General features: G+C 60.7%; 55 protein-coding genes (2 of these 55 running past the window's edge). 24 read left to right on the top strand and 31 right to left on the bottom strand.

Features of this window, described 5'->3' with window-relative positions:
• On the top strand, positions 1-478 hold the 3' portion of the coding sequence (gene rnt, locus PRJ_RS05835; protein ID WP_010952252.1) for a ribonuclease T. Its footprint begins 134 nt before the window's first position; only the last 478 of its 612 coding nucleotides appear in the window; its start codon lies beyond the left edge, outside the window; it ends in the stop codon at positions 476-478.
• Positions 479-636: 158 nt separating this feature from the next.
• Here rnt and PRJ_RS05830 read toward each other — a convergent pair whose 3' ends face one another.
• Positions 637-1,239: a peroxiredoxin gene (locus PRJ_RS05830; protein ID WP_003254945.1), complete on the bottom strand. Its 603-nt coding sequence runs from the start codon at positions 1,237-1,239 to the stop codon at positions 637-639.
• A 224-nt stretch (positions 1,240-1,463) separates the two neighbouring features.
• On the opposite strand from PRJ_RS05830, the gene PRJ_RS05820 reads away from it, so the two are divergent.
• The 3 genes from PRJ_RS05820 to PRJ_RS05810 all read left to right on the top strand — a co-directional run bounded on the left by PRJ_RS05820 (position 1,464) and on the right by PRJ_RS05810 (position 4,057).
• Positions 1,464-1,682 (top strand): bacterioferritin-associated ferredoxin, encoded by a 219-nt coding sequence (locus PRJ_RS05820; protein WP_003254947.1) that lies wholly within the window; start codon positions 1,464-1,466, stop codon positions 1,680-1,682.
• A gap of 236 nt (positions 1,683-1,918) precedes the next feature.
• Positions 1,919-2,314: a hypothetical protein gene (locus PRJ_RS05815; protein ID WP_104960917.1), complete on the top strand. Its 396-nt coding sequence runs from the start codon at positions 1,919-1,921 to the stop codon at positions 2,312-2,314.
• 354 nt (positions 2,315-2,668) lie between these two features.
• Positions 2,669-4,057: a HEPN domain-containing protein gene (locus tag PRJ_RS05810; RefSeq protein ID WP_104960916.1), complete on the top strand. Its 1,389-nt coding sequence runs from the start codon at positions 2,669-2,671 to the stop codon at positions 4,055-4,057.
• Between the two features lie 3 nt (positions 4,058-4,060).
• Here the strand turns inward: PRJ_RS05810 and PRJ_RS05805 are convergent, their stop codons facing one another.
• From PRJ_RS05805 to PRJ_RS05735, 15 genes are all read right to left on the bottom strand, one after another.
• Entirely contained in the window at positions 4,061-4,594 is a 534-nt protein-coding gene (locus PRJ_RS05805) for a hypothetical protein (RefSeq protein WP_104960915.1), read from the bottom strand.
• Between the two features lie 145 nt (positions 4,595-4,739).
• The gene (locus PRJ_RS05800; protein ID WP_104960914.1) at positions 4,740-4,919 is read right to left on the bottom strand and encodes a hypothetical protein; all 180 of its coding nucleotides are present in this window, start codon (positions 4,917-4,919) and stop codon (positions 4,740-4,742) included.
• A 3-nt stretch (positions 4,920-4,922) separates the two neighbouring features.
• On the bottom strand, positions 4,923-5,378 hold the full coding sequence (locus PRJ_RS05795; protein WP_104960913.1) for a hypothetical protein: 456 nt from the start codon (positions 5,376-5,378) through the stop codon (positions 4,923-4,925).
• Entirely contained in the window at positions 5,375-5,563 is a 189-nt protein-coding gene (locus PRJ_RS05790; protein WP_104960912.1) for a hypothetical protein, read from the bottom strand. Before PRJ_RS05790 ends, PRJ_RS05795 begins: the two co-directional genes overlap by 4 nt.
• Before the next feature lie 86 nt (positions 5,564-5,649).
• Entirely contained in the window at positions 5,650-6,618 is a 969-nt protein-coding gene (locus tag PRJ_RS05785) for a hypothetical protein (protein ID WP_104960911.1), read from the bottom strand.
• Positions 6,611-6,958: a hypothetical protein gene (locus PRJ_RS05780; RefSeq protein ID WP_104960910.1), complete on the bottom strand. Its 348-nt coding sequence runs from the start codon at positions 6,956-6,958 to the stop codon at positions 6,611-6,613. Before PRJ_RS05780 ends, PRJ_RS05785 begins: the two co-directional genes overlap by 8 nt.
• The gene (locus PRJ_RS05775) at positions 6,958-7,440 is read right to left on the bottom strand and encodes a hypothetical protein (protein ID WP_104960909.1); all 483 of its coding nucleotides are present in this window, start codon (positions 7,438-7,440) and stop codon (positions 6,958-6,960) included. Before PRJ_RS05775 ends, PRJ_RS05780 begins: the two co-directional genes overlap by 1 nt.
• Positions 7,437-7,907, bottom strand: a complete 471-nt coding sequence (locus PRJ_RS05770) for a hypothetical protein (protein WP_104960908.1) — start codon at positions 7,905-7,907, stop codon at positions 7,437-7,439. The genes PRJ_RS05775 and PRJ_RS05770 overlap by 4 nt, the downstream gene beginning before the upstream one ends.
• Before the next feature lie 96 nt (positions 7,908-8,003).
• A complete protein-coding gene (locus PRJ_RS05765) occupies positions 8,004-8,408 on the bottom strand; it encodes a hypothetical protein (protein ID WP_158682545.1) in 405 nt (134 codons plus the stop codon).
• A gap of 373 nt (positions 8,409-8,781) precedes the next feature.
• The gene (locus PRJ_RS05760) at positions 8,782-9,075 is read right to left on the bottom strand and encodes a hypothetical protein (RefSeq protein WP_104960906.1); all 294 of its coding nucleotides are present in this window, start codon (positions 9,073-9,075) and stop codon (positions 8,782-8,784) included.
• Positions 9,076-9,337: 262 nt separating this feature from the next.
• A complete protein-coding gene (locus PRJ_RS05755; protein WP_104960905.1) occupies positions 9,338-10,771 on the bottom strand; it encodes an AAA family ATPase in 1,434 nt (477 codons plus the stop codon).
• A 148-nt stretch (positions 10,772-10,919) separates the two neighbouring features.
• Positions 10,920-11,597 carry a hypothetical protein gene (locus PRJ_RS05750; RefSeq protein ID WP_104960904.1) on the bottom strand — a complete coding sequence of 226 codons (678 nt, stop codon included), beginning with the start codon at positions 11,595-11,597 and terminating at the stop codon, positions 10,920-10,922.
• Positions 11,598-11,684: 87 nt separating this feature from the next.
• On the bottom strand, positions 11,685-11,870 hold the full coding sequence (locus tag PRJ_RS05745; RefSeq protein WP_104960903.1) for a helix-turn-helix domain-containing protein: 186 nt from the start codon (positions 11,868-11,870) through the stop codon (positions 11,685-11,687).
• A gap of 79 nt (positions 11,871-11,949) precedes the next feature.
• A complete protein-coding gene (locus tag PRJ_RS05740) occupies positions 11,950-12,447 on the bottom strand; it encodes a hypothetical protein (protein ID WP_104960902.1) in 498 nt (165 codons plus the stop codon).
• The gene (locus PRJ_RS05735) at positions 12,444-13,709 is read right to left on the bottom strand and encodes an integrase family protein (RefSeq protein WP_104960901.1); all 1,266 of its coding nucleotides are present in this window, start codon (positions 13,707-13,709) and stop codon (positions 12,444-12,446) included. Before PRJ_RS05735 ends, PRJ_RS05740 begins: the two co-directional genes overlap by 4 nt.
• Positions 13,710-14,038: 329 nt before the next feature.
• Here PRJ_RS05735 and bfr point away from each other — a divergent pair, with 329 nt between their 5' ends.
• Entirely contained in the window at positions 14,039-14,512 is a 474-nt protein-coding gene (bfr, locus tag PRJ_RS05730; protein WP_003254948.1) for a bacterioferritin, read from the top strand.
• Between the two features lie 57 nt (positions 14,513-14,569).
• On the opposite strand, the gene grxD is transcribed toward bfr, so the two are convergent.
• Together grxD and PRJ_RS05720 are read right to left on the bottom strand one after the other, a co-directional pair.
• Positions 14,570-14,905 (bottom strand): Grx4 family monothiol glutaredoxin, encoded by a 336-nt coding sequence (gene grxD / locus PRJ_RS05725; protein WP_021781969.1) that lies wholly within the window; start codon positions 14,903-14,905, stop codon positions 14,570-14,572.
• Between the two features lie 91 nt (positions 14,906-14,996).
• Positions 14,997-17,105, bottom strand: coding sequence for a molybdopterin-dependent oxidoreductase (locus tag PRJ_RS05720; RefSeq protein WP_104960900.1), 2,109 nt, complete (start codon positions 17,103-17,105; stop codon positions 14,997-14,999).
• A 373-nt stretch (positions 17,106-17,478) separates the two neighbouring features.
• On the opposite strand from PRJ_RS05720, the gene argF reads away from it, so the two are divergent.
• Positions 17,479-18,399 carry an ornithine carbamoyltransferase gene (argF, locus tag PRJ_RS05715; protein WP_014589911.1) on the top strand — a complete coding sequence of 307 codons (921 nt, stop codon included), beginning with the start codon at positions 17,479-17,481 and terminating at the stop codon, positions 18,397-18,399.
• Positions 18,396-19,505: an ABC transporter ATP-binding protein gene (locus tag PRJ_RS05710; RefSeq protein WP_010952248.1), complete on the top strand. Its 1,110-nt coding sequence runs from the start codon at positions 18,396-18,398 to the stop codon at positions 19,503-19,505. Before argF ends, PRJ_RS05710 begins: the two co-directional genes overlap by 4 nt.
• A gap of 37 nt (positions 19,506-19,542) precedes the next feature.
• Here the strand turns inward: PRJ_RS05710 and ybaK are convergent, their stop codons facing one another.
• Positions 19,543-20,013, bottom strand: coding sequence for a Cys-tRNA(Pro) deacylase (gene ybaK, locus PRJ_RS05705; RefSeq protein ID WP_003254957.1), 471 nt, complete (start codon positions 20,011-20,013; stop codon positions 19,543-19,545).
• A gap of 302 nt (positions 20,014-20,315) precedes the next feature.
• On the opposite strand from ybaK, the gene PRJ_RS05700 reads away from it, so the two are divergent.
• The 4 genes from PRJ_RS05700 (at position 20,316) to glpD (ending at position 25,335) form a co-directional block, all read left to right on the top strand.
• Positions 20,316-21,167, top strand: a complete 852-nt coding sequence (locus PRJ_RS05700) for an MIP/aquaporin family protein (protein WP_104960899.1) — start codon at positions 20,316-20,318, stop codon at positions 21,165-21,167.
• 51 nt (positions 21,168-21,218) lie between these two features.
• Positions 21,219-22,718, top strand: coding sequence for a glycerol kinase GlpK (gene glpK, locus PRJ_RS05695; RefSeq protein ID WP_019750598.1), 1,500 nt, complete (start codon positions 21,219-21,221; stop codon positions 22,716-22,718).
• A 101-nt stretch (positions 22,719-22,819) separates the two neighbouring features.
• The gene (gene glpR / locus PRJ_RS05690) at positions 22,820-23,575 is read left to right on the top strand and encodes a DNA-binding transcriptional repressor GlpR (protein WP_010952246.1); all 756 of its coding nucleotides are present in this window, start codon (positions 22,820-22,822) and stop codon (positions 23,573-23,575) included.
• A 221-nt stretch (positions 23,576-23,796) separates the two neighbouring features.
• Positions 23,797-25,335, top strand: a complete 1,539-nt coding sequence (gene glpD, locus PRJ_RS05685) for a glycerol-3-phosphate dehydrogenase (RefSeq protein ID WP_020190708.1) — start codon at positions 23,797-23,799, stop codon at positions 25,333-25,335.
• Between the two features lie 27 nt (positions 25,336-25,362).
• Here the strand turns inward: glpD and PRJ_RS05680 are convergent, their stop codons facing one another.
• The gene (locus PRJ_RS05680) at positions 25,363-29,685 is read right to left on the bottom strand and encodes an NEL-type E3 ubiquitin ligase domain-containing protein (protein WP_104960898.1); all 4,323 of its coding nucleotides are present in this window, start codon (positions 29,683-29,685) and stop codon (positions 25,363-25,365) included.
• 332 nt (positions 29,686-30,017) lie between these two features.
• On the opposite strand from PRJ_RS05680, the gene PRJ_RS05675 reads away from it, so the two are divergent.
• The 7 genes from PRJ_RS05675 to PRJ_RS05645 all read left to right on the top strand — a co-directional run bounded on the left by PRJ_RS05675 (position 30,018) and on the right by PRJ_RS05645 (position 36,887).
• On the top strand, positions 30,018-30,935 hold the full coding sequence (locus PRJ_RS05675; protein WP_064492331.1) for a glutamate/aspartate ABC transporter substrate-binding protein: 918 nt from the start codon (positions 30,018-30,020) through the stop codon (positions 30,933-30,935).
• 145 nt (positions 30,936-31,080) lie between these two features.
• Positions 31,081-31,827: an amino acid ABC transporter permease gene (locus tag PRJ_RS05670; RefSeq protein ID WP_010952242.1), complete on the top strand. Its 747-nt coding sequence runs from the start codon at positions 31,081-31,083 to the stop codon at positions 31,825-31,827.
• Positions 31,828-32,499 carry an amino acid ABC transporter permease gene (locus PRJ_RS05665; protein WP_012051387.1) on the top strand — a complete coding sequence of 224 codons (672 nt, stop codon included), beginning with the start codon at positions 31,828-31,830 and terminating at the stop codon, positions 32,497-32,499.
• Positions 32,496-33,230, top strand: a complete 735-nt coding sequence (locus tag PRJ_RS05660; protein WP_012273899.1) for an amino acid ABC transporter ATP-binding protein — start codon at positions 32,496-32,498, stop codon at positions 33,228-33,230. Before PRJ_RS05665 ends, PRJ_RS05660 begins: the two co-directional genes overlap by 4 nt.
• 68 nt (positions 33,231-33,298) lie before the next feature.
• Positions 33,299-35,203 (top strand): ATP-binding protein, encoded by a 1,905-nt coding sequence (locus PRJ_RS05655; protein WP_020190712.1) that lies wholly within the window; start codon positions 33,299-33,301, stop codon positions 35,201-35,203.
• A complete protein-coding gene (locus tag PRJ_RS05650; RefSeq protein ID WP_010952238.1) occupies positions 35,200-36,528 on the top strand; it encodes a sigma-54 dependent transcriptional regulator in 1,329 nt (442 codons plus the stop codon). Before PRJ_RS05655 ends, PRJ_RS05650 begins: the two co-directional genes overlap by 4 nt.
• 23 nt (positions 36,529-36,551) lie before the next feature.
• Positions 36,552-36,887 (top strand): GlpM family protein, encoded by a 336-nt coding sequence (locus tag PRJ_RS05645; RefSeq protein ID WP_016498198.1) that lies wholly within the window; start codon positions 36,552-36,554, stop codon positions 36,885-36,887.
• A 115-nt stretch (positions 36,888-37,002) separates the two neighbouring features.
• Here PRJ_RS05645 and PRJ_RS05640 read toward each other — a convergent pair whose 3' ends face one another.
• Entirely contained in the window at positions 37,003-37,998 is a 996-nt protein-coding gene (locus PRJ_RS05640; protein ID WP_104960897.1) for an alpha/beta fold hydrolase, read from the bottom strand.
• A gap of 195 nt (positions 37,999-38,193) precedes the next feature.
• Here PRJ_RS05640 and metR point away from each other — a divergent pair, with 195 nt between their 5' ends.
• Complete coding sequence (metR, locus tag PRJ_RS05635; RefSeq protein ID WP_003254981.1) at positions 38,194-39,111, top strand: transcriptional regulator MetR; 918 nt, start codon at positions 38,194-38,196, stop codon at positions 39,109-39,111.
• Here metR and PRJ_RS05630 read toward each other — a convergent pair.
• The gene (locus PRJ_RS05630) at positions 39,095-39,508 is read right to left on the bottom strand and encodes an NUDIX domain-containing protein (protein ID WP_104960896.1); all 414 of its coding nucleotides are present in this window, start codon (positions 39,506-39,508) and stop codon (positions 39,095-39,097) included. The two genes, metR and PRJ_RS05630, sit on opposite strands and share 17 nt — an antisense overlap.
• 135 nt (positions 39,509-39,643) lie before the next feature.
• On the opposite strand from PRJ_RS05630, the gene PRJ_RS05625 reads away from it, so the two are divergent.
• Together PRJ_RS05625 and PRJ_RS05620 are read left to right on the top strand one after the other, a co-directional pair.
• Entirely contained in the window at positions 39,644-43,924 is a 4,281-nt protein-coding gene (locus PRJ_RS05625; protein WP_104960895.1) for a DEAD/DEAH box helicase, read from the top strand.
• 213 nt (positions 43,925-44,137) lie between these two features.
• Positions 44,138-45,757, top strand: coding sequence for an FMN-binding glutamate synthase family protein (locus PRJ_RS05620; protein ID WP_104960894.1), 1,620 nt, complete (start codon positions 44,138-44,140; stop codon positions 45,755-45,757).
• Positions 45,758-45,793: 36 nt separating this feature from the next.
• On the opposite strand, the gene PRJ_RS05615 is transcribed toward PRJ_RS05620, so the two are convergent.
• Positions 45,794-47,212, bottom strand: a complete 1,419-nt coding sequence (locus tag PRJ_RS05615) for an amino acid permease (protein ID WP_003254987.1) — start codon at positions 47,210-47,212, stop codon at positions 45,794-45,796.
• 391 nt (positions 47,213-47,603) lie between these two features.
• Between PRJ_RS05615 and PRJ_RS05610 the strand changes: the two genes are divergently transcribed.
• The 3 genes from PRJ_RS05610 (at position 47,604) to PRJ_RS05600 (ending at position 52,142) form a co-directional block, all read left to right on the top strand.
• The gene (locus tag PRJ_RS05610; protein WP_104960893.1) at positions 47,604-50,753 is read left to right on the top strand and encodes a transglycosylase domain-containing protein; all 3,150 of its coding nucleotides are present in this window, start codon (positions 47,604-47,606) and stop codon (positions 50,751-50,753) included.
• Between the two features lie 89 nt (positions 50,754-50,842).
• Positions 50,843-51,388, top strand: a complete 546-nt coding sequence (locus tag PRJ_RS05605; RefSeq protein ID WP_003254989.1) for a PadR family transcriptional regulator — start codon at positions 50,843-50,845, stop codon at positions 51,386-51,388.
• Positions 51,381-52,142 carry a siderophore-interacting protein gene (locus PRJ_RS05600; RefSeq protein WP_020192406.1) on the top strand — a complete coding sequence of 254 codons (762 nt, stop codon included), beginning with the start codon at positions 51,381-51,383 and terminating at the stop codon, positions 52,140-52,142. The genes PRJ_RS05605 and PRJ_RS05600 overlap by 8 nt, the downstream gene beginning before the upstream one ends.
• Before the next feature lie 295 nt (positions 52,143-52,437).
• Here PRJ_RS05600 and PRJ_RS05590 read toward each other — a convergent pair whose 3' ends face one another.
• The 8 genes in view from PRJ_RS05590 to gspF are tightly spaced (at most 17 nt apart) and all read right to left on the bottom strand, a layout consistent with a single transcriptional unit that may run on beyond the window.
• The gene (locus PRJ_RS05590) at positions 52,438-53,100 is read right to left on the bottom strand and encodes a general secretion pathway protein GspN (RefSeq protein WP_104960892.1); all 663 of its coding nucleotides are present in this window, start codon (positions 53,098-53,100) and stop codon (positions 52,438-52,440) included.
• Positions 53,097-53,483: a type II secretion system protein GspM gene (gspM, locus tag PRJ_RS05585; RefSeq protein WP_104960891.1), complete on the bottom strand. Its 387-nt coding sequence runs from the start codon at positions 53,481-53,483 to the stop codon at positions 53,097-53,099. The genes PRJ_RS05590 and gspM overlap by 4 nt, the downstream gene beginning before the upstream one ends.
• On the bottom strand, positions 53,480-54,556 hold the full coding sequence (gene gspL, locus PRJ_RS05580; protein ID WP_223843558.1) for a type II secretion system protein GspL: 1,077 nt from the start codon (positions 54,554-54,556) through the stop codon (positions 53,480-53,482). The genes gspM and gspL overlap by 4 nt, the downstream gene beginning before the upstream one ends.
• Positions 54,553-55,143, bottom strand: coding sequence for a type II secretion system protein (locus PRJ_RS05575; protein WP_104960889.1), 591 nt, complete (start codon positions 55,141-55,143; stop codon positions 54,553-54,555). Before PRJ_RS05575 ends, gspL begins: the two co-directional genes overlap by 4 nt.
• On the bottom strand, positions 55,140-55,508 hold the full coding sequence (locus PRJ_RS05570) for a type II secretion system protein GspI (RefSeq protein WP_104960888.1): 369 nt from the start codon (positions 55,506-55,508) through the stop codon (positions 55,140-55,142). The genes PRJ_RS05575 and PRJ_RS05570 overlap by 4 nt, the downstream gene beginning before the upstream one ends.
• Positions 55,505-55,936, bottom strand: coding sequence for a type II secretion system minor pseudopilin GspH (gspH, locus tag PRJ_RS05565; RefSeq protein ID WP_064493212.1), 432 nt, complete (start codon positions 55,934-55,936; stop codon positions 55,505-55,507). The genes PRJ_RS05570 and gspH overlap by 4 nt, the downstream gene beginning before the upstream one ends.
• A 2-nt stretch (positions 55,937-55,938) precedes the next feature.
• Positions 55,939-56,373 (bottom strand): type II secretion system major pseudopilin GspG, encoded by a 435-nt coding sequence (gene gspG / locus PRJ_RS05560; protein WP_004575677.1) that lies wholly within the window; start codon positions 56,371-56,373, stop codon positions 55,939-55,941.
• Between the two features lie 17 nt (positions 56,374-56,390).
• Positions 56,391-56,917 carry the 3' end of a type II secretion system inner membrane protein GspF gene (gspF, locus tag PRJ_RS05555; protein WP_010952223.1) on the bottom strand. It continues 676 nt past the right edge of the window, so the window shows 527 of its 1,203 coding nt (coding positions 677-1,203); its start codon lies off the right edge, out of view — the gene reads right to left on this strand; its stop codon occupies positions 56,391-56,393.

Below are 56,917 nucleotides of genomic sequence, written 5' to 3'. Positions count from 1 at the left end.
CGAACATACCTACTTCCACCGAGTGGAGCCGTTCGAGGGCGCCAACATCGAGCCGGCCGCACTTGAGTTCACCGGGATCAAGCTGGACCACCCGCTGCGCATGGCGGTCAGCGAGGAAAGCGCGATGACCGACATCTTCCGCGGCGTGCGCAAGGCACTCAAGGCCAACGGCTGCAAGCGGGCGATTCTGGTCGGCCACAACAGCAGCTTCGACCTGGGTTTCCTCAATGCAGCAGTGGCGCGCAATGACCTGAAGCGCAACCCGTTCCACCCGTTCTCCAGCTTCGACACCGCCACCCTGGCGGGCCTGGCGTATGGCCAGACCGTGCTGGCGCGGGCCTGCCAAAGCGCCGACATCGACTTCGACGGGCGTGAGGCGCACTCGGCACGTTATGACACCGAGAAAACCGCTGAGCTGTTCTGCGGCATCGTCAACCGCTGGAAAGAAATGGGCGGCTGGCGCGATTTCAACGATTGATCTGCTAAAGGCATTCGCGGGCACGCCCGCTCCCACAGGTTCACCTTTGCCTTCAGGCATGCAGAGAATCTGTGGGAGCGGGCGCGCCAGCGAAGAGGCCGGCACAGGAAGGCAAAAAAAACCGGCCACGAAGGCCGGTTTTTTCATGCACGCAGCAATTACAGCTTGCCAGCGTTCTCGCTCAGGTAGGCAGCAACGCCTTCAGGCGAAGCGTTCATGCCCTTGTCGCCTTTTTTCCAGTTGGCAGGGCACACTTCGCCGTGCTCTTCGTGGAACTGCAGAGCGTCAACCAGACGCAGCAGCTCGTCCATGTTACGACCCAGTGGCAGGTCGTTGACGATCTGCGAACGGACAACACCGTTGGTATCGATCAGGAAGGCACCACGGAAGGCCACGCCGCCTTCGGACTCGACGTCGTAGGCTTTGCAGATTTCGTGGGTCATGTCGGCAGCCAGGGTGTACTTCACCTGACCGATGCCGCCGTTGTTGACCGGGGTGTTACGCCAGGCGTTGTGGGTGAAGTGCGAGTCGATCGACACGCCGATCACTTCCACGTTGCGCGCCTGGAAGTCAGGGATGCGGTTGTCCAGGGCGATCAGCTCGGACGGGCAGACGAAGGTGAAGTCCAGCGGGTAGAAGAACACCAGGCCGTACTTGCCCTTGATGGCCGAGGCCAGGTTGAAGCTATCGACGATCTCGCCATTGCCCAGCACGGCCGGAACGGTGAAATCGGGGGCTTTCTTACCAACGAGTACGCTCATTGTAATCTCCTGATGAGGGTGAAAAACCGTTTGCCGGGCCAGACGAGCTTGCCCGACATCCAACAAAGGCCGACCATCATACACGGCTTCTCGTGACAGGCCGACTCCGTCGACAAAGCGACCACCGGTCGCTCAAGCACAGCCCTCTCAGAAAGATCTTTGACAAGCATTCTCATTACCATTAAGCTCCAACCCATCGACCCAACCAGCGATGGTCAGCCCTTATGTATGTGTGTCTTTGTGTCGGCGTTACCGACGGACAGATCCGCGATGCGATCTATGAAGGATGCTGCAGTTACAAGGAAGTGCGAGCCGCCACCAATGTCGCCAGCCAGTGTGGGAAATGCGCCTGCGTGGCCAAGCAGGTGGTCCGCGAGACCCTGACCGAGCTTCAGGTCAGCCAGGCAGCCCTGCCCTACCCCGTCGAATTTACCGCTGCCTGAACCCAGAATTTCAAGAACCGGACCTGGTGTCCGCGTATTCCAAGCCCGAAACAGTCAAGAATTTGATACAAAACAAAGGCCTACAGCGATGTAGGCCTTTGTCGTTTCTGGCCGGGGTTACGTCGGGGTCACGCTGCCGCCTGTCGGGGCGTTTTACCCCTTTCACTGGGTGTTCCAGACTGGGCAGCTCTGTTAGAGTCGGTGCGGTTCGACAATCAACACAAAAGGATATTGAGATGGCGCTTGATACTTTACGAGCTGCAACCCAATACAGTGACTTCAAGGGGGGCAGCGCAGCTGACCGGGCCGACCGTAGGGGGCCTGAAGAGTGGCTTCGCCAAAACGGTCACATGGCTGACCATGAATTCCTGGTCGGCATCGACTTCTCCGTTGGTGAAAATCACGGCGTCCATCGCGACCCCGTTTATGTCACCTTCCTAGTTTTTGAAGCTAAAGGCTACGACACCGTTGTAGGACATATCACTGCGCTCCCGGCTGATGAGCCAGTTGATGTACGTCGTGTTTCTGTGGAAATGCCACTGGTTGATTTCTTCTCTCTATTCAAGCGATTCAACGTAACGCTTTCGTCGCTGGAAGCAATGCAAGGTCGTGACTATCGTTTCGCTGATTAAGGCGCTATTCGAATCGGTCGCTCAGCAAATCCTTGTCGTTTCTAGTAGGGAAACGTCGTGGGTGACGCTGTGTAGCAACTGTTGGGCACCTCCGTCCCGACCAATAGTAAGCTTTATATAAAACAATAATCGTGAAGGTTTTAACTGCTCTCAGGAGTGTTAGCTCTATTCAAGGCCCAAAAACATAAACCAACGAAGCTGAGTGATGGTGTGGGGATCCCCAGTTCTCAACATCCAACCATCCATATCTCAAACAGTCTCGCCATCATTAATGCCTTATCTCATCCGTCAAGATGAATGTTGCAGTCATCCTTTGGTATTTATTTATAGTTTATAATCTGAAAAGGACCTCGCATGAGAATTGAAGAAGAATATAAAAAAACAGGATATTTCTGGCTACCTGGAAAGGAAGAAAGAAAGATTCCTGGAGTTTTGTCAATTGTCGATGGCGGAGATATTGAGCTAGAGATTGTCGGTCACTTCAATGACGAAATGGATGTGCTAGGCGAGAAAGACGACTTGGGTCGAATAATCGGTCATGTAGAAAAAGATGGATTAGTGACTCTGGATGACTGTTTTTACATTCAAAAAAACCTTGCATTTGGCGGGATATCAAAGTCGAGAATTCTTGTTAATAGAGTATACAGTGGTGCAGCTTGGGAAAAGGATGAGGCCGTAACTTTCGATTCCTTTGCATTTTCAGTTGATTGCTTAGACAGCTGGGTTAACATTAGCGGTATAAGCGTAGATCATGACTGGGAAAATAATACGGCGACTATTAGTTATGCTAGGCCAGAGAGAACAGTTCTCCTGCTAGATAATGGTATGAGTCTTGAAATTTGTTTCGCATATACCCCTCCGGGTTTTCCGAACATCACAGAAGCCAAGATCACCCAGCGGGCTTACTTTAATCTCAAATCAGAAGCATTACGAGACATTAAAGAATTCATCTCCACTGCCTTCAAGATAACCAACTTGATGTGTTTTGCGATGGATGAAGTAGTCACATTAAAAAATGTTTCGGCGACTTCACCTGAGATCCAGAGCGATGGGGGGAATGGTAAAATTTACCGAGTTCCGATTTCAATATATTATAAAAGTATTCCGTTTTCAGAAAAGGCGCCTAAAAAAAATTGGCATGAAATGCTTTTCAGTTTTGGAGTCATCAGAGCTGACGCTCAACAAGTTTTCAATAACTGGATAAATGCTTATGAGTATTTAGCCCCCGCACTGAATTTGTACTTCTCGACTAAAACAGGGTCTCAGAAGTATCTTGATGGTAAATTTCTAGCCTTGGCTCAGGGGCTCGAAACTTACCATCGACGGACCAGCAGCGAAACACTGATGGAACCAGGAGATTTTGAAGCCCTAGTTGCAGGAATTATCAAGGACTGTCCAGGTGAGCATGTCGGCTGGTTAAGTGGTAGATTGATGCATGGGAATGAGATTAACTTGGGAAAGCGACTGAAACGGATTGTTGAGCCATTCAAAAATCACCTAGGAAAGAGAGATCAAAGAACCAAAATTTTAAGAAAAATAGTAGACACTAGAAATTATCTAACGCACTACAGTGAGAATTTGAAAGAAGAAGCTGCTACTGGGAGAGATCTTTGGGTTCTGTGTCAAAAAATGGAAGCCATATTCAGCTTGCACTTCCTCAAGGTTATCGGTTTTACTGATGAAGAAATAAATGGGGTGGTTAAAAATTCTCACCCACTAAATAAGAAGCTAAAAGAAATTTAAGCCTCAAAGCAAATCACGCCCGCGACGGCTCAGTGCTCGGCACCGTTCACCGGGGGATGGCTGGCACGATGATGGTCGGGCCGGGGCGTCGCACTGCTCGGCGCTCGATCCTCGGTAGTTGCTGATGTCGCGCTCCACCGTTTCGCGCACCACAGCGGCATCACGGCGCTGCTCATCGGTCAAGGGCAGTTCCTCGACCCATCGGGTATAGGCTAGGTCGTGGGCCTCGGGCAACTGGCCAGGATCTTTCATGTCCGGCTCGTCAACGGGCGGTGTCCAGACGTGGGGATCGAAGGCAGGTTCGGCTGTTACACGCTCGGCTTCGATCACAGGGAGGGCCTGTTCTTGTTCATGGGCTGCCTTGGCCAGGGCAAAGGCGATCCGTTGGGCCGCTTCGAAGTCGGACATATTGCCGATGTTGACTTGAGTGTTGACCTGCACATCAGGATGGTCGTCCCCACGCTGTGGAGCCGGGAACAGGCGACTGAGTACCTGGGTGTAAAAAACAGTTCTGTTGGCAGTTGCCCATGACAGCATGTCATCCACGCCACCAAGGCGCTCGAATGTCGTCAGAATTGACCCAGCAAGCTCGGCACTAACCAACTGCCTTTCGCCCTTGTCTAGGGACTTGCGAAGCCGACCGCCTGTTTTCGGCTGTCCTGGCGGTCTACCTCTGGCCATGTCAGTCATCCCCCAAGGTCACGGTCACGGCCTTGAGGTGACCGTCCTCGGTGTAGGCAAAGCGTACAGTGGCCGGGGGCGCTGCTTCGGGCCGTGGCTGTTCGGCCAGCCACAGGTTGAGTGTGGTGGCCAGGGCGCGGGCTTCTGCCACCGGGTCATCGGTGAAGGTCACGGTAGCCATGGCTCACACCTCGGGATCGTTGCCATACAGCTTGCGGGGGCGGTTCAGCTTGGCCGGTGGCACAGGCTGGCCGTCATAGCGAACCTCGCTCGCTTGGTCTTCTGACACCATGCGCACCAGCTGGCCTGCCGCGTCTCGCTGTGCCAGGTAACGCACACCGTTGATCGTCACCGACCTGGCCAGCCCGGCGCCGTCGCGCTGGATGGTGGCCTCTATGGCCTTGGGCGCCCGCGTCTTGGGTGTCGCTGGAATCTGCTCGAAGCTGGTATAGGTCGGCTGCGGTCGGCTGATTTCCAGCTGCCTGCGCTGTTCTGCAAGGGCAGCTTGTACCCGCTCTTCCACCGCCTGCTCAATCATGGCTTCGATGGCGGAGCCGACACCGTGGCTTTCCACCGGTGTCGGGGCTTGTTGTTCGCGCCGACTTAACTGCCGGGCCATAAGTTGCATCTTGGGCGTCATAGTTCAGCCTCCTGGCGCAGGAGTTTTTTAACCTTCAACTGTTCGCCGCCGTGCCAGCTGTTCAGTTTCACCATGTCTTTCAACTTGGCCAATAAAACAGGCTGATCGCCGCGCAGTTCGAGTCGTGTGACGGCTGCCTCGGCGGCCAGAAACAGTTCATTGCCGTGGAACACATAATCGGCCATTTTATTTACTCCCCTTACGTTTCTGCCGTTTCAACCACTTCGCTCTTTCACGGGCAAGGCTATCGATTTTTCTGACTTCCTTAGATTTATCCACCATCACGCATACGGATAAGTTCCCGGTATCGAGCCTGCATCTGCGGGTCACGCTGGTACTTGGCTCGCTCGCTCGGGACTCGTAACATACTGTCAAAGGCAGCTAACTCCTGCGCAATACTGGCGCCATCGTTCGGAATTGCACCAATAGACTGCCGGTAAAGACCTTCGATAGCCGTAAATGTTGACAGCATATGAGTCCATGGGAAGTCACCGGCCCAGCAATCGAAGTGTTTTCTGTCGACAGCAGGAAGACGCTCAAGCTGTGCCTGGGCAAGTGCAATTACCTGCTGATAACCGTGGTCACCGTACTTGGCCGCGAGCCTGTTTATGGTTTGAGCCTTCACTTGCTCATTATGTTTCACCAACCGCTCGTATTGGGCGTCAGTCAATTGAGCTGTCGGGTCTGAAGAAGGTGCGCGTCCTTGCGCAGGGGTATTGCCATTTTGTTGTGCTTGCGTGGCACCGAGTTTTTTATTAGCCAGAGCCAGCCACTGCAACGAAGCGTCGAGAAATTGTTGGCGCTGCTTGATTGTGCCGCTTAGACCTTGAAGGTGATTACCGAAAGACTCGGCCAGCCAATCGCCGGCCGAGTCTCGCAGATCAAAACTGTGCTGCCGCTGTACCTTGGTCGGTGCCTTGGTGGCGTTGGCGGTAAAGAACGCTATCGCGGCCTGGACCAGATGCGATGGATATCCCAGCTTCGCTAGTTCGGCCATGTAGAGGCCACCCAACTCGCCAAGGATAACGTTTATTTGCTGTGACGTAGTTCCAGGCGGGAGCGCGGCACCAAACAGGGTCGGCCCAGTTTGACCTTGGTAAGCGATTTCCCGAGGGGTCAGCACATCGACATCAGTGCGGCCCCAGGTATCGGGCGATGGCGACAGCGGCGCCAGCACAGACTGGCCAGGGTCGTAGGGCTGAATGTCGCCAGCGTCGTAAAGATCAATGTCGTTAGGCATGATTCACCTCACGGCGGGTAATCACAGGCTCACAGCCGGGCGCCCTGTGCACCGTGACCTCGCTCACGGTGTAAACCAGTTTGCGATCAACGAAGTTGAGGTCGCCATTCCGGCCACGGAAAAACACAATGTCGGGGTGGTCTTCGAAGAAATACTTCAGCCCCATCTCCCGAAGATGCCCGTCGTACTTGCTGACGTAAAAATCGCTCGGGATTCCGTTGATTTCACCGGCGATCCGCTCGGCAATCTCGGGCCAATATCCATGGAATTCGCCATTGTTGCGACGGATCAGGTTTTTAATGGCCGTGACGACCATGCTGTCGATGTTGGAGCCAGACATTATATTAAGCTCTCCTTCGAAGGTGCTGTTTGCGCACGCGCGACCTGATTACGCATGGTCAGCCACGGTCGCATACAGAATTTATGCAGCCACGAGTTGTCCACCGGCTCGCCGCGTATATCTTTTTCGGGGATCAACTCGATATGCGCCAAGCGCTTAGCATCTTGTAGGCACCAGCGACATTGCGTGTTGGACGTGGGGAAGTGTTCCAAGCGATAGCGCATCTGCTCAATTGAGGATGGCGCAGCCAGCGAGACCAGAGACCAATCTCCGGTGGTGTTTCGCCATATGCCAACGTCCCACTTAATTAATTCCTCATGGATTTCCGGCTTGCGCAGGTAGTTGGTCAGTAGTTCAATATCGGGCGCCGCGTCACCCATTGACGCTGCTATAAAGCTGGCCATTGCACGGATGTCGCCACGGTAGCTGATGAACTGAATTGCCACAGCCTGGATGTGGCGGTTGATACTTTCGTCGTTCATGGCCGCAGGCTCGCGTGTTGTAACAGCTGATCCAAACAGTCTTCCTGGGTTTGGGCGCGCTCGATGACGGTAACACCATCGCTATTTCTAACAGCAGACCACAGCGTGTCCGGGCCGGTGTAGACGATGCGGTGATTGGATGGGAGTCGTTCGCCTACTGCACACAACATGGCAGGCAGCTTGACGAAGGTCAGTTGGTGCAGTTCGCAATACCCGCGACCTGCCTGAAGTACGAGGTATCGAGCCCAATAAGTTCTTCCAGCGTCGATCAGGATAAGTTCATCGAACGGGTTGAACTGGTGAGCTACCACAGCGTAGAAGCTTGACTCGCTCAAGCGCTCAAGTGGAACACCTGCCGGGACAACAATGCGGAATTCGTTACCCGCTGATTCGCGCAGACGAACATCTTTCGGTGCGAGGGTGATTATGGGCTGGCGGCGTTCGGTCGCAACATCGGATCTGGACACTTGCGGGTACTCCAACTGGTATTTGTTGGAATTATGTATAGCGCTGCGAAGTGCCGATGTTAATGCCGGGAGTGCAGATACATTGTTGTTGTAAAGTTACAGCGACAATGTTTTGAGATACTCATACACCGAGCGCCAGCCTGAAGGGCGACCGTCCATGTTCAGCGCGCAATCGGTGCCGGCTGCCATCGCTATCTGACGTGCCAGCCAGCAGGCGCGACTGGTGTCGCTGCCAGTCCAGGCCACGAGTTGAGGCCGGTGCTTCTCGATCATGGCGTCTAGTGCATCGTGCTTGCGCTCGACCTTGGTAGCACCGGCGTGGCGAGCGCGTGCCTGCATGGCTGTCTTGTCAGGAGCAGGTGACTGGGGCATGGGCTGGGTGGCACGCAACCGCTGCAATTCGTCCAGGTCACGGCGCAGCTGCGGCTGCCACTGGCTCGGCACCGACCAATCCAATGCGCGCTGGTAGGGTGCGGATGACTCAAACGTAGTCGTTTTCATTGCTTCACCTCAAATATAACCCCAGCAGGCCGCCCCGTGCGACTCTGGCGTGTTTCTGGTCTATTTCACCCATACCCACAGGGGTAGTGCTTGCGCTTCACGGCGGGGCTCTTTTTGGCTCTGCTGGGGCTGAGCCGGTTTTCCGAAAACCCGTGCTTTGTTCGCTTCCCGTAACCCTTTCGTAACCCCAAAACAGCACAGACGCTCTAGAACGGTACTTTTACGTGCAAAAACAGCGGATCAATGATCCGTTTTAGGTGCTTTTTGCCTTTTTCAGTGGCGCTTTTCGCAGTGCGCGGGCGGTTCTAGAACCCGGGATCAATTAATGAGTCCGTCAGTTTTTCTAATTGCGTGCCTGCTACCACAACTCTCGTTATAACAAACCCCGCTCATTTATCAGGCGCACCAACAGCTGTACATATGTTTCACCAGAGCGCTTAGCGGCCTTCACCAACGCCGCCTCATCGGGTGATAACCAGAACTTCACCGACAGCCAGCCAGCGGCCAAGCGTTCCCGACGCATAAGCCGCATACGCTTGGCATTGCCATGGGGCTTGAGCCTCGGTGCCACCGTCAGGTAATCACCACTGGTCAACATCCGCTCGGCGTCGTCCGGGCTCAGCACCGACACCACCTGACTCTGCCTCGCAAGCAGGAACTCTTTCATTACCATTTCCTCCAAATAGGCGCGTCATTCTGGCCTTTTTTCACCGGGCAAAAGATTGCGCCAAAAGATTGCGCCCTATAAGGACCCTACGCTCGGCGCAATGCCTCGCTGCCTTTAGCTGTACATGATTGCGCCAACCTTGGGCTCAATTGGCGCAATACTCAAAAAACCACCTGAAACCTTTGATATAGAGCCTTACCGATTGCGTCGGTGTATTGGCGCAATCACACACGCCTTATCCATTTGATGATTGAGCCCGAGATTATTTCTCATTTAGAATCCAAACGCTGTGTTCCGGCCCGGACCTACCTTTGGTTTTCGAGCTGACGGACATGACCTCCTTACCCTCCAGCGAAGCCAGCACCCCCTTGATATCGCGTTTCTCGACCATGAATTTCGAGCAGGCATCTTCCAATTGGCGTAACGACAAACCATCCGCGTTCTCAGGTTTGCGCATATAACCAAGCAAACGTCCCTGTGCTGCCTCTACCCCCCTGGCTTCGTCACCCTCCACCAGCTCATAGACCGGACCTGGCAGGCGACGCAGGTAAAACGGTGCGTGGGTCGGCATGTAGCTGGCCTTGACGTTCCACACGGCAAACACCGGGGCATCTTTGATCTTTGTGATATGCAGTTTCGAATAATGATTATCCGGCAGCTCAACCATGATCACGACACCACGGGCCGCATCACCTAAAGAACCGCCGCCGCGCAATGACTGAAGGGTAGGGGGGTACTTCGCTACCGACTCTTTGGTGACGTGGTGTATACCCTGCACATTGGCGCCGGTACGCAAGGCGATTTCCTTGAGCGCCAGTGCCACCTGCATCAAGTCCGCGTTCATTTCATCGCCACCATTGATCATGGCGACGGTTTCGACCAATAACGAAACAGCGCCCTCGCCAATCTTGACCAGTGTCTCGATGGCGTCGCGACTTGGCGCGCACTTGGTGAACTCTTTTATCGTCACCTGCATGCCACCTACTTCGTCGTTGCCGAAGAAAAAGAAGTTTTCCTTGATGTCGGCCTTAACTCGCTGGTGGATATCGCCGGGTATTCTCGCCAGCCACGCCTGCATGCGCGCCTTGATGATCCGCCGGCTGTCTTCGCACGAAACGAAAACGGAAATGCCTTTGATGGTATCCATGCCGCGATATTTCAGGCCTGTTGCAATGCACAATCCTTGATGCAGCGCTTCGGTACTTTTCCCCACACCGCCAGGGCCGGCCAGGATGGTCAAATTACCCATTGGCCGCGACGGCCCGGCCGCATGCGGCCACGGCGGGTCGACCGTGTGCATGTCGTCGTCGGTCGTCCTGCCCGCTTCCCGCGTCAGGTTCTGCCAGCCACCAGCGGCGGGCGCGGCTGGCTCTCTTCCGTTTAGTGCGATCACCTTGCGCACGATATCGGTGACGTATTGTTCTTCATCACGCCGCGCATAGTTACCGTATTCGTAGTTCATCAGCCCGAGAGCAATCTCATCGAGCGTGCAGTGCAAGCGCCGATACAGAGTCTGCGCGTAGGCGTAACTAAAGTCGTCCTTGGTCGCCTTGGGGGGCATCCATGGTGTGGGCCTGCCCTTCGATAGATTGGCGTAGTCGTCGATCTTCCAGCCACCCGCCAACTTGTCGGAGAAGGCGTCCCTATCAACCCTTTCAGGGTGAAGGATTAGAGGTACTTCTATAGAGCCGTCCATATAACTCCCCGCATTGCCGAAACACTCCGAGGGAGTTATATTTGACTCACCCGGTGTTGCTTGGATGTTCCCAGTCGCACTGGTGCATTCCTTAATGCGCTCCAACTTAAACCGACCTGCACCCCACTCCAGGTCGGTTTTTCTTTATTCAATCATCCCTTGCGCAGTCCATGACTTTATCGCCAATCTGGCTGATAAATTCGTCAGCCCATTCACCTAAAATTTTATCGGCGTGCTGCTCCATATGCTCACTAACCGCTTTATCCATGTAACTCTCCGCTTCTAATTTTCCACTCGAAATCTCATATCTCAATCCCCCAACGAACATCATGGCTGATTCATCCCTGTATTGTTCGGCCAATTCAACCATGAAATCATCAGTCAATTTTCCTTCGAAAAACCCACATAAAGCGCCGTGGACTTCACCAATAAAATTCTCATTGAAATAATCAACAAATTTCTCATAAAGCTTCTCGCCTACTTTTTCCAGTTTGTGCTGGGTCAGGTATTCGTCAGCCGACTCGGCCAGCATTGCAACAAAACGGAAACCGGAATTCGCCGAGCTTGCCGCGTTGAAAAAACCCCAGCGGGAAATGAACTGATTTTCACGTTCGTTCCAGCAGTCACATTCGAACTCATTTACCTTTTCCAGCTTAATGAACAGTGGATGGTCGTCCGGCAGTGCCTTGACGACATCAGCCGCACCCTCCAGCGCGACAGCACACGCCAAGTTGCGGGGATCGTCAGGGTGTTTGGACGCTTTCATCTTGCGGTAATAAATCGTGCTGCCGATAGACTGCAAGAGTGCTTCTTTAAGAATGTTCATTTTTATTTCCTCAAAATGCTCTTTCTTATAGGCGCAGGGAGTCCACGCACTATTCTTCGTTATTTAGTGGAAACATGGATTGGATGATTACACCGCCTCGACGCGCTGCGACTCGATAAAGGCGTCCAGGTCTTTCTTCAGGTAATAAATCCGCGTGCCCATCTTGATATAGGCGGGCGCCGGTGAATGCTTGGTGCAGCGCCAGATTTGCAAAGTACCCGGTTTCAAACCGAGATACAGAGCGGCGTCCGCAGTGGCATATTTTTCGTTCATATCAAACCCCGCTGTGGCTGGTGATTGGTGACAGCTCCAGACTAAGCGGGGTGATGTTTATTTTCAGGGTAGACTTTTGCTAATTCCTACCCTGCTTTTTGAGCGCTTCGGCGAGCTGACCAAAAGCGACCTGCATGTCTACTTCCAACTGCGGGCGTGCTTCGCTGGGGGTGTCGAAGAACTCGGCTTCGACCTGGGTTCGCATGTCTTTATAAATCTGACGGATACGCTCGGGACCGAGTTTGTGTTTTTCACCTACGGCACTATAGGCGCCGGTCTTTTCGCCGTTATCCCGTAGCGGCAGCCGGTCTACGGCACGATGATTGAGTGTCCAGACTTCCCTGGCGATTTCGTAATCCCGCCGGTTAAAAGTGCTCTTTCCATCGGTGTTGAGCATCGCATCCGCTGGCCGCCCCGCCGCGATCTGCCGGAATGCTTGGGCGAAGTATTCGGCCAAGACTGCTGGTGGGGCTTCACCGCGCTCCAGGCACTCGGCCAGGGCGCTGACCAAAGCCCGTGCAGCTACCCCGTCGCCCGCTTTGGCTTTCTGTATCAGGGACTCAAACCATGGGTTCATGATGCGGCCCCCTTTATCGGGATAACATTATCGGCGGCCGTGGCTTCTATATGGTCGGCAACCTTTTGCCAGCCTTCGCGCATCTGCGCTTCGAGAATTTTTATATAGTGTTTATCGTCTGTATCACTTTTCTTCCCACGATTCATTATTCGTTTGTAGACGTTGACACTAACCAGCTCGCTGGCAATCGACGTGAACGTGGCGCGCAGGTTTTTAGGTGTGAAGGTTAAACCGGTAGTGGCCGACAGTTCGTGGGCCAGCTGGTGCGCTTCGACGTTGGTGATCGGAAACAAGCGCTCGGTCGGTGCTCTGCCCTCAACTTGCCGTTGCACGATTTCCAGCACCTGCCGTGACAGCAACAGCGTGTGATCGGTGCGGGTCTTGGTATCGCGCAGCAGTACCTTCCCGGCTGCCATGTTGCAGTCAGCGACCGGCACGCGCAGCGGCTCGCCAGGGCGGCAGCCGGTCAACAGCAGGAACCGCAGGTAGTCGCCCGTGGGCGTCTGCACGGCGCCCAACGCCCTCCAGAACGCCCCAAGGTTCTCCAGCAGCGCCTCCACCGGTGCATCCTCGCTGGCCTGCGTCTTTGGGGTCATGATCCGCTCGGCCTTTGGCGTCCCCTTATCGAACGGGCCGTTCTTGACCTTGACGCCATAGAAGTTCAGCACCGCCCGCAAAACCTGCATCGCATAGGTCGCCTGGCGTTCGCCGCGCTGCGCCTTGTTTTCATCGTTCACGGCCTTTATCTCGTAGGCGGCGATGGCGCGAATCGGCTTGTTGGCCAGCTTGCGCAGCAGCCCGCCCTTGGTCGCCTTGCCCTTCGCGGTTTGCCGCGACGGCTGGATCATGCCCAAGTAGTCGGACCTGGTGCGCGCCTTGAGGTGCATGCCGTTATCCTCGCGGGTCTGTTCTTCTATATAGCGGGTCATGGCTTCAGCCAGGGTCATACCCTGCACCCGAGCTTCGCGCTTGGTTTCGCTTGGGCTTACCCCGGCGGCCAGATCGGCGATGATCGCTTTAGCTTTCCGACGCGCCTGGTCAATCGAGACCTCGGGAAACTTGCCGATGGTGACGCGCTCAGGCTTTCCACCCGCGACCCGTTTGAAAACGCTGAAGGTCTTGACGCCGGTGCTGGTGACGCGCACCTCCAACCCGGAAACCGACTGCGATCCACCAAAATCATGATAAACGGCACGCTCCCCAGGCGCGGGAAGCGGCAGGCCATTTAGCGCTACTTGAGTGAAATTCACGTTGCTGCTCATCGTGGGCCTCCACGGGTTACGCTCGGGTTACGCAGCAGGTGTAACCCGGATAATTTCAGCGTAGCCCCATAGAGCCGCCGAAGCCCCGAAAACACTAGACCGTAAAGGAGTATGAAACCGCATGAATCTAGGCGAAAAAGCATGGCCTCGGACCTGGTGTCCGGTTTTTTTATGCCTGAAATTCAATAAGTTAGCGGTGCAACGCGGTTCACAAACATTCTTATTCCTATTAATTTTCACTTAGTATTCAAGAACTTAGGTTTGACACACCTAAGTATCGGGCTCAAACTTCAGTGGATTGACACACTTCTACAGGGCAGGAACCCGACATGAAAGGCGACGTAAGCGTCATCCAGCATCTCAACAAGATCCTCGGAAACGAGCTGGTCGCGATCAACCAGTACTTCCTGCACGCACGCATGTACGAAGATTGGGGGCTGAACAAACTCGGCAAGCACGAGTACAAAGAATCCATCGATGAAATGAAGCACGCTGACAAACTGATCAAGCGTATTTTGTTCCTCGAAGGTATTCCTAACGTTCAGGACCTGGGCAAACTGTTGATCGGCGAGCACACCAAGGAAATGCTTGAGTGCGATCTGAAGATCGAACAGCAAGGCCTGGTCGACCTGAAGGCAGCCATCGCCCATTGTGAAACCGCTGGCGACTTCGGCTCCCGTGACGTGCTCGAAGATATCCTCGAGTCCGAGGAAGAACACATCGACTGGCTGGAAACCCAACTGGGTCTGATCGACAAGATCGGTATCGAGAACTACCTGCAGTCGCAGATGGGCGAAGAATAAATATTCGCCCCATGAAAAAACCCGCGATCAGCGGGTTTTTTCATGCTTGCCGGAAGATCAGGCTTCAGAAGCCTTGGCCTTGGCAGCCGCTTCCTTGATCAGGGTTTGCAGCTCACCGTTCTCGAACATTTCCAGCATGATGTCGCTGCCGCCAACCAGCTCACCGGCTACCCACAATTGCGGGAAGGTCGGCCAGTTGGCGTATTTTGGCAGGTTGGCGCGAATTTCCGGGTTCTGCAGGATGTCGACGTAGGCGAACTTTTCGCCACAACCCATCACGGCCTGCGATGCACGCGCAGAGAAGCCGCATTGCGGGGCATTCGGCGAGCCTTTCATGTAAAGCAGAATGGTGTTGTTGGCAATCTGCTCTTTGATCGTTTCGATGATATCCATGTAGCACCTCGGCTGAACTATCCGACACAGTCGTCGGCACGGTGTCGCATTGTATCGGAAAGCCGAGCGCTGTGCTCGGCCTTGCCGTTCCTCAAGCGGCCTCGACCTGCACGGGTACGCCATTGAGCGCAGCGTTTCCGGAAACCTGGTCCCGAAAGCGCTCATCGGTCAGGTCATTGGCACTCACGCCGGGTTGCGCCTGGGCGATCTGCATGTGCACGCCCTGACGACCATGACCATAACCATGGGGCAAGCTGACCACACCGGGCATCATGTCCTCGCAGGCCTGCACCTCGACCTCCAGGGAGCCGGTACGCGAACGTATGCGCACGCGCTGGCCATCCTGCAGTTGCCGCTGCTGCAAGTCTTGCGGGTGCATCAACAACTGATGCCGTGGCTTGCCTTTCACCAGACGATGGAAGTTGTGCATCCACGAGTTGTTGCTGCGCACATGGCGCCGCCCGATCAGCAGCAGCTCGCCCGGCACCGGGGGCGTCATTTGCGCCAGGCGGTGCAGGTCGTCCAGCAAAACCTGGGGGGCAGCTTCGACTGCCTTGCTGGCAGTCGCCAGACGACCAGCGAGGTTGCTGCGTAACGGCCCCAGGTCAAGCCCGTGCGGGTGATCGTCCAGGGTTGCCAGGGAGAGGCGCCAAGGCGTTGCTTCACCGTAACGCCCTTTGCGCAGGGCTTGATCAATCATCTGCGCAGGCGACCAGGTCGGCTTCAACGCCAACTCGGCACGCTTGGCAAACGCCTGGGCCAGGCCGACGAAGATCTCCCAGTCATGCAGTGCTCCCTCCGGCTTGGCCAGGATCGCCCTGTTGAAGCGCGTGACATTGCGCACTGCCAGCAGGTTGAAGGTGCTGTCGTAATGGTCGTTTTCCAGCGCGGAGGTAGAGGGCAGGATCAGGTCGGCATGGCGGGTGGTTTCGTTGATGTAGAGGTCGATACTGAGCATGAACTCCAACCCCTCCAGCGCCGCATCCAGCTGGCGGCCGTTCGGCGTGGACAACACGGGGTTGCCGGCAACTGTCACCAGGGCACGCACCTGCCCTTCGCCCGGTGTTTGCATTTCCTCGGCCAGGGCAGCCACCGGCAGCTCGCCGCCGTACTCGGGCAAACCCGACACACGGCTCTGCCAGGCGTTGAAGTGGCCGCCCGAGGTGGTTGCCACCAGGTCGACGGCAGGCTCCGTGCACAACGCGCCGCCTGTACGGTCGAGGTTGCCGGTCACCAGGTTCACAAGCTGCACCAGCCAGTGGCAAAGGGTACCGAATGCCTGGGTCGAGACACCCATGCGGCCGTAGCACACGGCCTGCCCGGCTGCAGCGAAGTCGCGTGCCAGCTGGCGAATGTCCGCGGCAGCAATACCACATTGGGCGCTCATGGCCTCGGCACTGAACGGCGCAATGGCCTCGCGCACCTGCTCCAGGCCGCTGACCGGCAAGTGCGAGCCCCGCGCCAGGCCTTCTTCGAACAATGTGTTGAGCAAGCCGCACAACAGGGCTGCATCACCACCAGGGCGTATGAACAAATGGCGGTCAGCCATTGCCGCCGTTTCGCTACGCCGCGGGTCAACCACCACCAGGCGCCCACCACGCGCCCGCAGGGCCTTAAGGCGCTTCTCCACGTCCGGGACGGTCATGATGCTGCCATTGGAGGCCAGCGGGTTGCCGCCAAGAATCAGCATGAACCCCGTGTGATCGATGTCCGGAATCGGCAGCAGCAGCCCATGCCCATACATCAAGTGGCTGACCAGGTGTTGGGGCAACTGATCTACGGACGTGGCAGAGAAACGGTTACGGGTCTTGAGCAGGCCCAGAAAGTAGTTGCTGTGGGTCATCAAGCCGTAATTGTGCACACTCGGGTTGCCTTGGTAGACCGCCACGGCATTGCGCCCATGGGCTTGCTGGACCGCCCACAGCTTTTCGGCAGCCAGTGCGAAAGCCTCATCCCAGCCAATGGCCTGCCAATGCTCGCCGACTCGCTTGTGGGGCTGGCGCAGGCGGTCCGGGTCGTTCTGGATGTCCTGCAACGCCACGGCCTTGGGGCAGACATGGCCACGGCTGAACGGGTCCAGGGGGTCGCCCTTGATCGAGCTGATCAGCGCCCGCCCGTCCTCCTCATGGCTGACTTCGATGTTGAGCCCGCAGATCGCTTCGCACAGGTGACAGGCACGGTGATGCAGGGTCTTGGTCATGGCCGCCTCTGCCTTGTTGTTGTCGAACAGTGACTATGCGCCCGCCCCCGCCCCGCGGCCAGTGCGCTTCGCCGCGTGAATCCACCGACATCAGGCGCACGATTTACGACAGCCATTTGCCAAATTGCCAGCAAGCCGTGTACAACCGTCTGTAGCAAATAAAGAACAGCACGGGCCAACGGGTAAAGACACCCTTTGCAATACCCTTTGCGATCACCCCGCTTTTCCCCCCTTGGCTTCAGGCGACATTTACTTATAGTATTGCGCCTTTCCCTATTTCGTCCGCCCCGTGCGGCTTACGCCGCAGGTCACCCCCGTTGTCAAAAAAACCATACGGTCGACCTGCATACCGTTGCAGATAAGGTAGTCACTCATGAGCGCTAGGCACTTTCTCTCCCTGCTGGACTTCACCACCGACGAATTGCTCGGGGTGATCCGCCGCGGCATCGAGCTGAAGGACCTGCGTAAGCGAGGCGTGCTGTTCGAACCGCTGAAGAACCGTGTACTGGGCATGATCTTCGAAAAGTCCTCGACCCGTACCCGTGTGTCGTTCGAGGCCGGCATGATCCAGCTCGGCGGCCAGGCCATCTTCCTCTCGCCCCGCGACACCCAGCTGGGCCGCGGCGAGCCGATTGGTGACAGCGCCATCGTGCTGTCGAGCATGGTTGATGCGGTGATGATCCGTACCCACGCCCACAGCACCCTGACCGAGTTCGCCGCCAAGTCGCGTGTACCCGTGATCAACGGCCTGTCCGACGAATCGCACCCGTGCCAACTGCTGGCCGACATGCAGACCTTCGTTGAACACCGCGGCTCGATTCAGGGCAAGACCGTGACCTGGATCGGCGATGGCTTCAACATGTGCAACTCCTATATCGAAGCCGCCAGGCAGTTCGATTTCCAGCTGCGCATCGCCTGCCCCGAAGGCTATGAGCCGGATCAACGCTTCATGGCACTGGGCGGTGACCGCGTGCAGATCATCCGGGATGCCAGGGAAGCTGTGCGTGATGCACACCTGGTGGTCACCGATGTCTGGACTTCCATGGGTCAGGAGGAGGAAACTGCACGGCGCCTGGCGCATTTCGCGCCTTACCAGGTCACCCGCGAACTGCTCGACCTGGCTGCACCCGATGTCCTCTTCATGCACTGCCTGCCCGCCCACCGTGGCGAGGAAATCAGCCAGGACCTGCTCGACGACCCACGCTCGGTCGCCTGGGACGAGGCTGAAAACCGCCTGCATGCACAGAAGGCGCTTCTCGAATTCCTTGTAGAACCGGCTTACCACCACGCATGAGTCAACCCCTACTGCTCAACCTGCGCAACCTCGCCTGCGGCTATGGCGACCAGCGCATCGTCCAGAACCTCAACCTGCACCTGAACGCAGGCGACATCGGTTGCCTGCTAGGTTCATCCGGTTGTGGCAAGACCACCACCCTGCGCGCCATCGCCGGTTTCGAGCCGGTGCACGAAGGTGAAATCCACCTGGCTGGCGAGGTCATTTCCCGGGCTGGGTTCACCCTGGCCCCGGAAAAGCGCCGCATCGGCATGGTATTTCAGGACTACGCGCTGTTCCCGCACCTGACGGTGGCGCAGAACATTGCCTTTGGTATCGCCAAACACCCACGCCAGGCCGCCGTCATCGAAGAGATGCTGGAGCTGGTCAAACTCGGCGGGCTGGGCGGGCGTTACCCGCATGAGCTGTCCGGCGGCCAGCAGCAACGTGTTGCCCTGGCCCGGGCGCTGGCGCCCGAGCCGCAACTGCTGCTGCTTGACGAGCCATTCTCCAACCTCGACGTGGAGCTGCGCCGGCGCCTGAGCCATGAGGTTCGCGATATTCTCAAAAGCCGCGGTACCAGCGCCATTCTGGTCACCCATGACCAGGAAGAAGCCTTTGCCGTCAGCGACCAGGTTGGCGTCTTCAAGGAAGGCCGCCTGGAACAGTGGGATACGCCCTATAACCTTTACCACGAACCGCAGACGCCATTCGTGGCGAGTTTCATCGGCCAGGGGTACTTCATCCGTGGGCAAATGAGCAGCCACGAGGCGGTCAATACCGAAGTGGGTGAGCTGCGCGGTAACCGCGCCTACATCATGGCGCCGGGCAGCTCGGTGGATGTACTGCTGCGCCCGGATGATATCGTGCATGCACCTGGCAGCGCGCTCATGGCGAACATCGTGGGCAAGAGTTTCCTTGGGGCATCCACGCTCTACCGCCTGCAGTTGCCCACCGGTAGCCAGCTCGAAGCGATCTTCCCTAGCCATAACGACCACGAGATCGGTGAGAATGTGGAGATTGCAGTGAAGGCCGATCACCTCGTGCTATTCCCGGTACCGGGTAGCGTTGCGGCACAGTTGCCACGCCAGGAGAATGGCGTGCGTCGATACAGTTCGGCGACTTGACTTCAGAACCAGAGGGCCGCTTGGCGGCCCCCTGCTCTCAGCCTCGACCAATCCCGGCAAACGTGCCCTGCGTATACTCCGCCAGCACCGCCGCTGCCAACTCCACTTCCAGGCCACGCCTGCCGGCGCTGACATGGATAGTTGCAAAATTCTGCGCCGAGTCATCAATGAAGGTCCGCAGGCGCTTCTTCTGCCCCAGCGGGCTGATGCCGCCCACCAGGTAACCGGTCGCCCGCTGCGCCGCCGCCGGGTCGGCCATCTCGCACTTCTTCACCCCGGCAGCATGGGCCAGGGCCTTGAGGTCCAAGGTACCCACCACAGGCACAACCGCTACCAGCAATTCCCCTTTCTCGCTGCTTGCCAGCAACGTCTTGAACACCTGTTGCGGGTCGAGCCCGAGCTTTTCTGCCGCCTCCAGGCCGTACGACGCCGACTTCGGGTCATGTTCATAACTGTGCACACGATGCTCGGCACGGTGCTTCTTCAACAGGTCTAGGGCGGGGGTCATGCAAGGGCTCCAGTCAGGGACGACTCGGCGGCTACTTTAGGACAATTCCCACATCCCAGCCACCGCACCGCAATCGCGCGCGTCTAGTACAGGGATCAGCAGCTGATTCTAGCGACCTTATCGTGACTGACCGTTCACTTTCGACCTTTGACATCAGCGTTTCTTGTCTATATTTTTTCGTTTCTGAATAAACGATGCCCTTTTAAGGTGCATTTCCTACATCACCCGGGGTCAATGGGGATAGACACCGGGTTTTGCTGTCGAGCGCCACGCGCCTCACAACAAAAAAAACGAGGTCATACATGACGACTGCTCTGCACCAACCCACACTGTCCAGCCAATGCCTGGCCGAGTTTCTCGGCACCGCCCTGCTTATCTTCTTCGGCACCGGCTGCGTCGCCGCGCTCAAGGTTGCCGGCGCCAGCTTCGGGCTTTGGGAAATCAGTATCATCTGGGGCGTGGGCGTCAGCATGGCCATCTACCTCACCGCCGGTATTTCCGGTGCGCACCTGAACCCAGCCGTGAGTATCGCCCTCACACTGTTCGCAGGGTTCGACAAGCGCAAGCTGCCCTTCTACATGCTGGCCCAGGTATGCGGCGCATTCTGTGGCGCGGCACTGGTCTACACGCTGTACAGCAACCTGTTCTTCGATTTCGAACAAGCCCACGCCATGCTGCGCGGTAGCGAAGGCAGCCTGGAGCTGGCCTCGGTGTTCTCCACCTATCCACACCCGTCGCTGTCCACCAGCCAGGCGTTTCTGGTCGAAGTGGTGATCACTGCCATTCTGATGGCCGTGATCATGGCCCTGACCGACGACAACAACGGCCTGCCGCGCGGCGCCATGGCCCCGCTGCTGATCGGCCTGCTGATTGCAGTGATTGGCAGCGCCATGGGCCCATTGACGGGTTTTGCGATGAACCCGGCCCGCGATTTCGGGCCAAAACTCATGACCTTCCTGGCCGGTTGGGGCGAAATCGCCTTCACTGGCGGGCGGGATATTCCCTATTTCCTGGTTCCGGTATTTGCACCGATCCTTGGCGCCTGCTTGGGTGCAGCGAGCTATCGCGGCCTGATTGCACGCAACCTGCCAACGGCGCCCGCCGCGACCCCTGAGACAAATGACATTCGCCAGGGCGATACTCAAGCCAATTGATGCCACCATCACGCACAGCCCTGACCCCCTATTCTTGCAAGGCCTACGACCATGACAGACACCCAGGATAAGAACTACATCATCGCCCTGGACCAGGGTACCACCAGTTCGCGGGCGATCATTTTCGACCGTGACGCCAATGTTGTAGGTACCTCCCAGCGCGAGTTCGCACAGCATTACCCGCAGGCGGGCTGGGTCGAGCATGACCCGATGGAGATTTTCGCCACACAAAGCGCGACCATGGTCGAGGCCCTGGCCCAGGCGGGTATCAGCCACGCCCAGGTCGCCGCGCTGGGCATTACCAACCAGCGCGAAACCACGGTGGTGTGGGACAAGGAAACCGGGCGTCCGGTGTACAACGCCATTGTCTGGCAGTGCCGCCGCAGCACCGAGATCTGTGCTCAGCTCAAGCGTGACGGCCATGAAGGCTACATTCGTGAAACCACCGGCCTGGTCACCGACCCGTATTTCTCCGGCACCAAGCTGAAATGGATCCTCGACAATGTCGACGGCGCCCGTGAACGCGCCGAGCGTGGCGAACTGCTGTTCGGCACCATCGACACCTGGCTGATCTGGAAGTTTACGGGTGGCAAGGTTCACGTCACCGACTACACCAACGCCTCGCGCACGCTGATGTTCAACATCCACAGCCTGCAGTGGGACGACAAGCTGCTGGAAATCCTGGGCATCCCGCGGCAGATGCTGCCTGAGGTGCGCCCATCCTCGGAAGTTTACGGCCACACCAAGAGCGGCATAGCCATCGCCGGTATCGCCGGCGACCAGCAATCGGCACTGTTCGGCCAGATGTGCGTGGAGCCGGGCCAAGCCAAGAATACCTACGGCACTGGCTGCTTCCTGTTGATGAACACGGGCGACCAGGCGGTGAAGTCGTCCCACGGCCTGCTCACGACCATTGCCTGCGGCCCGCGTGGTGAGGTGGCCTATGCACTGGAAGGCGCGGTATTCAATGGTGGCTCTACCGTGCAATGGCTGCGTGACGAACTGAAGATCGTCAACGACGCCCTGGATACCGAGTATTTCGCCAGCAAGGTCAAGGACAGCAATGGCGTGTACCTGGTGCCAGCCTTTACCGGCCTGGGTGCCCCGTACTGGGACCCGTATGCCCGTGGTGCGTTGTTCGGCCTGACACGTGGCGTGAAGGTGGACCACATCATCCGCGCCGCACTGGAGTCCATCGCCTACCAGACCCGCGATGTCCTCGACGCCATGCAGCAGGACTGTGGCCAGCGCTTGTCCGAGCTGCGCGTGGACGGTGGTGCCGTGGCCAACAACTTCCTCATGCAGTTCCAGGCCGACATCCTCGGCACCTGCGTGGAGCGGCCGCAGATGCGCGAAACCACGGCGCTGGGCGCCGCCTATCTGGCAGGCCTGGCCTGTGGCTTCTGGAGTGGCCTGGACGAGCTGCGCGACAAGGCGATCATCGAGCGTGAGTTCAGCCCGCAACTGGACGAAACGCAGAAAGAAAAGCTGTATGCCGGCTGGAAGAAGGCGGTCGAGCGTACCCGTGACTGGGAAGATCACGAGGCATGATCGCTGTTGGGGCCGCCATGCGGCCCCAATCGTCTACTGGCCGTCATCCCCTTCCTACGGCATCATTGCAGAATTTGTCCGGCAGCCCCAAAGGACCGCCCATGAATCTGCCCCCCCGCCAACAACAAATCCTCGAACTGGTACGCGAACGCGGCTATGTCAGTATCGAGGAAATGGCGCAGCTGTTCGTTGTCACTCCCCAGACCATCCGACGCGACATCAACCAGCTTGCCGAGCTCAACCTGCTGCGCCGTTACCACGGCGGCGCGGCTTACGACTCGAGCATCGAGAACACCGCCTACGCCATGCGTGCCGACCAGATGCGTGACGAAAAGCAGCGCATTGCCGACGCCGTAGCCCGGCAGATTCCCGACCATGCGTCGCTGTTCATCAACATCGGCACCACCACCGAATCGATCGCACGGGCGCTGCTCAACCACAGCCACCTGAAAGTCATCACCAACAACTTGCATGTGGCGGCGATCCTGGCCGCCAAGGACGATTTCGAAGTGCTAGTGGCGGGTGGCACGGTGCGCCGAGATGGTGGTGTAGTCGGCCAGGCCAGTGTCGATTTCATCAACCAGTTCAAGGTCGACTTCGCCCTGGTGGGCATCAGCGGTATCGACGAGGACGGCAGCCTGCTCGATTTCGACTATCAGGAAGTGCGGGTATCGCAAGCCATCATTGCCAATGCCCGGCAAGTGATCCTCGCCGCCGACTCCAGCAAGTTCGGGCGCAATGCCATGGTGCGCCTGGGCTCGATCGACCTGGTCGACTGCCTGGTGACCGACCGGACACCAACCCCGGCCCTTACCCAATTGTTGAATCAGAACAAGATCAGGCTTGAGGTGGTGTGAGGGCTGGTGGGTGCATGCCGCCAGATTTTTGGTGTCTGCGTGAGCAAGCGCCCCTCACCCAAGCCGTACCCCCTGAATTTTCGTAAATGTTCACTTCATTGTCATTTGATCAGTTTTTTCTATAGAGACTGACTGGCGACCGGCTTTCTGTTGCGCTAATATTTTCGCAAACGAACATCAATGTTCATATTCGATGTGAACAGCCCCAGGAGGCCTTGCCCGTGTCCCAGCCAGTTTCGTCCCAGCCCCCAACAGCCAACTGCTATGACCTTGCCGTAATCGGCGGTGGCATCAATGGCGTGGGCATCGCTGCCGACGCCGCTGGTCGCGGCTTGAAGGTCTTCCTTTGCGAAAAAGACGACCTGGCCCAACACACGTCGTCAGCCAGCAGCAAACTGATTCACGGTGGCCTGCGCTACCTGGAGCACTACGAATTTCGTCTTGTACGCGAGGCCCTGGCTGAACGCGAAGTGCTGCTGGCCAAGGCGCCGCACATCGTCAAACCTATGCGCTTCGTGCTTCCGCACCGCCCGCACCTGCGCCCTGCATGGATGATCCGCGCCGGCCTGTTCCTCTACGACCACCTGGGCAAGCGCAAGCGCCTGGGCGCCTCGCGCAGCCTGCGCTTTGGCCCGGGCTACCCGCTGAAGCCGGCAATCACCCGCGGCTTCGAATACGCCGACTGCGCTGTCGATGACGCCCGCCTGGTAGTACTCAACGCCATGGCGGCCCGTGAGCTTGGCGCCCATATCCGCACCCGCACCCGCTGCTTGCGCGCCGAACGTGTAGAGGGCTTGTGGCAGGTAGAGCTACAGCACGCCGATGGCAGCCTCCAGACGATCCATGCCCGCGCGCTGGTCAACGCCGCCGGCCCGTGGGTGGCCAGCTTCATCAAGGACGACCTCAAGCTCGATGCGCCTTACGGCATCCGCCTGATCCAGGGCAGCCACATTATCGTGCCGCGCCTGTATGAAGGCGAACATGCCTACATTCTGCAGAATGAAGACCAGCGCATCGTCTTCTGCATCCCGTACCTGGACCGCTTCACCCTGATCGGCACCACTGACCGGGAATACAGCGGCGACCCGGCCGCGGTCGCCATTACCGAGCAGGAAACACATTACCTGTTGAAGGTCGTCAACGAGCACTTCAACCACCAACTGAGCCAAGCCGACATCCTGCATACCTACTCCGGCGTTCGGCCGCTGTGCAACGACGAGTCGGACAACCCTTCGGCGGTGACCCGGGACTACACACTCGCCCTTTCGGCAGAGGTTGGCCAGGCACCGCTGCTGTCGGTGTTCGGCGGCAAGCTCACCACTTACCGCAAGCTGGCCGAATCTGCCATGGCTGAACTCAAGCCCTTCTTCACCCAGATGCGCGCCCCCTGGACCGCCAGTGCGCCACTGCCGGGCGCAGAGGGCATGACAACGGTACAGGCGCTGATCGATGCCGTACTGGCACGTTGCGGCTGGTTGCCTGTCGACCTGGCCAAACGCTGGGTGCTCACCTATGGCAGCCGTGTGTGGCGACTGCTCGATGGCGTTCACGGCCCCGAAGACCTCGGGCAGGCTATCGGGGCCGGGCTGTTCACCCGTGAGGTGGACTACCTGCTGGAGGAGGAATGGGCTGAGCAAACCGCTGACATTATCTGGCGTCGCACCAAGCTGGGCCTGTCGCTGACCGCACAGGAGCAGATGGCCCTGGAGGCGTATCTGCAGCAAGCCCGCAAGGTGCGCGCGAATAGCCGCGCAGCCTGATACCGACGGTGAAGCCCTCTTGATTCGTCAAGGGGGCGTATTCGCCCAGCGCTCATAGGCTTCCCGCGCCAACCGCGCCAGCAATGCCCGCTCACTGCGGTCAAAATCAGCCTTCAGTGCTTCACAGCGTTGCAGAAACTCGTTTTCGCTGATCACTTGCTCATCTACCTGAGCCTGCAGGGCCTCCATACGCTGGTGCAGTGGCTGTACCAGGTCTTCAAATCGCTGCGCATGAAACTCGCGCGCGTATTGCTCCCAGAAAGGCCGCTGTGCCAACGAGGCAATCAGGGCATCCGTCGACTCATTTTGCAAAACCGCGTCCTGGACCCGCAGCAGGTCGCTGGTGGTTACGTTGGCAAAACTTGGGTAGTGCATTTCGTCGAGCTCGATCGGCAAGCCCAATGGACGCGCAAGCCGCTGTCGGTAAAACAGCCTTGTCTCGATTTCATCGATATGTGGGGCGTGCTCGGCATGCATGCGTTGCACGTGCAACGTCGCGTGGCGGTCGACCTCGTCCAGGCGAAACAAACCACGCGCCAGGCTTAGCAAACGAGCTTCCATCCGGCTGCCATGAGCATCTTCGACGGCGCGCAGTACCAAAACCCCAATTTCCATCTGCTCCAGCAACAGCAGCAGGCGGTCCTCACAACTGCGCCGGCCAGATGCCTCGAGAAACAATTGATGGCGCAACTGCTCGTGCTGCTCACACGTTTCCAGAATCCGCCAGATTCGGCTGCGGTAATGCCCAGGGTGCTGTTCAAAGTCCTCGCCGTGGACGAAGTCTGCCAGAAAGCGGAACATTCCATCTGAGTGCGGTTCGTCAAGCAGCGCTGTCCATATGGCCTGCTGGCGATCACGTTCAGCGTCGGCTGTGCTGTTGGCCCAGGTATTGAACAGGTCACTGTCAATGGCGCGATGGCGTGCGGACGCTGACCCCCACTGGCCAGGGGTTACACCTCGAGCCTCATCGAGCAGCAATGCGTCAGCTTCGCCAAGTGGATTATCGTGCAAGGACAACTGGTGCACCTGCAGGCGCAGCTGCTGCAACTCTCGGCGCAGTGTGCGAATGTTGTTGTTACGCAAGTCTATGTGGGCACGAAATGAAATCCGCTCAGGCAACGCCTCAAGGCCAGCAGAGCGCAAGTTGACTTCACGCAAATTGCCCAGGCGCGTCAGTACCGGCGCCCTTCCCAGCGGGTTGTGGCTGAGGTCGAGGTACCGCAGCGCGCTCATCCCGGCAAGACGCAATTCACCGGCCTCATCCATTATCACGCTGTTGCGACGCAGGTTTAGCTGCCGCAGGCGGGGCAAATGTTCAATGCCGTGAGGGATCGCAGTCAGGCGATTGCCGGACAGGTCGAGTTCAATCAGGTTGGGAAAACGGCGAAGAAAGTCCCCATTGATTTCACCAAGGCCCAGGTCACTGAGGATCAGCCGTCGCACATGATCAAAGCTCACCCCCTCCGGTAATTCGGGCAGACTCCCGATACGCTCTCCGCTGATGATCAGCGCGTAGTCCCCGGCCTCGTCGGTTATCTTGCGCCGCCAGCTTCGCCGTACGGCAGTAGCGACCCGACGGCGGCGTAGGGCGTCCAGTGGGTTACTGGCATCCCTGCGCCACTGGCGCAGGCTCTGACGCAGGCGCGCCAACTGCCCCGTCAGCTGGCTGTAGTGCTCCCACAACCCTACTCGCCGCTCCATGAGGTCAAGCAGATAGGCTTGTAGCTCCCCGTCTGTCATCGTCGGAAACACTTGGTGAATACCACGCCCTATTGCACGCCGACTGCTCTCGCCTCGCCCACTCAAGGCATACCCGATACGCCCATCCCCGAAACGGGTCGGGGGTCGCAGGCCAACGCCCAGACGCGGCATGCCACAGAGCTCAGCCGCTTGGGTGCGATCACCGGCAGCGGCCTCGACCAGCAACGAGCCCAGGGCGCCAGGACTGACAGCGGCATCGCCGAGATCGGCTGTCTGCGTCTCGTCCAGCGCCGCCAACAGTGCCGCCAGGTAGGGGCCGGATGTGCCTTGACCGGCGTAGCGGTAGCCGTCGCCGCGGCGCACGATACACCGTACATCCTGCGCAGACTCGGCGCCGATACCGGCCAGATACCGGCCACTCGGGCTACCTTCGCGCAGTTCGATGCGCAGGGTGTCCGGCCATTTCAGCTGACGCTCGAGCAAGCCCAAAGCCAGGCGTTCGGTGTCCGGATTGACGCAACGCGGCAGGCGCAAACCGGCACAGGCCCTGTCCAGACGGCTTTCGCGCAGCGACCATCGTGCACGCTCGGCCACTGCCAAAGGGATCCGCTGCGCGTTGCTGAGCGTATCGAGCTGCGCACCGCTGCATTGCTGAAGCAGCTCACGGGTACAGCGAGCCGACAGGCCGGGGAAAGTGCGCCGCAATATCCGCTCGATGCCATTGGGCTGCACTTGCCGATCAGCAACGTACTGCGCCAGTCGCGGCGCGCTGAAGTCCGGGTGTAATTCATGTGCCTGATAAAGCTCCAGGGCATCGAGCAACCGTGCAGGTGCGCCCATGTGCTCGACGTGCAAACGGCGAATCTGCGCTTCACTCAGCCCTGTCACCTGGAGCAGGTAGTCACATGTCGGTTCCGGTAGCTCTGCCAGGGGCGTACTCAAACGGCGTACCAGATTGGCCCGCCCTTCCCAGTACTGTGGAGCTTCGAGTTCATGGCGCCAGCCACCGGCGCCATTCTGCTCGATCACAGGGCGATAGGCACTGGGACGACCAGGGTGCAGGATCCTGGAGCGACCATCCTGCGGATCCTCCATCACCCGATAACGGCCCTCATCGAGGTGCCATAACCATTCCTGTGCGCCAGCACCACGCAATGGTTGGGCATCGTAACCGGGTAGATCCGTGGCCATGAGCTTGACCTTGCCGGCGGAGGTGCACACCGGTGCCAAGTCATCCACGAAGGCCAGACGCTCAAGAGCACGCACGGCCACTTGGCTGCCGGCTGCGATCATCCCGCCGACCACGACGTTTTCGGCGACGTTGAACAGGTGGTTCAACGCCCCTTCGCGGTCACCCATGCGCCAATCTTCATACCCTTCATAAACTTCGTCAGCAATCTGAACCGCGTTTGCCACCAGCAGCACTTCGCCAAGCACAGGCACGAACGCCCCCGCCACGTTCAGCACATTCAAACCCAGCTCTTTGTAGCCCTGCATGCGCGCTTCACGGTCTTCGTCATCTTCGACACCGGTGGGCACGGCGAGCACCCTGGCGTCATCCCTGATCTTGGCGAGGCATTGCCGACGCAGGTGTACGAACGGTGCGTCAGTGATCGGTGCAGAACGGGCGTCGAGTTCCACCCCGGCTGTCGATGCCTGTGCGACCCGCTCATTCAATACGCGATAGAAATTGATGCGCTCACGCTCGGTAATGAAGCGTGCGAAAAAGCGCCGATAGGCCGGCGCACGGAAGCGCTTTCCAAGGTAGTTGTCGAGTGCATCCCAGCTGGCATGACGGGAGACGGGCTGATGAGGGTCATCGGGTATCCAGATCACCACCGACTCCACTGCGCCATCAGCGGAGGAACGCACTTCCAGCGTCAGCACGCCCTGAACCGGGCGGCCCAGCAGGTACAACTGCCGGGGCACCACAGTGCCCACCAGCGCAGGCACCACCGGCTTTTCGGCAATAAGTGGCAACAGAAAAAAATACGTGCGCTCGTCAATGTCCTGTTTCAACGCAGCGACCCGCATCGCCACCTCGAAATGGGCCTTGAAACTCGCCTCGAACAGCCCGTGCAAGCGGGAAACGGCCTGGCCCGGCTCATCCTCCGGGCCATCTTCAGGCTGTAGATGGTGGGTGAGCAACGCCTGGTACTTGCCCCCTGCGTCGACCTCGCGACATGCGGAGGCAAACGCGTGGAAGCTCATCGGCAGGCGGTTACCGTTGCCATCGACCAGTTCACCTTTGAGCGTGAGCCCGGGGCGTGTCTCCCTACGATGATAGTTATGCAGCGCCGCCTCCAGCAATGACCGCCTGGAGCGGCGAACATAGGTGGGCCGCAGCAGCACAGGCGAAGCGCTGGGCAGCAACAGCCGCTGCGAGACCCGTACCCTCCAGCCCGTCACGTCCGGGTTGCTGAAGCCGCTCTTGCGCAGTTTCGTTTTGAGCAACGCTGCTGCGTAGGCCTGCAAAGAAGGGATGGCCTGGAGGATCGGGCCAAGCCGCGCATTGCAGTGCGCCTGACGACTCAGGGCATTACGTAACGCATCGAGCCTTTCCGGTTGGGCGTGGTCGACTAGCCATCCAGGCAAATTCTGGGCGATCAGGCTATCGATGGAATCGTTCGGGAGCCGGTGCAGTGACATCTGTGGAACTCTCCAGGCAAAGAGCAAAGCTCACTACGTCTGAGCCCTTGCCGCGCACTGCATAGTTACCGCAAGCGATACCGGGATAGGTGGCTGCCCATGCGTTCGGATAACCGAACGAGCAATCGCTGTTTATTCGGCCTGGCGAACCCCGAAGAGAGATCGAGACTGTCAAGCACGAGCAATACCAGTGGTTTAAGGTCGACAGCAGGGCTTGGCACGAGTCATGCTCTACACTTGGTAGCCGAATGCACCCGCTTCTTGCTGTATTCGTTGAACGAAGAGTCCGCCAACGGCTCCATAAAAAAAACAAACACGTCGAGGAAAATTTGATGCGTATCGTTCGTCAATTGCTGGGCGCAGCCATCGCGGCTGCAGTCATCGCTTCGCCGGCCATGGCCGAGGAGCTCACCGGCACCCTGAAGAAGATCAAGGAATCGGGCACCATCACGCTGGGGCACCGCGACTCCTCCATTCCATTTTCCTACCTGGCCGGCAAACCCGAGCCCGTCGGTTACTCGCATGACATCCAGCTGGCCGTCGTCGACGCGCTGAAAAAGCAACTGGGCACGGACATCAAGGTCCGCTACAACCTGGTCACCTCGCAAACCCGTATTCCGCTGGTGCAGAACGGCACCGTCGACCTGGAGTGCGGCTCCACCACCAACAACGTCGAGCGCCAGCAACAAGTCGGCTTCTCGGTCGGCATCTTCGAAGTCGGTACCCGCCTGTTGACCAAGGTCAAGGATGGTCAGCCGGCATACAAAGACTTCCCGGACCTGGCCGGCAAGAACGTGGTGACCACCGCCGGTACCACCTCCGAGCGCATCCTCAAGGCGATGAACGCCGACAAGCAGATGAAGATGAACGTGATTTCCGCCAAGGACCACGGTGAAGCCTTCAACATGCTCGAAAGCGGCCGCGCCGTGGCCTTCATGATGGACGACGCCCTGCTCGCCGGTGAAATGGCCAAGGCGCGCAAGCCAGCGGACTGGGTCATCACCGGTACCCCTCAGTCGTACGAAATCTACGGCTGCATGGTGCGCAAGGATGACGCTGCGTTCAAGAAAGCGGTCGACGACGCCATCGTTGCCTACTTCAAGTCGGGCGAAGTCAACAAGAGCTATGACAAGTGGTTCATGCAGCCGATCCCGCCTAAAGGTCTGAACCTCAACTTCCAGATGAGCGACGAGCTGAAAAAACTGATCGCCGAGCCGACCGACAAGGCTGCGGACGAGAAGAAGTCCTGATCCTCAGTAAATAGTGGCCTGGTGCTCACGAGCACGAATCAATTCTGCAGGCCACTCATTAGTGTCTAACCTTTCATCCGTGGGCGCCTTGCGCCCCCGGATGCTCGAAGGTGCCCGTGAAACAACCGTCTGAGGGGAAATCCCGATGAATTACAACTGGGACTGGGGCGTGTTCTTCAAGTCCACCGGCGTGGGCAGCGAAACCTATCTGGACTGGTACATCACCGGCCTGGGCTGGACCATCGCCATCGCCATCACCGCCTGGATCATCGCGCTGCTGCTGGGGTCGCTCCTCGGTGTCATGCGTACCGTACCGAACCGCCTGGTATCGGGTATCGCCACCGCCTACGTGGAACTGTTCCGCAACGTGCCACTGCTGGTGCAACTGTTCATCTGGTACTTCCTGGTACCGGACCTGCTGCCAGAAGGCTTGCAGGAATGGTTCAAGCAGGACCTCAACCCGACCACTTCGGCGCTGATCAGCGTGGTCATCTGCCTGGGCCTGTTCACCGCCGCGCGCGTCTGTGAGCAAGTGCGTACCGGTATCCAGGCGCTGCCCAAAGGCCAGGAAGCTGCCGCCCGCGCCATGGGCTTCAGCCTCCCGCAGATCTACAACAATGTGCTACTGCCGCAAGCCTACCGGATCATCATTCCGCCGCTCACCTCCGAGTTCCTCAACGTATTCAAGAACTCCTCGGTGGCGTCGCTGATCGGCCTGATGGAGCTGCTGGCGCAGACCAAACAGACCGCAGAGTTTTCCGCCAACCTGTTCGAGGCGTTCACTTTGGCCACGCTGATCTACTTCACCCTGAACATGGGCCTGATGCTGCTCATGCGCATGGTCGAGAAGAAAGTCGCCGTGCCTGGCCTGATTTCCGTGGGGGGCAAGTAAATGGAAATGGATTTCAGCGAAATCATCCCCGCCCTGCCTGCCCTCTGGGAGGGCATGGTCATGACCCTCAAACTGATGGTCATGGGAGTCATCGGCGGTATCGTGCTGGGCACCATCCTGGCACTGATGCGCCTGTCGTCGAGCAAACTGCTGTCGAACCTGGCCGGCGCCTACGTCAACTACTTCCGCTCGATCCCGCTGCTGCTGGTGATCACCTGGTTCTACCTGGCGGTACCGTTCGTGCTGCGCTGGATCACCGGCGAAGATACCCCGGTGGGTGCCTTCACCTCCTGCGTGGTCGCCTTCATGATGTTCGAGGCCGCGTATTTCTGCGAAATCGTCCGCGCCGGTGTGCAGTCGATCTCCAAGGGCCAGATGGGCGCCGCACAAGCGCTGGGCATGAACTACGCGCAGACCATGCGCCTGATCATCCTGCCCCAGGCCTTCCGCAAGATGACCCCGCTGCTGCTGCAGCAGAGCATCATCCTGTTCCAGGACACCTCGCTGGTATACACCGTGGGCCTGGTCGACTTCCTCAACTCGGCACGCTCCAACGGCGACATCATCGGGCGCTCCCATGAGTTCCTGATCTTCGCCGGCGTCGTCTACTTCCTCATCAGCTTCTCCGCTTCGTGGCTGGTCAAGCGCCTGCAAAAAAGGATCACCGTATGATTTCCATCAAGAACGTCAACAAGTGGTACGGCGACTTCCAGGTACTGACCGACTGCAGCACCGAGGTCAAGAAAGGTGAGGTGGTGGTGGTCTGTGGCCCGTCGGGCTCGGGCAAGTCCACCCTGATCAAGTGCGTCAACGCGCTGGAGCCGTTCCAGAAGGGCGACATCGTGGTCGATGGCACTTCGATTGCCGACCCGAAGACCAACCTGCCCAAGCTGCGCTCGCGCGTGGGCATGGTGTTCCAGCACTTCGAGCTGTTCCCGCACCTGACCATCACCGAGAACCTGACCATTGCCCAGCGCAAGGTACTGGGCCGCAGCGAGGCGGAAGCCACCAAGAAGGGCCTGGCGCTGCTCGACCGTGTAGGCCTCAGTGCCCATGCCAAGAAACACCCCGGCCAGCTCTCCGGTGGCCAGCAGCAGCGCGTGGCAATCGCCCGCGCCCTGGCGATGGACCCGATCGTCATGCTGTTCGACGAACCTACCTCCGCACTGGACCCGGAAATGGTCAGCGAGGTACTGGACGTGATGGTGCAACTGGCCCACGAAGGCATGACCATGATGTGCGTAACCCACGAGATGGGCTTTGCCCGCAAAGTCGCCAACCGGGTCATCTTCATGGACAAGGGCAGCATCATCGAAGACTGCACCAAGGAAGAGTTCTTCGGTGACCAGAGCGCCCGCGACCAGCGCACCCAGCACTTCCTCAGCAAGATCCTGCAGCACTGACCCGGCCACAGCTTCCGCTGCCAGGGACCCACCAGGCAGCGGAAGCTGGTCGTAACAAGGCCACTGTGATGAAATGCGATCCCTCGCTACTTCGCCCTGCCAAGCCTGCCGTGAATTCCCGCCTGATCCGTCAATTGCTGTTACCACCACTGATCATCCTGCTGATGGTCGGCCTGGGAATGGCTGGCTACCTGATCAGCGAGAGCAATGGTATCCGCACCCTCAGCGAAAACGGCGAACGCCAGCTGGAACTGCACGCACGCACGGTCGAAAGCGAAATCAGCAAGTACACCTACTTGCCGAGCCTGCTGGAGCTGGAAGACAGCGTCTCGCACCTGCTCAACGACCCGGACGGTGCCTCACGCCAGACGGTCAACGAATACCTTGAAGGCCTGAACCGTCGCAGTCGCAGTCGGGCCATCTTCGTCCTCGACACCAATGGCCGGGTACAGGCCACCAGCAACTGGCGCGATGCCGACTCGTTCCTGGGTGAAGACCTGTCGTTCCGCGCCTACTTCCAGACTGCCGTGCGCGGCGAGCCAGGGCGGTTCTACGGCATCGGCAGTACCACGGGCGAGGCCGGCTATTACCTGGCCCATGGGCTTGAGGAGCACGGCAAGATCATAGGCGTTGCGGTGATCAAGGTACGCCTGGACACCCTCGAGGAGCGCTGGCAGCGTGCCCGCCTGGAGGCGTTCGTCAGTGACGAGAATGGCATCATCATTCTCTCCAGCGACCCGGCCCGGCGCCTCAAGTCGGTGCGCCCGCTGACCCCGCAAATCAAGGAGCGCCTGGCGCGAAGCCTGCAGTACTACTGGTGGCCGCTGAACGAATTGCAGCCCCTGGCCCGGGAAACCCTGGCCGATGGTGTGGAAAAACTGACCTTCCCGGCCAACACCGAAACCGCTCATGGCAAACCGCACGAAGTGGCCTACCTGGCGCAAACCAGACGCCTGGTCGACACGCCCTGGCATTTCACCCTGCTGACCCCACTGCAGGACCTGCGTCGCGAATCCATGGTGCAGGGCATTCTGGTGGGCGTGGCCTTTGCCTTGCTGGCGATCCTCGGCATTGCCTGGAACGAGCGGCGCAAAGTGATCGCCACACGCCTGGCGGCGCGCGAAGCCCTTGAAGAGGCCAACAGCCAGCTGGAGCGGCGGATTGCCGAACGCACCGCCGACCTGCGCGCCAGCAACGAACGCCTCAAGGGCCAGATTCGCGAGCGCCGGCATGCCGAGCAGACCTTGCGCCACGCCCAGGATGAGCTGGTGCAGGCAGGTAAGCTGGCCGCCATCGGGCAGATGTCCACCAGCATTGCCCACGAGCTGAACCAGCCACTGGCTGCGCTGCGCACCCTTTCTGGCAATACAGTGCGCTTCCTCGAGCGCGGGGCGCTGGAAACCGCCAGCACCAACCTGCGCACCATGAATGACCTGATCGACCGCATGGGCCGCATCACCGCCAGCCTGCGCTCGTTCGCCCGGCGCGGCGATGACAGCGGCCAGGCTTCACTGGCCAAGGCAGTAGAGGCCACCCTGCAGGTGCTGGCCAACCGCATCAGTGCCTGTCATTTGCAATTGCACCACCAGTTCGAGGACCAGCAACTGGCCATCGACCAGACCCGCCTGGAGCAGATTCTGGTCAACCTGATCGGGAATGCCCTTGACGCCATGGCCGCACAACCGCAGCCTGAGCTATGGCTGGAAGGTGAGTTGCAGGGTGACAAGTACCGTTTGCAGGTGCGCGACAACGGCCACGGTATCGACCCCGAAGCGCGCAAGCACCTGTTCGAACCTTTCTTTACCACCAAACCGGGCGAGCATGGCCTGGGCCTGGGCCTGACCCTGTCGGCGAGCCTTGCCGCCGCCGCCAAGGGAAGCCTAAACGTCGAGCATCCCGTCACCGGCGGCACGGCCTTTGTCCTGGCCCTGCCTCTGGTTTCACCCCCTAGCGAATCGGCAGAGCATCCATGAACCAAGCGCCTCTTACCGTCCTGATCGTCGAAGACGACCCGCATGTGCTGCTCGGCTGCCAGCAGGCGCTGGCCCTGGAGGATATCGCCTGCGAGGGCGTAGGCAGCGCCGAACAGGCGTTGGAACGCATCGGCGACGATTTCGCCGGCATTGTCGTCAGCGACATCCGCCTGCCGGGTATTGATGGCCTGGAGCTGCTCAATCGCCTCAAGGCCCGTGACCGCAGCCTGCCGGTGGTGCTGATCACTGGCCATGGCGATATCGACATGGCCGTTGGCGCCATGCGTAACGGCGCCTACGACTTCATGGAAAAACCGTTCTCCCCCGAGCGCCTGGTCGACGTGGTACGCCGCGCGCTGGAACAGCGCGGGCTATCACGCGAAGTGGTGGCCCTGCGCCGCCAGCTGGCCGAACAGAGCAGCCTGGAGGGACGCATCATTGGCCGCTCACCGGCCATGGAGCATTTGCGCGAACTGATCGCCAACGTCGCCGACACCTCAGCCAACGTGCTGATCGAAGGCGAGACCGGCACCGGCAAAGAGCTGGTCGCACGCTGCCTGCACGACTTCAGCCGCCGCCAGAGCCACCCGTTCGTGGCGCTGAACTGTGGAGGCCTGCCGGAAAACCTGTTTGAAAGCGAGATATTCGGCCACGAGGCCAACGCCTTCACCGGTGCCGGCAAACGCCGCATCGGCAAGATCGAACACGCCAATGGCGGCACGCTGTTCCTCGATGAAGTGGAGAGCATGCCGATCAACCTGCAGATCAAGCTGCTGCGCGTGCTGCAGGAGCGCACCCTGGAGCGATTGGGCTCGAACCAGAGCATCCCGGTGGATTGCCGGGTGATCGCCGCGACAAAGGCGGACCTTGATGCCTTGGGCCAGAGCGGCCAGTTCCGCAGCGACCTGTATTACCGGCTGAACGTGGTCACCCTGGAGCTGCCGCCGCTGCGTGAGCGCCGTGAAGACATCCTGCAGTTGTTCGAACATTTCCTGCAGCAGTCGGCCCTGCGCTTCGATCGGGAAACACCGACACTGGACAGCCAGACCCTGTCGCGCCTGATGGCCCACGACTGGCCAGGTAACGTGCGCGAGTTGCGCAACGTGGCCGAACGCTATGCCCTCGGCCTACCAGCGTTCAAGAAAGGCCCCAGCGGTGGTGCCAACCAAGGCCTGCTTTTTGCCGAGGCGGTGGAAGCATTCGAACGCAACCTGCTCACTGATGCCCTGCAACGCACGGGTGGCAACCTGAGCCAGGCCAGCCAGGAGCTGGGCATGGCCAAGACCACGCTGTTCGACAAAGTGAAAAAATACGGCCTCGCCTGACTGAACCCAAACTGGAAAACAACGTGGACCTGGTATTCAAAGCGGCCCTGGGCGCAGGCGTGGTGCTGTTGCTGGCGGTGCTGTCGAAAACGCGCAACTACTACATCGCAGGGCTGGTGCCGCTGTTCCCCACCTTCGCCCTGATTGCCCACTACATCGTCGGCAAGGGGCGCAGCATTGCCGACCTGAAGACCACCATCCTGTTTGGCATGTGGTCGATCATTCCGTATTTCGTGTACCTGGCAACCCTGTATGTACTGGTCGACCGCTTGCGCCTCGAGGCTTCGATGGCGCTGGCCACGGTGGCCTGGCTGATCGCCGCGACCGTGCTGGTGACTTTGTGGGTGCGGATGCACTGAGCGAAATCGGCACTGGCTGCTTCGCGGGCTCGCCCGCTCCCAGGGTCTCCACAATGTCTGAGATCGGTGCAGCACCTGTGGGAGCGGGCAAGCCCGCGAAGAAGCCAGCGCGGATTCAGAGCCCTGCGATGTGCGTGACCTCTTGCCTGTGAGCCTGCAAATAAGGCAACACCGCCCCCAGTAACGGCGCCTTGAACGGCTCCTGGAAACGGTGCGCCAGCCCCGGGATCAAGCGCAACTGGCTGCCCCGGATATGCGCCGCCAGGTGCACGCCATGCATCACCGGCAATAACGGATCAGCCGTGCCGTGTACCACCAGGGTCGGCACTCGCAACTGGTTGAGCAACTCGACGCGGCTCGGCTCGGCCAGTATCGCCATGATTTGGCGCTTGGCCCCGTCAGGGTTGAACGCTCGGTCGTAGGCCTGCGCCGCCTGGTGCAGCAACACCTCGCGGTCGTCCCGTACCTCAGGGCTGCCCAAGGCCGCCAGCAGGTCGGCCTGCTGCTCGATTGCCACTTCACGATTCGGTGCGCTGCGCCGGGCCAGCAACTGCACCAGCGCCGGGTCCGGCGCCGGCAGCCCCGCCGCCCCTGAACTGGACATGACCAGCGTCAGGCTGCGCACACGCTCGGGCGCCATCGCCGCCAGGTGCTGGGCAATCATGCCGCCCATGCTCACCCCCAATACATGAAACTGGCGCACGCCCAACGCGTCCATCAGGTGCAAGCCGTCATCGGCCATATCAGTCAGCGTGTAGGGCGCCGACACGGGCAGGCCCAGCTTGTAACGCAACAGTTCGAGCGTCAGATTGGCGTGCGGTGGTACCTGGTTCCAGCGTGACAGGCCGACATCGCGGTTGTCATAGCGAATCACCCGAAAACCTTGGCGGCACAATGCCTCGACCACGTCGTCTGGCCAATGAATCAGCTGCCCGCCCAAGCCCATGACCAGCAGCAAGGCCGGGTCGCGTGGCGCACCGACGCTCTGGTACACCAGGCTGACGGCACCGAGTTCGGCACGCTGCACCGGCACCTGGGCGTCACAGCGCTGTTCGGCGAAACTCGCCGGTGCGCTGAACAGAAAGAAAAGAAAAAACCAAAAAGCCCGCATGAAAGAAACACCAGAATGCAGATCCCCAGTAGAGCGCGAGTCTGATGAATTCTGTTCGGGCGCGCTGCCACAGTTCGGTGACAGTTTCATGACTCCCGCCAGGCGGTGCGACGATCGCCCAGTCGACAGATGTAGCATCATGAGAGAAACTCAACTCATTACCTGGTTCCTCTATTCCATACCCCGGAGTTATCTGTGCTGGAGATCCGTCACCTGAAAACCCTTCATGCCCTGCGCGAGGCCGACAGCCTGGTGGAGGCCGCCGAACGCCTGCACCTGACCCAGTCGGCGTTGTCGCACCAGTTCAAGGAGCTTGAAGAGCGCCTGGGCCTCCCGATTTTCGTGCGCAAGACCAAGCCGATCCGCTTCACCAGCGCCGGGCTGCGTCTGCTGCAACTGGCTGATGCCACCCTGCCGTTGCTGCGCAGTGCCGAACGTGACATCGCACGCCTGGCCGGAGGCACTGCCGGACGCCTGCACATGGCTATCGAATGCCACAGTTGCTTCCAGTGGCTGATGCCGACCATCGACCAGTTCCGTGATGCCTGGCCGGAAGTGGAACTGGACCTGGCCTCGGGCTTTGCCTTCGCCCCGCTGCCGGCCCTGGCCCGCGGCGACCTTGACCTGGTGGTGACCTCCGACCCGGTGGACCTGGCAGGCATCACTTATGTGCCGCTGTTCACCTACGAGGCGATGCTGGCAGTGGCCAACCAGCACCCGCTGGCCAGCAAGCCTTACATCGTGCCGCAAGACTTGCTCGACCAGACGCTGATCACCTACCCGGTGGAGCGCGATCGCCTGGACATCTTCACCCGCTTCCTGGAGCCGGCCGATATCGAGCCAGCCGCCGTGCGTACCTCGGAGCTGACGGTGATGATGATGCAACTGGTGGCCAGCGGCCGTGGCGTATGCGGCATGCCGCATTGGGCGCTGCACGAGTACAGCTCGCGCGGCTATGTGAAGGGCAAACGCCTGGGTGAGAAAGGCCTGTTTGCCACGCTTTATGCCGCCGTACGCACCGACATGCTCGATGCCCCGTACATGCGCGATTTTTTGCTGACAGCCAAGGACACTTCGTTCGCCACCCTCGACGGCGTCAGCGCGGTGCGTTGAGCGCCTGGCGATACAACGGCAGGATCAAGTCGCGGGTCAGGGGAGCCAGTGGCATGACGGGTGCCTGATCTGCTGCCAGCCAGACCACCTCCTCGATCTCTGCGGCCGGCACCACGGCAGCGGCGCTGTCGACACGGAACAGCTCGGCTTGCACTTCGAAGCCTGGCTCGTTGGCGGCGGGGGCACTGAACTGGCCCAGGTGCATGGCTTGAGCCGGGTCGATGCGCAGGCCCAGTTCCTCGTGCAACTCGCGCACCAGCGCCTGTACCGGCGTTTCACCGGCATCGATCTTGCCGCCTGGCTGCATGAACGCCTCGGTGCCACGCTTGCGCACCAGCAGGGTGCGGCCCTGAGGGTCGATCAGCAGGGCGGCGGCGATGCGGATGATGTTGGGCATGGATGAGCTCGCTGAAAAAATTGACTCGCGAGGATCCCATGGGGTCATTGGCCTGACAAGACCGGTCATTCCTGTGCCGGCCTGACAGACGAGCGGCCCCTTGCCAACCCGTTGCACACCCTCCATAAACAACACATGAACCTGCCCGCCAAACACCACCCGGTGCTCGAGCTGTTCCATCCTGCCGTCAGCACCTGGTTCCGCCGCTACTTCGCCACGGTAACCGATGCCCAGGCCCAGGCCTGGCCATTGATCCACGCCGGGCAATCCATGCTGCTGGCCGCGCCGACCGGATCAGGCAAGACCCTGAGCGCTTTTCTGGCCGTGCTCGATGAACTGCTGCGCGAAGGCATGAAGCACCAGGGCGAGCTGCCCGCACAGACTCTAGTGATCTATATTTCACCTCTGAAGGCCCTGTCCAATGACATCCGTCTTAACCTGCAGGCCCCACTCGAAGGCATCAGCCAAGCCATCGCCGACCAAGGCCTGAACGCCCCACGTATCACTACGGCCGTGCGCACGGGCGACACACCGCAAAAGGAACGTGCCGCCATGCGCAAGCTGGCCCCGCACATTCTGGTGACGACCCCCGAATCGCTTTACGTGCTGATGGGCTCCGCTTCTGGCCGTGAAGGCCTGGCCAACGTGCACACCGTGATCGTCGATGAAATCCACGCCCTGGCCGGCAACAAGCGCGGCGCCCACCTGGCACTGACCTTGGAACGACTGCAAGCCTTGTGCAAAAGGCCACTGCGGCGTATAGGCCTGTCCGCCACGCAACGGCCGGTAGAGCGTGTGGCACAGTTTCTGGTCGGGAGCGGGCGTGCCTGCGCCATCGTCGATGTCGGCCATGCGCGCCAGCGCGATCTGGCTATCGAAGTGCCGCCAGTACCGCTGGGGGCAGTGATGGCTACCGACGTCTGGGGCCTCGTGTACGATCGTTTGGCCACCCTGGCCCGTGAACACCGCACCACGCTGGTATTCGTCAACACCCGGCGCCTGGCCGAGCGCATCACCCGCCACCTCAGCGACCGGCTGGGTAAAGAGGCGGTTGCCGCGCACCACGGCAGCCTGTCCAAGGAGCTGCGCCTGGATGCGGAGCAGCGGCTCAAGAGCGGCAAGCTCCAGGTGCTGGTAGCAACCGCATCGCTGGAGCTTGGCATTGATATCGGCGATATCGACCTGGTTTGCCAGATCGCCTCGCCGGGCTCGATTGCCGCCTTCCTGCAACGGGTAGGCCGCGCTGGGCACCAGGTCGATGGTGTGCCAAAGGGGCGCCTGTTCCCCACCTCACGCGATGACCTGATCGAATGCGTTGCCCTGCTTGACTGCGTTCGCCAGGGCGAACTGGACGAACTGCACATCCCCCGGGCGCCACTGGATGTACTGGCCCAGCAGATCGTCGCAGAAGCCAGCAACCAGGCCTGGCACGAACAGGCTCTGCTGGATTGCCTACGCCAGGCTACACCTTACGCCGAGCTCGATCAGCACCATTACCAGGCCCTGCTGCGCATGCTCGCCGAGGGCTACAACGGCCGCCAGGGTGTGCGCAGTGCCTACTTGCACCGTGACGTAGTGACCGGCACGCTGCGTGGCCGACGTGGCAGCCAACTGACTGCGCTGACCAGCGGCGGCACCATCCCCGACAACGCTGACTACGCCGTGTTACTGGAACCGCAGGCGCTGAACATTGGCAGCGTCAATGAAGACTTTGCCGTGGAAAGCATTGCCGGCGATATTTTCCAGCTGGGCAACGCCTCGTATCGCATTTTGCGCGTAGAGCCGGGCCGGGTGCGGGTAGAGGATGCTCACGGCCTGCCGCCGACCATTCCGTTCTGGCTGGGTGAAGCGCCGGGGCGCAGTGACGAGCTGTCTGCCGCCGTAGCCCGGTTGCAGGCGCGAATCGACCAGCAACTGGCGCAGGCAGGCGGCGACACGGTGGAGGTACTGGCCTGGCTGCAGGCGACCTTCGAACTGGAGGAAGCTTGTGCGGGCCAGTTGCTCGACTACCTGGCCCGCACCCGTGAAGTGCTTGGCGCCCTGCCCTCGCAGGATACGCTGGTGATGGAACGTTTTTTCGATGAGTCCGGCGGGACACAACTGATCATTCATTCACCCTACGGTAGCCGCATCAACCGCGCCTGGGGCCTGGCCCTGCGCAAGCGCTTCTGCCGCACCTTCAACTTCGAACTGCAGGCTGCCGCCAGCGAGGACGCCATCGTGCTGTCACTGTCGACCAGCCACAGTTTCAAGCTGGACGAAGTGTGGCGTTACCTGAACAGCCGCAGCGCCGAGCCGATTCTCATCCAGGCCCTGCTCGATGCACCGCTGTTTGGCGTGCGCTGGCGCTGGAATGCAGGCGTGGCCATGGCACTGCCGCGCTTTGTGGGCGGACGCAAGGTGGCGCCACAAATCCAGCGCATGAAGAGTGAGGACCTGGTTGCCGCCGTGTTCCCCGACCAGATCGCCTGCCTGGAGAACATCGTCGGCGAGCGGCAGATTCCCGACCATCCGCTGGTCGAGCAAACCCTCGACGACTGCCTGCACGAGGCGATGGACAGCGAAGGCTGGCTGGCCCTGCTGCGGCGCATGGAAAGCGGTGCAGTGCGCTTGCTGTGCCGGGATTTGCCCGCCCCCTCGCCGCTGGCATCAGCGATTCTCAACGCCCGGCCTTATGCCTTTCTGGACGATGCGCCACTGGAAGAGCGACGTACCCAGGCGGTGCTCAACCGGCGCTGGAACGACGTGCACAGTAGCGACGACCTGGGCGCGCTGGACGCTGATGCCATTGCTGCCGTCGCGGCCGAGGCCTGGCCACAGCCGGCCAATCCCGACGAAATGCACGAGGCATTGATGAGCCTGGGTGCCATCGGTCAGGTCGAGGTAGATGCCAACCCCTGCTGGGATTTGCTGCTAAGGCAGCTGGCCAAGGCTGGGCGTGCCTTGCGCCTGCCCGATGACAAGCTCTGGTTGGCCCGCGAACGCCTGAACCTGCTGCTGGCACTGTACCCCACAGCGCACAGGGAGCCACCGCTCGAACGGCTCGCTGGCTTCGACCAGCCCATCGAGCCCGACAACGCTCTGAGCGAACTGCTGCGCGCCCGCCTGAGCGGCCATGGCCCACAGACCCTGGCGCAGATCGCTGCGCCATTGGGCAAACCGGTAACCGATATCGAGCAGGCTCTGGCCCGCCTGGAAGCCGAAGGCTATGTGCTGCGCGGGCATTTCAGCCCAGGTGCAACTGACCTGCAATGGTGCGAACGCCACTTGCTGGCGCGCATCCACCGCTACACGGTCAAACGCCTGCGCCGCGAGATCGAACCGGTCAGCCTGCAAGACTTCATGCGCTTTCTGTTCGATTGGCAGCACCTGGCGCCAGACGAGCGCCTGCGTGGTCCGCAGGCGGTGGTCGAAGTGCTGGGCCAGTTACAAGGGTTCCCCAGCGCCGCAGCGGCCTGGGAGGCGGAACTGCTGCCGGCGCGTATCAAAGACTACAGTCCGCACTGGCTCGACGAAGCCTGCCGAAGCGGCCAGTTTGCCTGGAGCCGGCTGGCGGCAACAGTGGCGAGCAGCACGTTGACCAGTACCCCACTGGTGTTGCTGCCGCGGGACCAGTTGAACACGTGGCGCAGCCTGGCGCCCGCACCTGCTGTCGACGCCCTTGGCCTACGTGCGCAACGTGTGCACGAAGCGCTGAAAACCCAGGGTGCGCTGTTCTTCGATGAACTGGCACATGAGGCACACCTGCTGCCCAGTGAACTGGAAACTGCACTGCAGGAGCTGGTGGGCTCGGGCCTGGCCGGGGCGGACAGTTTCACTGGCTTGCGCAGCCTGATCACGCCCGCAACCAAGCGCAGCTCACGTAACAGCCGCCGAGGTCACCCGCCGCTTTCCAGCAGCATGGCGCATGCCGGACGTTGGGCCCTGCTGCGCCGCAGCGATGCGCCCCCGGATCACGACCAGCGCCTGGAGCACATTGCCCGCACGCTGCTGCGCCGCTATGGCGTGATCTGCTGGCGGCTGTTGGCGCGCGAGAGTGATGTACTGCCGCCCTGGCGTGAGCTGCTGCGCTGCTATCACCGATTGGAAGCGCGTGGCGAGGTCCGGGGCGGGCGCTTCATTGCCGGGCTGGCCGGTGAACAGTTCGCCTTGCCTGAGGCGGTAGTATTGCTGCGGCAAGTGAGACGACGTGAACCGGACGGAACGCTGCAGGTGGTGAGCGCCGGTGACCCGCTGAACCTGATCGGCTCGTTGCTGCCTGGGGCGAAAGTGCCGGCAGTGATTGGCAACCGGCTTCTGTATCGCGACGGGATACCGGTGGCGGTGCGGATGGCCGGGCGTTACGCGTATCTGGTCGAGGCGTCCGCACATGAGCAGGAAAGCTGGCGGCAGAAACTGCTGCGCGCCCCCCTGTAGGAGCGGGTTTACCCGCGAATACGGTAGCGGCGGCAACGGTGAACGGCGGGTGAAATTGGCCAGCAGGACCGGCCCTTTCGCGGGTGAACCCGCTCCTACGCTCGAGAATGATTTTCGCTACCCCGATTTTATTTTGCAGCGCCCGGCAACTTGGCTATGGTCGGGGTTTGCCCCCAGGCCCTGAGCCTGACCGCGCCATCGCAAGGACCCTGTATGAGCCTGTCACTTCTCAGTCGCTATGCCTTCTTCGCCGCCTGTGTGCTGTTCACCCTGGCGAGCCTCCCCTTCAGCCACCACGAATGGCTGTGGCCGTTCACCCTGACCACAGGCATTCTCAGCCTGATCGGCCTGTTCGACCTGCTGCAGCACCGCCACGCCGTACGCCGCAACTACCCGATTCTCGGCAACATCCGCTATCTGGTCGAGGCCATTCGCCCGGAAATCCGCCAGTACCTGCTGGAGTCCGACAGCGATGCCCTGCCCTTCTCCCGCGCCCAGCGCTCGCTGGTGTATGCCCGGGCGAAGAACGAAGCCTCGGACAAACCTTTCGGCACCCTGATCGACGTATATGAATCCGGTTTCGAGTTCATCGGCCACTCCATGCGCCCGGCACCGCTGGCTGACCCGACCAGCTTCCGTGTCATCGTCGGTGGGCCGCAGTGCAGCCAGCCGTATTCCGCGTCGATCTTCAACATTTCGGCCATGAGTTTCGGCTCGCTCAGCGCCAATGCCATCCGTGCGCTCAACCAGGGCGCCAAGCTGGGCAATTTCCACCATGACACCGGCGAGGGCAGCATCAGCCCCTACCATCGCGAGCACGGTGGTGACCTGGTGTGGGAACTGGGCAGCGGCTACTTCGGGTGCCGCACGCCAGATGGGCGCTTCGATCCCGAACGCTTCGCCGCCCAGGCGCGCAGCCCTCAGGTGCGCATGATCGAGATCAAGATGAGCCAGGGCGCCAAACCCGGCCATGGCGGCATATTGCCCAAACACAAGGTCACCCAGGAAATTGCCGAAACCCGTGGCGTGCTGATGGGCGAGGATTGCATCTCACCGTCGCGCCACAGCGCCTTCTCGACACCGATCGAAATGATGCAGTTCATCGCCCAGTTGCGTGAGCTGTCCGGCGGCAAGCCAGTGGGGTTCAAGTTCTGCCTGGGCCACCCGTGGGAATTCATGGGCATCGCCAAGGCCATGCTGGAAACCGGCATCCTGCCCGACTTCATCGTCGTCGATGGCAAGGAAGGGGGCACCGGCGCAGCGCCCGTGGAGTTCACCGACCATATCGGCGTGCCACTGCGTGAAGGCCTGCTGTTCGTGCACAACACCCTGGTCGGCCTGAACCTGCGCGACAAGATCAAGCTGGGCGCCAGCGGCAAGATTGTCAGCGCCTTCGACATCGCCAGCGTGCTGGCCATTGGCGCCGACTGGGCCAACTCGGCACGCGGCTTCATGTTCGCCATCGGCTGCATCCAGTCGCAAAGCTGCCACACCAACAAATGCCCGACCGGCGTGGCCACGCAAGATCCGCTGCGCCAGCGCGCGCTGGTGGTGCCCGACAAAGCCCAGCGGGTGCTGAACTTCCATCACAACACGTTGCGTGCCTTGGCAGAAATGCTGGCGGCGGCAGGCCTGGAGCATCCGGCACAACTGGAGGCCAAGCACCTGGTGCGGCGCATTTCGGCCACCGAAATCAAGCTGTTCTCGCAGATGCATGTGTTCTTGAAGCCAGGTGAGCTGCTGACCGGCGAGGTGAACGGGCAGTTCTATTCGCGGATGTGGCAACTGGCCCGGGCGGACAGTTTCGAGCCGCACAGCGACGTGGCGGCCTGAGAGAACGCTGGGGCCGCGAAGCGGCCCCACGTCAGGTCAGGAGGCTGTACTCGTCACACCTTGCGCGTCTTTCGGCGCCAGGCGGAACGTGTAATACAGCACTGTCAGCAACACCAGGAACGCCGGGCCGATGTACAGGGCCACACGCGTATCCTCGAAGTACGCCATCAGCCCCACCACCAGCACCAGGAAGGCCAGTGCCAGATACGAGCTCAGCGGCCACAGCCACATGCGGTACTTCAGTGCCTTGCGCTCGGCAGTGGTAAGGCCGGCACGGAACTTCAACTGCGCCAGCAAGATCATCACCCAGGTCCAGATCGCACCGAAGGTGGCGATCGAGGTCACCCAGACGAAGACTTTTTCTGGCACCAGGTAGTTGGCCAGCACGCCCAGCAGCAACGCGCCGATCGACAGCAGCAGCGCATTGCGTGGCACGCCGTTCTTCGAGGTGCGGGCGAAGGCCGCCGGGGCCTGGCCGTTCTGTGCCAGGCTATAGAGCATGCGCCCGGTGCTGAAGATGCCGCCGTTGCACGACGAAAGCGCCGCCGTGATGACCACGAAGTTGATGATGCCGGCAGCGGTCTTGATGCCGAGGCGCTCGAAGGTCATGACGAACGGGCTGCCCTGGCTACCGATTTCGTTCCACGGGTAAATCGACAGGATCACGAACAACGCACCGACGTAGAACAGCAGGATGCGCCAGAACACCGAGCCGATGGCCTGCGGAATGGTCTTTTGCGGGTTGCGTGCTTCACCGGCGGTGAGGCCGATCATTTCCACACCCAGATAGGCGAACATCACCATCTGCAGCGACATCAGCACGCCGGTCACACCATTGGGCATGAAACCGCCGTTGCTCCACAGGTTGGAGATCCCCACTGCCACACCGTCATTGCCAAAGCCGAAGGCAATGATGCCGATGCCGCCAAGAACCATGGCGATGATGGTGACGATCTTGATCAGCGCGAACCAGAACTCGAACTCACCGAAAGCCTTCACCGCCACCAGGTTGACCGCGCCCATGCTGCCCAGCGCCGCCAGGGCCCAGATCCAGCGCGGAACGTCGGGGAACCAGATGCCCATGTAGATGGCCACTGCCGTGATTTCGGCAACACAGGTCACCAGCCACAGGAACCAGTAGTTCCAGCCGGTCAGGAAGCCCGCCAATGGGCCGAGGTAATCCTGGGCATAACGGCTGAACGAGCCGGCGACAGGGTTGTGCACGGCCATTTCACCAAGGGCGCGCATGATCACCAGGATGGCCAGGCCGCCGATGATGTAGGACAACATGATGGCCGGGCCGGCCATTTCGATCGCCTTGGCCGAACCGAGGAAAAGACCGACACCGATACAGGCGCCCAGCGCCATCAGGCGGATGTGCCGTTCGCCCAGTTCACGCTTGAGCGGGCCGCCTTCAGTGGCCTGGCCGTGGGCAGAGTGGTTGCCGACTGGCATAGCAATACAACCTCATTTTGTTATTGGATTTGACCTTCGTGCAGCCGCGACCATGCCGATAGGCGTGGCGTTGGCTTGCCAGGCTGGCCTTGTGGGCCGGCCCATGTGCCGGACTAGAGCGCCCGGCAGGGCGAAGGGGGCGAGCAGTATAGGAAGACCGTTGTAGGTGTTTTCACTGTATATATGCAGAAATTTGGCTAGAACTCTGGGGCCGCTACACGCCCCAAAAATCGCCAGGGCACCATAACAACATCGTCCGTTGAAGGAACCCACACCAAAGCCGCATAGCCCCACATGACTTTTTCCTACTTCTTACAAATTTTTCACCCTATCCACTCAACGTCTAAGCTTCAGACAAGCAAGACGAAAATACTTGGCCGGATAGAAGATTATGGGCGCACTGTGGCAATCGGAACCAAGCAGAACGGAAGCACCCGAGATACCTCCGGCCGAGACGCCACAACCCAAGTCCCCCCGTCAGCGTCGGCTATGGTGGCGGCTGATCATCCTCATCCTGCTGGTGGCGCTGGTAGCCATCGGTGTTGCCGCGTATGACGAATTCCGTACCTCTGAACTGCAATCGCGCGAGTTCAGCAAACTGGCCAGTACACTGACCTATTCGCTGCAACCCGGTCCCAGCGATGCCATCATCTACCCCGGTGACGGGCCGTTCGACAAACGCCTGGGCTATAGCGCCCTGGGTGAATTCCTGCCACGCCTGCTCAAGCGCGACTACCTCATCAGCGAACAGGTGAAGTTCTCACCCGCATTGATGAATTACGTCGATCATGGGCTGTTCGCGCCCTATATCGAGAAAATCCAGGCCGGCCTGTCGATCACCGACTGCCGTGGCGACACGCTGTACCAGTACAACTACCCCCAGCACCTGTACCCGGACTTTGCAGCGATCCCTCCCGTGATGGTCAACAGCTTGCTGTTCATCGAAAACCGCGACCTGCTGGATACCCAGGACCCACGTAACAACCCGGCAGTGGACTGGCCACGCTTTGCCAAGGCCGCCTACAGCCAGGTCGCCAAGTACCTGGTCCTGCCCGGCCAGTCTGCCGGCGGCAGCACCCTGGCCACACAGCTGGAGAAATATCGCCACTCACCCGACGGCCTGACGGTGTCGGGCGCGGAGAAAATCCGGCAGATGATTTCTGCCAGCGTGCGTGCCTACCAGGGCGGCCCCGACACCACCGAGGCACGCCAGCGCATCGTGCGCGACTACCTCAACAGCGTACCGCTGTCGGCCGTGCCTGGGCATGGTGAGGTACATGGCATGGCCGAGGGCCTGCGGGTGTGGTACGGCGCCGACTTCGACCAGGTCAACCAGGCCCTGAACGCCACCGCCACCGACCCCCAGAGCATGGCCGCACGTGGCCTGGCCCTGCGCCAGGTGCTGTCGCTGATGATTGCCCAGCGCCGCCCCTCGCATTACTTGTCCAAGGGCCGGGTCGAGCTGGCCGAGCTCACCGATTCGCACATTCGGCTGCTTGCCGCCAACAAGGTCATCGATCAGCCGCTGGCCGATGCCGCGCTGGCCAGCAAGGCGGTGTACCGCGACTGGGTCGCGCAGCCGACCATCGTGCCGATCATCACCAACAAGGGCATCAGCCTGGCGCGCAACCGCCTGTCGGCCATGCTCAATCGCCCGCTGTACGACCTCGACCGCCTCGACCTGTCAGCCACCAGTACCTTGCAGGCCGACCTGCAGCTGCAGGTCAGCCAGTACCTGAAAAACCTTGCCGACCCGGAGTTTGCCGCACAGATAGGCCTGATCGGCGAGCGGCTGCTCACTGCCAAGACCACCGACCAGGTGAGCTACAGCTTCACCTTGTTCGAACGCACCGCCGATGGCTCGCGGGTACGGGTGCAGACCGACAGCACCAACCAGCCCTTCGACATCAACGAAGGCAGCAAGCTGGAGCTGGGCTCAACCGCCAAGCTGCGGGTACTGACCACCTACCTTGAAATTATCGCCGAGCTGCACGACAAGTACGCTGGCAAACCTGCCGCCGAGCTGAAGAAGGTCGAAGTGGCCGAACTCGACCGCATCACGCAATGGTCGCTGGAATGGCTGGCGCAGAACAGCAAGAACCAGAGCCTTGACGCCATGCTCGACGCCGCGCTCGAGCGCAAGTACTCGGCCAACACCGGTGAAGCGTTTTTCACCGGTGGCGGGATGCATGTGTTCAACAACTTCCGCAAGGAAGACAACAACCGCAACCCGACACTCAAGGATGCACTGCGCGAGTCGATCAACCTGCCGTTCATCCGCCTGATGCGCGACCTGGTGCGCTACGTGACTTACCAGCAGCCGTACAACCGCGTGCCGCTGCTCAAGGACGATGCCGACCCGCGCCGCCAGGAGTACCTTGCGCGCTTTGCCGACAAGGAAGGCACCAACTACCTGATGCGCTTCTGGAAGAAGTACCAGCGTAAAACCTCGCAACAACGCCTGGACACCTTCCTCGACAGCATGCGCGTGACCCCACAGCGGTTGGCGGCGGTACACCGCTACCTGTTCCCCGAGGCAAGCCAGGAAACCTTCAACGCGTTCGTGCGTGCCCACCTCAAGGGCGACAAGGCCGTGTTGGGCAAACTGACCGATGGCCGTCTGTCAGAGATGTACGCAGCTTACGGCCCCGGCAAGTACGACCTGCCCGACCAGGGTTACATCGCCAAGGTCCACCCGCTGGACCTGTGGCTGCTTGGCTACCTGCTGAAGAACCCAAGCTCGACACTGACCGAGATGATCAACGCCAGTCGTTTCGAACGCCAGGAGGTATACGGCTGGCTGTTCAAGAGCCGCCACCAGGGCGCACGTGACAGCCGCATCCGCACCATGGTCGAAATCGAAGCCTTCCTTGATATCCACCAACGCTGGAAACGCGTGGGCTATCCATTCGACCACCTGGTGCCCTCATTGGCCACCGCCATCGGCAGCTCCGGCGACCGCCCCGCTGCCCTCTCCGAACTGGTCGGGATCATCCAGAACGACGGTGTTCGCCTGCCTACCCTGCGCATCGACACCCTGCACTTTGCAGCCAACACACCCTACGAGACCAAGTTGATCACAGACCCGGACCGGGGCGTGCGAATTCTGCCAGTCGAAGTGGCGCGTGCACTCAAAGGCGCCATGTCGCAAGTGGTCGATGCAGGTACCGCGCGGCGTATTTCCGGCAGCTTCAAGCTGCAGGACGGCACGCCACTGGTGATGGGCGGCAAGACCGGTACCGGCGACAACCGAATCGAGAGTTTCGGCGCCGGCGGCCGGCTGATCGGCTCGCGCTCGCTGAACCGCACCGCCACCTTCGTGTTCTTCCTCGGCGATAACCATTTCGGCACGCTGACCGCCTTCGTGCCGGGTCGCACGGCAGAAGCGTTCAAATTTACCTCGGCGCTGCCGGTGCAGGTGCTCAAGGGCATGGCACCGATCCTCATGCCTTACCTGCAGCCGGGCAACCCGAATGAGTGCAAGCCGCCACAGGTTGCCCTGCACACACCGCAACCGGGCGGGAACACATCGGCGCAGTAGATGATAATCATCAGCATTGAAGGGCTTGTCTTTAGATATATCTTGAGTAATATCTTACGATATATCGCAAACGACGGAGCCCTATTCCTATGCGCGAACATCCCCCTCATGATCCCTTCGAGCGGCGCCCCGCCCGTGGCGAGCGCGGCCCGCGTGTCTTCGCCCCGGGTGACCTCAAGCTGCTGATGCTGGACTTGCTGGCCGAGCAACCCGGCCACGGTTACGACCTGATCCGCCAGATCGAAAATCTGTTCGACGGCAGCTACAGCCCAAGCCCAGGGGTGATCTACCCGACGCTGAACTTCCTTGAAGAGGCCGAACTGATCAGCGGCCAGGTACAAGGCAGCAAACGCCTCTACGCCATCACCGATGCCGGCCGCAGCGCCTTGGCGGATCAGGCAGTGGCCCTGGATGGCGTGCGCATGCGCATCGAAGTCAGCAAACGCGCCCTGCGCGGCCACGACCGCCCGCCAGAGATACATGAAGCAGTCGGCAACCTGCGCCATGCACTGCACATGCACAGCGGCCGCTGGACAGTGGAAGAAATCGAACGGGTCCGTGACCTGCTCAACCATACCGCCAAGGCCATCGCCTCCGGGCCCACCGAACCTTTCAGGGAGACGCCCCATGAGTGACACCATTCACCGCGTAAACCACGAGATCCGCCAGCGCCGTCTGCAGGTGCTGCGGGTCACCGAGCTGACCCCGCGCATGCGCCGCATCACCCTGGGGGGTGCCGAGCTGCAAGGCTTTACCAGCATGGGCAGCGACGACCATATCAAGCTGCTGTTCGCCGAAACGCCGGAGCAACGACAGGCCATCGAGGCCCGTAACCTGGGCAAGGACGGTGGCGCGCGGCCCACCATGCGCGAGTACACACCACGGCGCATCGACCTGGTGGCACATGAGCTGGACATCGACTTCGTGCTGCACGGCGACGGCCCTGCCTCTACCTGGGCCGCGCAAGCCGCGCCTGGGCAAACCCTGGACATCGCAGGGCCACGGGCCTCGCTGGTGGTGCCGGATATTTTCGACAGCTACCTGCTGATCGGTGATGAAACTGCCATCCCGGCCATAGGCCGTCGGCTGGAGGAGTTGCCGGCGGGCCGCCAGGTGCTGGCAGTGATCCAGATCGAAGACGAGCACGAGCGCCAGCCGCTGCCAAGCAAGGCGCAGGTGGAAGTGATCTGGGTACGTCGCCAAGAGGAAGACTTGTTGGAACTGGTGCGTAACCTGAGCTTGCCGCAAGGCCGGCTGTATGCCTGGGTGGCGCTGGAAAAAGCCCTGACTCGCCAGGCCAAGGCGTTGTTGCTGGAGAAAGGGGTGCCGGAAGATGCGCTAAAGGCTGCAGCCTACTGGCGGGCCAACGGGACTGCGGACGACGAGTGATCGTGATTGCCTGATCTGCCGTCTTCGCGGGCAAGCCCGCTCCTACACTGATCGGGGACGGACACAAATCGGTGGTTGGGCACAAATCGGCGGTTGGACACAAATCGGTGGTTGGGCACAGGCCGTTGTAGGAGCGGGTTCACCCGCGAACACCGGCGCAGCCGGTGAAACGCAACGCGCCGCCTGCTTCGCGGGTATGCCCCCTTTTGATACGACCAAGCGGTTCAGCCCCAAGCACCTCAGAAAAGCTCGACCGCCAACAGCCTATCTACAGGACGCCACGCCACGTTGTTACTTACCAACGAAGGTCTCGCTGCCCCGCCAGGGCCTGCGGCCCGAGCCATTGAGCCCCACGCAACAATGGCGTCAACTGCGCTTCAGGCTGCAGCTGGAACACCACCTGCGCCCGGCGTCCTGGCAGGTCGGCATCCACGGTCAGTTGATGTTGCCCTTGCTGCGCCAACTGCCCGCGCAGGTGCCAGCCACTGCGGCAATCCATTTCCAGCCAGCCGTGCCCAAGGCCCAGGGACCAAGGGTCGCTGAGGGCTAGGTCGGTTACGATCACGCGGCCTTCACTGGCCTGGCATTGGCGCCCTGCCCCCTGCATCCTCACCCCCCCCTGCCACTGGCCGGCCAGGCGATAATCCGTCGAGACCGTCGCCAAAGCCCCCTTGGCTGATGCCTCCAGCCGCCACTGCCAAGGCCAGCCTTCTGCGCGCAACTGCCAGGCCTGGCCCTGGAACCCCACTTGCGCATTCGCCTGCAAGCGCCAGGGCTGCAGCGTCCAGCGCAAAGGCCCGACCGGCCCCCATTGTTGTGCCTGCCCTTGCCAGAGGCTTCCACCGACATCGCGTACCGGCAGGCCGAACGCACGCACCACCCAATTGGCCGGAAGCTCGATAAACAGCGTGAGCACGAATACCAGTAGCACCCAGGCCATTGCTGCACTGCGGCTCATGGCTGCACCACCAGGTCGAATCGCAAAGCCTTGCCCTGCTGCTCCAGCCCCCATTGCAACGGCAATGCGCCTTCTGCACGCAGGCTCTGCACCCAGCCTTGCAGCATGCGCTCATCGGCCACCTGCCCACGCAGTTGCCAGGCCTTGCCTTGCGTATCGACTTCGATCAGTTCGACCCCACGGGCCTGGGCCGACTGACGTAGCCGCTCCAGGTTCAAACCGGGCCCGGCTTGCAGGCTGGCCGCCTGTTCGGCCAGCACACGCCACTGGCCAAGCACGCGCCATTGCGCAACGACTTCGCGCAGGGCCAGGAAGGCCAGCAGCAGGGCGATCAGTCCCCAGGCGAACGTGAAGCGATGACGCTGTAGCCAGTCCCGGTTCATGAGGCTGCTCCCAGGTCGAAGATCACTTGGCCATCTTGAACCTGCACTGTGGCGCCAGCGGCAGCCGCCATATCAGGCCATGGCGGCGCACTGCCCTCGCCCTCCAGGCGCAGGTGCCAACGCTGACCATCGAAGCGCACCGCTTGCAGGCGCAAGCCGGGGTTGTCACGCAGCCAGGTCTGCAAGCGAGCCTGCAGGTCGTCGAGCTGACGTGTACGCAGTTGCTGCTGCAGTACGCTCTCGCGCAGGCGCTTGAGGGCCTGTGCCGCGTGCCGAGGGCTGGCCTGCTCGCCGGTCACGGCAACGACCTGGCTACGCCAGAGTTGCGCCTGACGCCATTGCTGACTCAACCACAGGCCACCCCAAACGATGGCCAACACCAGGCAAGCTGCCAGCAGCCGCTGCTGCTGGCGGGACGCCGCCGGCAACGAGCGCACCTTGCGGGCGCGGTCGAACAGGCCGGGCATTGTGTCGAGCGGCGCAAATACGGTTGGCCAATTGCCGCTCAGCGACGTCTTGTGCAGCCCTGCCCACGGTGGCTGCGGCACGCCACCCAAGGCATCAGGCCACGCCAGCCAGTGCTCCTGTCCGTCTTCGGCCAAGCCTTTGTAGAGCGACATGCCGGGGGTGCGTTGCCATTGCCAGGCGCATCCTGGCTCGGGTGATGGCAGCAGCTGCAGCTCCGCCCAGCAACGTACCGTCTGCAAGCCCCATTCGGCGCATTGGCCACGCCAGTCATCCAGCTGCTGACGCGCCACTACCAGCAGACGAAGGTACCCGGGTTCACGGGCCAGGCAAGCACAGGCCACCTCATGCGGGGCCTGCAGCAAGCGATCCTCAAGCAGCAAAGGCCACTCTTCGCGCTTGAGCCCGGGCGGGGCCGGCACGCGAAAATGGCTGCACGCCTCGGCAGGCAGGACCAGCGCAACATGGGCCTGCGGGTTGGCCGGTGGCTCGCCCTGCCCCTGGCTTTGCAAAATACCGTCCTGAACCAGCGCCCAATGCCAGACAGCACCCGGGCGCAGCAGCAGCCACGCCTGGGCCGGCGTACGCCGCCGCCATTCAAGTTTCATGAGCGCCCCCATGGGAGGGCGAAGGTGCAGACATAAGGGGCTCCATCACGCAGCAGTTCCAGACGCACACCACGGCCTGGGTGCACCGGTTGGTCAGAAGGCCAGGCCAGCCAGCGGCCGCCCTGGTAGTACAGAACGTTCATGGCACTGACCTGGTCGAGTCGTTCGCGCTGTACCCAGCGCGGGGCGGCGGCGGCGTACAAGTCCGCCGAGCTTTCCAGCAACAGACGTTGCTCGCGGGCCTCGAACCGCAGACGCTGGCGTTGCAGGCGCGAGCCACCTTCGGCTGCCGGCAGGCCGGTGCTGGCGACCCACAGCAACTGGTTGCTGGCGGGCTGCCAGTCCAGCCAACGGCTGGCCAGCGGCAGACGCTGGTCGTAGACACGGCGCAGCACCGGGCTGTCGAAGCGCCGCTCCAGGGCCAGGCAAAAGTCCAGCACCGAGGTTTGCCGAGTGGTGTCCTGCAGGCGTTCGCGCACCTTCAGCCAGCCGTTGACCAGGGCGGCCAGCATGATGCCAAGCACGGCTGTCAGGGCCAGAGCGACCATCAGTTCGATCAGGGTCAGGCCGGTTTGGCGGTGTTTCATGGGCGCTCCAGAAACACGGTGTACTGGCCCAGTGGCAGGCGCTGATCGCGGTCGGCGAACAATTGCAGTTCGCCACGGAGCAGGTCTCGCACGCCGGTGCGGCGCAGTTGCAATTGCCAGTGACACAGTTGGCCACCTTGGCCGAGCTTGCCGGCTACCTGGTTTTCGGCGGGCCAGTACTGCTCGACGGCAAAGCGGGCTTGCAGCTCACGCGCGCACAACAGGCCAAGGCGGTGCTGTTGCAGGTTGTCCTGCACTGCCAGCCGCTGGCGCAGTACCTGGCTGGTGATCACCGCCAGCACAGCAGCGATTGCCAGGGCTACGGTCACCTCCAGCAGAGTGAAACCACGCTGTGCTTGATTCATGGCACGACCCACATGCCATCGGTGCGGCTCCAGGCCCATTGCTGACTGCCATCGGCCCAGCGCCAGCGCACGCTACCCGCCTGCGCCCAGCCATGCGGCGTGAACAGTACGCGCGGTTGCGGGCTGGCCGGCCAGTCCGGGTGCAGGCCCATGGGCCAGTCGCCGAGCGGGACCGCTTCGACCACCCAGGCATTGCCCTCGCGGCGGACGAACTCCGGTCGCTGGCCATTCCAGCGCAGCCCGCGCAGTTGCCCAGCATGCCGGGCCAGCGCGGCCTGGCTGCGGACCTCGACCGCCAGCCGTTGCAAGGCCTGCTCGACACTGGCCTGGCCGTTGCCAAGGCCGGCCACCGCCAGCCCGGTCATCAGCCCGGCAATGGCCAGTACCACCAACAGTTCGATCAGGCTGAAGCCGCGCTGATGACGCACCGTTACAGCGCCCAGTTACCCAGGTCGGCATCCTGGCCTTCGCCGCCCGGCAGGCCATCGGCGCCCAACGAGTACACATCGACCCGGCCATGTTCGCCGGGCATGCGGTACTGGTACGGGGTGCCCCACGGGTCCTCCGGCAGGCGACGCACGTAGCCATCACTGCGCCAGGCCCGAGGCACTGGCTCCTGAGCCGGCTTTTTCACCAGCGCGGCCAGGCCCTGTTCGCTGCTGGGGAAGCGCAGGTTGTCCAGCCGGTACATGTCCAGCGCCTGCTCCAGAGTGGCCAGGTCGGCCATCACCTTCTGCTTCATGGCCTTGTCCTGGTTGCCCAGCACGCTGGGCGCCACCACGGCGATCAGCAGGCCGATGATGAAGATCACCACCATGATCTCCATGAGGGTGAAGCCGCGTTGGCGGTTACGTCGATGCTGCATGGCAATACTCCTTGTCGTCACAATTGCAGGCCCTGGTTGAGTTGCATGATCGGCAGCAGCACCGCCAGCACGATGAACAGCACCACGGCGCCCATCACCAGGATCATCAGGGGTTCGAACAGCGCCATGGCGGTATCGACCTGGCGGGCAAAGCCGCGCTCCTGGTCGTCGGCCACGCGCTCGAGCATGTCCGCCAGGGTGCCGCTGGCCTCGCCGCTGCCGACCATGTTCACCAGCAGCGGCGGGAATTGCTGGCTGGCATCCAGCGCACGGTGCAGGCTGGTGCCGCCCTGCACGTGTTGGCGCACCTGCTCCATGGCCAGGCGGATACGCCGGTTGCCGATGGTTTCGGTGGCCACTTGCAAGGCTTCGAGCAGGGCCACGCCACTGCCACAGAGAATCGCCAGGCTGCGCGCCAGGCGCGCGCTTTCCAGCACCTGCAGCAGGTTGCCAATACGCGGCAGGCGCAGCAGCAGCTGGTCGCGACGCAGGCACCAGTGCGGTTTGCGCAACAACCAGCCAGCCAGCCCCCCGAGCAACAGCG

The sequence above is a fragment of the Pseudomonas sp. XWY-1 genome (assembly GCF_002953115.1).
In the GTDB taxonomy this organism is placed as follows: domain Bacteria; phylum Pseudomonadota; class Gammaproteobacteria; order Pseudomonadales; family Pseudomonadaceae; genus Aquipseudomonas; species Aquipseudomonas alloputida.
Note: the sequence above shows the minus strand (reverse complement) of the source record. Positions and strands in the feature narration are given on the sequence as shown.

Bases quoted from the DNA above. Each gene is read 5' to 3' on its own strand.
- PRJ_RS05740 (WP_104960902.1), bottom strand. From the start codon at position 12,447: ATGAACCCATGGTTTGAGTCCCTGATACAGAAAGCCAAAGCGGGCGAC.
- gspM (WP_104960891.1), bottom strand. From the start codon at position 53,483: ATGAACCGGGACTGGCTACAGCGTCATCGCTTCACGTTCGCCTGGGGA.
- PRJ_RS05800 (WP_104960914.1), bottom strand. From the start codon at position 4,919: ATGGCTACCGTGACCTTCACCGATGACCCGGTGGCAGAAGCCCGCGCC.
- gspG (WP_004575677.1), bottom strand. From the start codon at position 56,373: ATGCAGCATCGACGTAACCGCCAACGCGGCTTCACCCTCATGGAGATC.
- PRJ_RS05670 (WP_010952242.1), top strand. From the start codon at position 31,081: ATGAATTACAACTGGGACTGGGGCGTGTTCTTCAAGTCCACCGGCGTG.
- PRJ_RS05700 (WP_104960899.1), top strand. From the start codon at position 20,316: ATGACGACTGCTCTGCACCAACCCACACTGTCCAGCCAATGCCTGGCC.
- PRJ_RS05675 (WP_064492331.1), top strand. From the start codon at position 30,018: ATGCGTATCGTTCGTCAATTGCTGGGCGCAGCCATCGCGGCTGCAGTC.
- PRJ_RS05755 (WP_104960905.1), bottom strand. From the start codon at position 10,771: ATGGACGGCTCTATAGAAGTACCTCTAATCCTTCACCCTGAAAGGGTT.
- PRJ_RS05650 (WP_010952238.1), top strand. From the start codon at position 35,200: ATGAACCAAGCGCCTCTTACCGTCCTGATCGTCGAAGACGACCCGCAT.
- PRJ_RS05655 (WP_020190712.1), top strand. From the start codon at position 33,299: ATGAAATGCGATCCCTCGCTACTTCGCCCTGCCAAGCCTGCCGTGAAT.
- PRJ_RS05765 (WP_158682545.1), bottom strand. From the start codon at position 8,408: ATGAAAACGACTACGTTTGAGTCATCCGCACCCTACCAGCGCGCATTG.
- PRJ_RS05660 (WP_012273899.1), top strand. From the start codon at position 32,496: ATGATTTCCATCAAGAACGTCAACAAGTGGTACGGCGACTTCCAGGTA.
- argF (WP_014589911.1), top strand. From the start codon at position 17,479: ATGAGCGCTAGGCACTTTCTCTCCCTGCTGGACTTCACCACCGACGAA.
- PRJ_RS05640 (WP_104960897.1), bottom strand. From the start codon at position 37,998: ATGCGGGCTTTTTGGTTTTTTCTTTTCTTTCTGTTCAGCGCACCGGCG.
- PRJ_RS05590 (WP_104960892.1), bottom strand. From the start codon at position 53,100: ATGAGCCGCAGTGCAGCAATGGCCTGGGTGCTACTGGTATTCGTGCTC.
- ybaK (WP_003254957.1), bottom strand. From the start codon at position 20,013: ATGACCCCCGCCCTAGACCTGTTGAAGAAGCACCGTGCCGAGCATCGT.
- glpK (WP_019750598.1), top strand. From the start codon at position 21,219: ATGACAGACACCCAGGATAAGAACTACATCATCGCCCTGGACCAGGGT.
- PRJ_RS05720 (WP_104960900.1), bottom strand. From the start codon at position 17,105: ATGACCAAGACCCTGCATCACCGTGCCTGTCACCTGTGCGAAGCGATC.
- bfr (WP_003254948.1), top strand. From the start codon at position 14,039: ATGAAAGGCGACGTAAGCGTCATCCAGCATCTCAACAAGATCCTCGGA.
- PRJ_RS05575 (WP_104960889.1), bottom strand. From the start codon at position 55,143: ATGAAACACCGCCAAACCGGCCTGACCCTGATCGAACTGATGGTCGCT.
- glpR (WP_010952246.1), top strand. From the start codon at position 22,820: ATGAATCTGCCCCCCCGCCAACAACAAATCCTCGAACTGGTACGCGAA.
- PRJ_RS05630 (WP_104960896.1), bottom strand. From the start codon at position 39,508: ATGCCCAACATCATCCGCATCGCCGCCGCCCTGCTGATCGACCCTCAG.
- PRJ_RS05820 (WP_003254947.1), top strand. From the start codon at position 1,464: ATGTATGTGTGTCTTTGTGTCGGCGTTACCGACGGACAGATCCGCGAT.
- PRJ_RS05620 (WP_104960894.1), top strand. From the start codon at position 44,138: ATGAGCCTGTCACTTCTCAGTCGCTATGCCTTCTTCGCCGCCTGTGTG.
- PRJ_RS05750 (WP_104960904.1), bottom strand. From the start codon at position 11,597: ATGAACATTCTTAAAGAAGCACTCTTGCAGTCTATCGGCAGCACGATT.
- PRJ_RS05780 (WP_104960910.1), bottom strand. From the start codon at position 6,958: ATGTCTGGCTCCAACATCGACAGCATGGTCGTCACGGCCATTAAAAAC.
- PRJ_RS05785 (WP_104960911.1), bottom strand. From the start codon at position 6,618: ATGCCTAACGACATTGATCTTTACGACGCTGGCGACATTCAGCCCTAC.
- PRJ_RS05735 (WP_104960901.1), bottom strand. From the start codon at position 13,709: ATGAGCAGCAACGTGAATTTCACTCAAGTAGCGCTAAATGGCCTGCCG.
- PRJ_RS05610 (WP_104960893.1), top strand. From the start codon at position 47,604: ATGGGCGCACTGTGGCAATCGGAACCAAGCAGAACGGAAGCACCCGAG.
- PRJ_RS05810 (WP_104960916.1), top strand. From the start codon at position 2,669: ATGAGAATTGAAGAAGAATATAAAAAAACAGGATATTTCTGGCTACCT.
- PRJ_RS05760 (WP_104960906.1), bottom strand. From the start codon at position 9,075: ATGAAAGAGTTCCTGCTTGCGAGGCAGAGTCAGGTGGTGTCGGTGCTG.
- PRJ_RS05795 (WP_104960913.1), bottom strand. From the start codon at position 5,378: ATGACGCCCAAGATGCAACTTATGGCCCGGCAGTTAAGTCGGCGCGAA.
- PRJ_RS05775 (WP_104960909.1), bottom strand. From the start codon at position 7,440: ATGAACGACGAAAGTATCAACCGCCACATCCAGGCTGTGGCAATTCAG.
- PRJ_RS05615 (WP_003254987.1), bottom strand. From the start codon at position 47,212: ATGCCAGTCGGCAACCACTCTGCCCACGGCCAGGCCACTGAAGGCGGC.
- PRJ_RS05625 (WP_104960895.1), top strand. From the start codon at position 39,644: ATGAACCTGCCCGCCAAACACCACCCGGTGCTCGAGCTGTTCCATCCT.
- PRJ_RS05805 (WP_104960915.1), bottom strand. From the start codon at position 4,594: ATGCTGTCATGGGCAACTGCCAACAGAACTGTTTTTTACACCCAGGTA.
- PRJ_RS05790 (WP_104960912.1), bottom strand. From the start codon at position 5,563: ATGGCCGATTATGTGTTCCACGGCAATGAACTGTTTCTGGCCGCCGAG.
- PRJ_RS05710 (WP_010952248.1), top strand. From the start codon at position 18,396: ATGAGTCAACCCCTACTGCTCAACCTGCGCAACCTCGCCTGCGGCTAT.
- PRJ_RS05815 (WP_104960917.1), top strand. From the start codon at position 1,919: ATGGCGCTTGATACTTTACGAGCTGCAACCCAATACAGTGACTTCAAG.
- PRJ_RS05665 (WP_012051387.1), top strand. From the start codon at position 31,828: ATGGAAATGGATTTCAGCGAAATCATCCCCGCCCTGCCTGCCCTCTGG.
- PRJ_RS05680 (WP_104960898.1), bottom strand. From the start codon at position 29,685: ATGTCACTGCACCGGCTCCCGAACGATTCCATCGATAGCCTGATCGCC.
- grxD (WP_021781969.1), bottom strand. From the start codon at position 14,905: ATGGATATCATCGAAACGATCAAAGAGCAGATTGCCAACAACACCATT.
- PRJ_RS05745 (WP_104960903.1), bottom strand. From the start codon at position 11,870: ATGAACGAAAAATATGCCACTGCGGACGCCGCTCTGTATCTCGGTTTG.
- PRJ_RS05605 (WP_003254989.1), top strand. From the start codon at position 50,843: ATGCGCGAACATCCCCCTCATGATCCCTTCGAGCGGCGCCCCGCCCGT.
- PRJ_RS05600 (WP_020192406.1), top strand. From the start codon at position 51,381: ATGAGTGACACCATTCACCGCGTAAACCACGAGATCCGCCAGCGCCGT.
- gspL (WP_223843558.1), bottom strand. From the start codon at position 54,556: ATGAAACTTGAATGGCGGCGGCGTACGCCGGCCCAGGCGTGGCTGCTG.
- PRJ_RS05830 (WP_003254945.1), bottom strand. From the start codon at position 1,239: ATGAGCGTACTCGTTGGTAAGAAAGCCCCCGATTTCACCGTTCCGGCC.
- PRJ_RS05570 (WP_104960888.1), bottom strand. From the start codon at position 55,508: ATGAATCAAGCACAGCGTGGTTTCACTCTGCTGGAGGTGACCGTAGCC.